At 69.8% G+C, this 57,241-nt stretch carries 51 protein-coding genes, 2 tRNA genes and 2 pseudogenes (1 of these 55 only partly in view); 39 read left to right on the top strand and 16 right to left on the bottom strand.

Annotated elements, in window-relative coordinates; translation table 11 throughout:
• The 3 genes in view from MUG78_RS12475 to MUG78_RS12465 are tightly spaced (each overlapping or abutting the next) and all read left to right on the top strand, a layout consistent with a single transcriptional unit that may run on beyond the window.
• Window positions 1-231: the 3' end of a molybdopterin molybdotransferase MoeA gene (locus MUG78_RS12475; protein WP_246995237.1), read on the top strand. It extends 945 nt beyond the left edge of the window; only the last 231 of its 1,176 coding nucleotides appear in the window; the start codon falls outside the window, past its left edge; it ends in the stop codon at window positions 229-231.
• Window positions 216-1,262, top strand: coding sequence for a bifunctional molybdenum cofactor biosynthesis protein MoaC/MoaB (gene moaCB / locus MUG78_RS12470; protein ID WP_308221359.1), 1,047 nt, complete (start codon window positions 216-218; stop codon window positions 1,260-1,262). The genes MUG78_RS12475 and moaCB overlap by 16 nt, the downstream gene beginning before the upstream one ends.
• Complete coding sequence (locus tag MUG78_RS12465; protein ID WP_246995235.1) at window positions 1,252-1,668, top strand: molybdenum cofactor biosynthesis protein MoaE; 417 nt, start codon at window positions 1,252-1,254, stop codon at window positions 1,666-1,668. The genes moaCB and MUG78_RS12465 overlap by 11 nt, the downstream gene beginning before the upstream one ends.
• A 16-nt stretch (window positions 1,669-1,684) precedes the next feature.
• Here the strand turns inward: MUG78_RS12465 and MUG78_RS12460 are convergent, their stop codons facing one another.
• On the bottom strand, window positions 1,685-2,602 hold the full coding sequence (locus MUG78_RS12460; RefSeq protein ID WP_246995233.1) for an SMP-30/gluconolactonase/LRE family protein: 918 nt from the start codon (window positions 2,600-2,602) through the stop codon (window positions 1,685-1,687).
• A gap of 142 nt (window positions 2,603-2,744) precedes the next feature.
• On the opposite strand from MUG78_RS12460, the gene MUG78_RS12455 reads away from it, so the two are divergent.
• From MUG78_RS12455 to MUG78_RS12420, 8 genes are all read left to right on the top strand, one after another.
• Window positions 2,745-3,296 (top strand): PadR family transcriptional regulator, encoded by a 552-nt coding sequence (locus tag MUG78_RS12455; protein WP_246995231.1) that lies wholly within the window; start codon window positions 2,745-2,747, stop codon window positions 3,294-3,296.
• Between the two features lie 77 nt (window positions 3,297-3,373).
• Window positions 3,374-5,437 carry an NADPH-dependent 2,4-dienoyl-CoA reductase gene (locus tag MUG78_RS12450; protein WP_246995229.1) on the top strand — a complete coding sequence of 688 codons (2,064 nt, stop codon included), beginning with the start codon at window positions 3,374-3,376 and terminating at the stop codon, window positions 5,435-5,437.
• A 119-nt stretch (window positions 5,438-5,556) separates the two neighbouring features.
• The gene (locus tag MUG78_RS12445; RefSeq protein WP_246995227.1) at window positions 5,557-6,243 is read left to right on the top strand and encodes a maleylpyruvate isomerase family mycothiol-dependent enzyme; all 687 of its coding nucleotides are present in this window, start codon (window positions 5,557-5,559) and stop codon (window positions 6,241-6,243) included.
• 10 nt (window positions 6,244-6,253) lie between these two features.
• Window positions 6,254-7,063 carry a mycolate reductase gene (cmrA, locus tag MUG78_RS12440; protein WP_246995225.1) on the top strand — a complete coding sequence of 270 codons (810 nt, stop codon included), beginning with the start codon at window positions 6,254-6,256 and terminating at the stop codon, window positions 7,061-7,063.
• Window positions 7,064-7,088: 25 nt separating this feature from the next.
• Window positions 7,089-7,685 (top strand): oligoribonuclease, encoded by a 597-nt coding sequence (gene orn, locus MUG78_RS12435; protein WP_246995224.1) that lies wholly within the window; start codon window positions 7,089-7,091, stop codon window positions 7,683-7,685.
• A 100-nt stretch (window positions 7,686-7,785) separates the two neighbouring features.
• Window positions 7,786-7,858, top strand: a tRNA-His gene (locus tag MUG78_RS12430).
• A gap of 72 nt (window positions 7,859-7,930) precedes the next feature.
• Window positions 7,931-8,899: a YihY/virulence factor BrkB family protein gene (locus MUG78_RS12425; RefSeq protein ID WP_246995222.1), complete on the top strand. Its 969-nt coding sequence runs from the start codon at window positions 7,931-7,933 to the stop codon at window positions 8,897-8,899.
• A gap of 92 nt (window positions 8,900-8,991) precedes the next feature.
• Window positions 8,992-10,086 carry a calcium:cation antiporter gene (locus MUG78_RS12420; RefSeq protein WP_246995220.1) on the top strand — a complete coding sequence of 365 codons (1,095 nt, stop codon included), beginning with the start codon at window positions 8,992-8,994 and terminating at the stop codon, window positions 10,084-10,086.
• 17 nt (window positions 10,087-10,103) lie between these two features.
• On the opposite strand, the gene MUG78_RS12415 is transcribed toward MUG78_RS12420, so the two are convergent.
• A complete protein-coding gene (locus MUG78_RS12415) occupies window positions 10,104-10,412 on the bottom strand; it encodes a 4a-hydroxytetrahydrobiopterin dehydratase (RefSeq protein ID WP_246995218.1) in 309 nt (102 codons plus the stop codon).
• Window positions 10,413-10,526: 114 nt separating this feature from the next.
• Between MUG78_RS12415 and MUG78_RS12410 the strand changes: the two genes are divergently transcribed.
• From MUG78_RS12410 to MUG78_RS12400, 3 genes are read left to right on the top strand one after another with little or no spacing between them, the layout of a single operon-like run.
• A complete protein-coding gene (locus MUG78_RS12410) occupies window positions 10,527-12,617 on the top strand; it encodes a sigma factor-like helix-turn-helix DNA-binding protein (RefSeq protein WP_246995216.1) in 2,091 nt (696 codons plus the stop codon).
• Window positions 12,618-12,663: 46 nt separating this feature from the next.
• Window positions 12,664-13,458, top strand: coding sequence for a DUF6319 family protein (locus MUG78_RS12405; protein WP_308221358.1), 795 nt, complete (start codon window positions 12,664-12,666; stop codon window positions 13,456-13,458).
• 8 nt (window positions 13,459-13,466) lie between these two features.
• On the top strand, window positions 13,467-14,573 hold the full coding sequence (locus MUG78_RS12400; RefSeq protein ID WP_308221357.1) for an NYN domain-containing protein: 1,107 nt from the start codon (window positions 13,467-13,469) through the stop codon (window positions 14,571-14,573).
• Here MUG78_RS12400 and MUG78_RS12395 read toward each other — a convergent pair.
• The gene (locus MUG78_RS12395) at window positions 14,519-15,025 is read right to left on the bottom strand and encodes a GNAT family N-acetyltransferase (protein ID WP_246995214.1); all 507 of its coding nucleotides are present in this window, start codon (window positions 15,023-15,025) and stop codon (window positions 14,519-14,521) included. The two genes, MUG78_RS12400 and MUG78_RS12395, sit on opposite strands and share 55 nt — an antisense overlap.
• Before the next feature lie 98 nt (window positions 15,026-15,123).
• Between MUG78_RS12395 and MUG78_RS12390 the strand changes: the two genes are divergently transcribed.
• The 14 genes and pseudogenes from MUG78_RS12390 (at window position 15,124) to nuoN (ending at window position 30,936) form a co-directional block, all read left to right on the top strand.
• Window positions 15,124-15,540: a DNA-binding transcriptional response regulator gene (locus MUG78_RS12390; protein WP_246995212.1), complete on the top strand. Its 417-nt coding sequence runs from the start codon at window positions 15,124-15,126 to the stop codon at window positions 15,538-15,540.
• A gap of 118 nt (window positions 15,541-15,658) precedes the next feature.
• Complete coding sequence (locus tag MUG78_RS12385) at window positions 15,659-16,021, top strand: NADH-quinone oxidoreductase subunit A (protein ID WP_246995210.1); 363 nt, start codon at window positions 15,659-15,661, stop codon at window positions 16,019-16,021.
• Window positions 16,022-16,040: 19 nt separating this feature from the next.
• Window positions 16,041-16,595: a NuoB/complex I 20 kDa subunit family protein gene (locus MUG78_RS12380; RefSeq protein WP_246995208.1), complete on the top strand. Its 555-nt coding sequence runs from the start codon at window positions 16,041-16,043 to the stop codon at window positions 16,593-16,595.
• On the top strand, window positions 16,592-17,233 hold the full coding sequence (locus MUG78_RS12375; RefSeq protein ID WP_246995206.1) for an NADH-quinone oxidoreductase subunit C: 642 nt from the start codon (window positions 16,592-16,594) through the stop codon (window positions 17,231-17,233). Before MUG78_RS12380 ends, MUG78_RS12375 begins: the two co-directional genes overlap by 4 nt.
• On the top strand, window positions 17,230-18,525 hold the full coding sequence (nuoD, locus tag MUG78_RS12370) for an NADH dehydrogenase (quinone) subunit D (protein ID WP_246995204.1): 1,296 nt from the start codon (window positions 17,230-17,232) through the stop codon (window positions 18,523-18,525). Before MUG78_RS12375 ends, nuoD begins: the two co-directional genes overlap by 4 nt.
• Window positions 18,522-20,527 (top strand): annotated as a pseudogene (nuoF, locus tag MUG78_RS12360) (NADH-quinone oxidoreductase subunit NuoF). Before nuoD ends, nuoF begins: the two are co-directional and overlap by 4 nt.
• A complete protein-coding gene (locus MUG78_RS12355) occupies window positions 20,524-22,902 on the top strand; it encodes an NADH-quinone oxidoreductase subunit G (protein ID WP_246995198.1) in 2,379 nt (792 codons plus the stop codon). The pseudogene nuoF and the gene MUG78_RS12355 overlap by 4 nt, the downstream one beginning before the upstream one ends.
• Complete coding sequence (nuoH, locus tag MUG78_RS12350; RefSeq protein ID WP_246995196.1) at window positions 22,899-24,179, top strand: NADH-quinone oxidoreductase subunit NuoH; 1,281 nt, start codon at window positions 22,899-22,901, stop codon at window positions 24,177-24,179. Before MUG78_RS12355 ends, nuoH begins: the two co-directional genes overlap by 4 nt.
• Complete coding sequence (gene nuoI / locus MUG78_RS12345) at window positions 24,172-24,699, top strand: NADH-quinone oxidoreductase subunit NuoI (RefSeq protein ID WP_246995194.1); 528 nt, start codon at window positions 24,172-24,174, stop codon at window positions 24,697-24,699. The genes nuoH and nuoI overlap by 8 nt, the downstream gene beginning before the upstream one ends.
• Window positions 24,696-25,502 (top strand): NADH-quinone oxidoreductase subunit J, encoded by an 807-nt coding sequence (locus tag MUG78_RS12340; RefSeq protein WP_246995192.1) that lies wholly within the window; start codon window positions 24,696-24,698, stop codon window positions 25,500-25,502. The genes nuoI and MUG78_RS12340 overlap by 4 nt, the downstream gene beginning before the upstream one ends.
• Window positions 25,499-25,798: an NADH-quinone oxidoreductase subunit NuoK gene (gene nuoK / locus MUG78_RS12335; protein ID WP_246995190.1), complete on the top strand. Its 300-nt coding sequence runs from the start codon at window positions 25,499-25,501 to the stop codon at window positions 25,796-25,798. Before MUG78_RS12340 ends, nuoK begins: the two co-directional genes overlap by 4 nt.
• Before the next feature lie 4 nt (window positions 25,799-25,802).
• Window positions 25,803-27,713, top strand: coding sequence for an NADH-quinone oxidoreductase subunit L (gene nuoL, locus MUG78_RS12330; RefSeq protein ID WP_246995188.1), 1,911 nt, complete (start codon window positions 25,803-25,805; stop codon window positions 27,711-27,713).
• Between the two features lie 2 nt (window positions 27,714-27,715).
• Entirely contained in the window at window positions 27,716-29,248 is a 1,533-nt protein-coding gene (locus MUG78_RS12325; protein ID WP_246997011.1) for an NADH-quinone oxidoreductase subunit M, read from the top strand.
• Window positions 29,245-30,936 (top strand): NADH-quinone oxidoreductase subunit NuoN, encoded by a 1,692-nt coding sequence (nuoN, locus tag MUG78_RS12320; RefSeq protein ID WP_246995186.1) that lies wholly within the window; start codon window positions 29,245-29,247, stop codon window positions 30,934-30,936. The genes MUG78_RS12325 and nuoN overlap by 4 nt, the downstream gene beginning before the upstream one ends.
• A 177-nt stretch (window positions 30,937-31,113) precedes the next feature.
• On the opposite strand, the gene MUG78_RS12315 is transcribed toward nuoN, so the two are convergent.
• A complete protein-coding gene (locus MUG78_RS12315; RefSeq protein WP_246995184.1) occupies window positions 31,114-32,493 on the bottom strand; it encodes an HNH endonuclease signature motif containing protein in 1,380 nt (459 codons plus the stop codon).
• 344 nt (window positions 32,494-32,837) lie between these two features.
• Here MUG78_RS12315 and MUG78_RS12310 point away from each other — a divergent pair, with 344 nt between their 5' ends.
• Complete coding sequence (locus tag MUG78_RS12310) at window positions 32,838-33,293, top strand: GNAT family N-acetyltransferase (protein WP_246995183.1); 456 nt, start codon at window positions 32,838-32,840, stop codon at window positions 33,291-33,293.
• A gap of 125 nt (window positions 33,294-33,418) precedes the next feature.
• Here the strand turns inward: MUG78_RS12310 and MUG78_RS12305 are convergent, their stop codons facing one another.
• Window positions 33,419-34,186 carry a crotonase/enoyl-CoA hydratase family protein gene (locus tag MUG78_RS12305; RefSeq protein WP_246995181.1) on the bottom strand — a complete coding sequence of 256 codons (768 nt, stop codon included), beginning with the start codon at window positions 34,184-34,186 and terminating at the stop codon, window positions 33,419-33,421.
• Window positions 34,183-35,727: an AMP-binding protein gene (locus MUG78_RS12300; RefSeq protein WP_246995178.1), complete on the bottom strand. Its 1,545-nt coding sequence runs from the start codon at window positions 35,725-35,727 to the stop codon at window positions 34,183-34,185. Before MUG78_RS12300 ends, MUG78_RS12305 begins: the two co-directional genes overlap by 4 nt.
• A 56-nt stretch (window positions 35,728-35,783) precedes the next feature.
• Between MUG78_RS12300 and MUG78_RS12295 the strand changes: the two genes are divergently transcribed.
• Entirely contained in the window at window positions 35,784-36,359 is a 576-nt protein-coding gene (locus MUG78_RS12295) for a TetR/AcrR family transcriptional regulator (RefSeq protein ID WP_246995176.1), read from the top strand.
• Between the two features lie 18 nt (window positions 36,360-36,377).
• Here the strand turns inward: MUG78_RS12295 and MUG78_RS12290 are convergent, their stop codons facing one another.
• Window positions 36,378-37,130 (bottom strand): LLM class flavin-dependent oxidoreductase, encoded by a 753-nt coding sequence (locus MUG78_RS12290; protein ID WP_308221356.1) that lies wholly within the window; start codon window positions 37,128-37,130, stop codon window positions 36,378-36,380.
• Between the two features lie 68 nt (window positions 37,131-37,198).
• On the opposite strand from MUG78_RS12290, the gene MUG78_RS12285 reads away from it, so the two are divergent.
• The 6 genes from MUG78_RS12285 to MUG78_RS12260 all read left to right on the top strand — a co-directional run bounded on the left by MUG78_RS12285 (window position 37,199) and on the right by MUG78_RS12260 (window position 42,438).
• Window positions 37,199-37,717 carry a hypothetical protein gene (locus tag MUG78_RS12285; RefSeq protein WP_246995175.1) on the top strand — a complete coding sequence of 173 codons (519 nt, stop codon included), beginning with the start codon at window positions 37,199-37,201 and terminating at the stop codon, window positions 37,715-37,717.
• Complete coding sequence (locus tag MUG78_RS12280; RefSeq protein ID WP_246995173.1) at window positions 37,714-38,304, top strand: hypothetical protein; 591 nt, start codon at window positions 37,714-37,716, stop codon at window positions 38,302-38,304. The genes MUG78_RS12285 and MUG78_RS12280 overlap by 4 nt, the downstream gene beginning before the upstream one ends.
• Window positions 38,301-39,587, top strand: a complete 1,287-nt coding sequence (locus tag MUG78_RS12275) for a relaxase/mobilization nuclease domain-containing protein (RefSeq protein WP_246995171.1) — start codon at window positions 38,301-38,303, stop codon at window positions 39,585-39,587. The genes MUG78_RS12280 and MUG78_RS12275 overlap by 4 nt, the downstream gene beginning before the upstream one ends.
• A 37-nt stretch (window positions 39,588-39,624) precedes the next feature.
• Entirely contained in the window at window positions 39,625-40,080 is a 456-nt protein-coding gene (locus MUG78_RS12270; protein ID WP_017195603.1) for a hypothetical protein, read from the top strand.
• Window positions 40,081-40,168: 88 nt separating this feature from the next.
• A complete protein-coding gene (gene cmtR / locus MUG78_RS12265) occupies window positions 40,169-40,537 on the top strand; it encodes a Cd(II)/Pb(II)-sensing metalloregulatory transcriptional regulator CmtR (RefSeq protein ID WP_003780589.1) in 369 nt (122 codons plus the stop codon).
• On the top strand, window positions 40,534-42,438 hold the full coding sequence (locus MUG78_RS12260; RefSeq protein ID WP_003780583.1) for a heavy metal translocating P-type ATPase: 1,905 nt from the start codon (window positions 40,534-40,536) through the stop codon (window positions 42,436-42,438). The genes cmtR and MUG78_RS12260 overlap by 4 nt, the downstream gene beginning before the upstream one ends.
• A gap of 36 nt (window positions 42,439-42,474) precedes the next feature.
• Here MUG78_RS12260 and MUG78_RS12255 read toward each other — a convergent pair.
• The 3 genes and pseudogenes from MUG78_RS12255 to MUG78_RS12245 all read right to left on the bottom strand — a co-directional run.
• A pseudogene (locus MUG78_RS12255) lies at window positions 42,475-42,723 on the bottom strand (LLM class flavin-dependent oxidoreductase); the annotation flags it as partial.
• Between the two features lie 40 nt (window positions 42,724-42,763).
• Entirely contained in the window at window positions 42,764-43,525 is a 762-nt protein-coding gene (locus tag MUG78_RS12250) for an amidohydrolase family protein (protein WP_246995169.1), read from the bottom strand.
• 8 nt (window positions 43,526-43,533) lie between these two features.
• A complete protein-coding gene (locus MUG78_RS12245; RefSeq protein WP_246995167.1) occupies window positions 43,534-44,034 on the bottom strand; it encodes a nuclear transport factor 2 family protein in 501 nt (166 codons plus the stop codon).
• Window positions 44,035-44,129: 95 nt separating this feature from the next.
• Between MUG78_RS12245 and MUG78_RS12240 the strand changes: the two genes are divergently transcribed.
• Genes MUG78_RS12240 through MUG78_RS12230 form a run of 3 tightly spaced genes read left to right on the top strand, consistent with a single transcriptional unit; the run spans window position 44,130 to window position 48,825 of the window.
• The gene (locus MUG78_RS12240; RefSeq protein ID WP_246995165.1) at window positions 44,130-46,016 is read left to right on the top strand and encodes an amidohydrolase family protein; all 1,887 of its coding nucleotides are present in this window, start codon (window positions 44,130-44,132) and stop codon (window positions 46,014-46,016) included.
• Window positions 46,013-47,344 carry an MFS transporter gene (locus tag MUG78_RS12235; RefSeq protein ID WP_246995163.1) on the top strand — a complete coding sequence of 444 codons (1,332 nt, stop codon included), beginning with the start codon at window positions 46,013-46,015 and terminating at the stop codon, window positions 47,342-47,344. The genes MUG78_RS12240 and MUG78_RS12235 overlap by 4 nt, the downstream gene beginning before the upstream one ends.
• Window positions 47,341-48,825 (top strand): pyridoxal phosphate-dependent decarboxylase family protein, encoded by a 1,485-nt coding sequence (locus tag MUG78_RS12230; RefSeq protein WP_246995161.1) that lies wholly within the window; start codon window positions 47,341-47,343, stop codon window positions 48,823-48,825. Before MUG78_RS12235 ends, MUG78_RS12230 begins: the two co-directional genes overlap by 4 nt.
• A 33-nt stretch (window positions 48,826-48,858) precedes the next feature.
• Here the strand turns inward: MUG78_RS12230 and MUG78_RS12225 are convergent, their stop codons facing one another.
• From MUG78_RS12225 to MUG78_RS12200, 6 genes are all read right to left on the bottom strand, one after another.
• Complete coding sequence (locus MUG78_RS12225; RefSeq protein WP_246995159.1) at window positions 48,859-50,337, bottom strand: wax ester/triacylglycerol synthase domain-containing protein; 1,479 nt, start codon at window positions 50,335-50,337, stop codon at window positions 48,859-48,861.
• On the bottom strand, window positions 50,327-51,835 hold the full coding sequence (locus MUG78_RS12220) for an HAD-IB family hydrolase (protein ID WP_246995157.1): 1,509 nt from the start codon (window positions 51,833-51,835) through the stop codon (window positions 50,327-50,329). Before MUG78_RS12220 ends, MUG78_RS12225 begins: the two co-directional genes overlap by 11 nt.
• On the bottom strand, window positions 51,832-54,081 hold the full coding sequence (locus MUG78_RS12215) for a glycerol-3-phosphate 1-O-acyltransferase (protein ID WP_246997009.1): 2,250 nt from the start codon (window positions 54,079-54,081) through the stop codon (window positions 51,832-51,834). Before MUG78_RS12215 ends, MUG78_RS12220 begins: the two co-directional genes overlap by 4 nt.
• An 88-nt stretch (window positions 54,082-54,169) precedes the next feature.
• Window positions 54,170-55,309 (bottom strand): acyl-CoA dehydrogenase family protein, encoded by a 1,140-nt coding sequence (locus MUG78_RS12210; protein ID WP_246995155.1) that lies wholly within the window; start codon window positions 55,307-55,309, stop codon window positions 54,170-54,172.
• A gap of 169 nt (window positions 55,310-55,478) precedes the next feature.
• The gene (locus tag MUG78_RS12205; RefSeq protein WP_372493211.1) at window positions 55,479-56,702 is read right to left on the bottom strand and encodes a L,D-transpeptidase; all 1,224 of its coding nucleotides are present in this window, start codon (window positions 56,700-56,702) and stop codon (window positions 55,479-55,481) included.
• A gap of 371 nt (window positions 56,703-57,073) precedes the next feature.
• Window positions 57,074-57,146 (bottom strand) — tRNA-Lys (locus MUG78_RS12200).
• Window positions 57,147-57,241 lie beyond the last annotated feature (95 nt).

Genomic DNA, 57,241 nt, shown 5'->3' with positions numbered 1-57,241 from the left:
CCCCCGGTCGAGCCGAGCACCGCGCCTCTGGCACGCAAGGTGGCCTCGGCGCCGGGCAAGACCCAGTTCCTGCGGGGCGTGCGCAACCCCGACGGCACCGTCTCCCCCGTCGGCGGACCGGGCAGTCATCTGGCGGTCACCGCGGCCGCCGCGGACCTGCTCATCGAGATCGAGACCGACGCGACCGAACTGGCCGCAGGCACGGAGGTGACTACGTGGCCGCTGACCTGACCGCACCCGACGCGACACCTGAACCGCCCCATCCGGGCGGCCTGACGCACCTGCGCGCCGACGGCACGGCCGCGATGGTCGACGTCTCGGACAAGGCCGTCACCAAGCGCACCGCCCTGGCGCGCGGCACCTTCGCCACCACCGCGCTGGTGATCGATGCGATCCGCGGCGGCGGCGTGGCCAAGGGCGACGTCCTGGCCACCGCCCGCATCGCGGGCATTCAGGGCGCCAAGCGCACCTCGGACCTCATTCCGCTGTGCCATCCGCTGCCGCTGTCCAAGGTGGCCGTCGACTTCGCGCTGGAAGGCGACCACATCGTCATCAGCGCCACCGCCACCACCACCGGCAAGACGGGCGTCGAGATGGAGGCGCTGACCGCGGTCGCCGTCGCCGGCCTCACCCTGCACGACATGGTCAAAGCCCTCGACCCGGCAGCCACGCTCACCGACGTCGCCCTCGTGGAGAAGACCGGTGGACGGCACGGACGCTGGACCCGTGCCACCCACTCCGCACAGGCCACGCCCCCGCCGCCGCCGGGCCGCGTCGCACTGCACCCCACCGACCGCGCCGTCGTCATCGTCGCCTCCACCGGCGTCGCCGCCGGCGAACGCACCGATCGGACCGGCGGGCGGATCGCGGAATGGCTCATCGAGCAGGGCTTCACCCCCGATCCGGTGGTCGTGGTGGCCGACGTCGACTTCGCCGGCGCGCTGCGCAGCGTGCTCACCACCGCCCCGGCCGTCGTGATCACCACCGGCGGCACCGGCCCGACGGCCGACGACCTGGTGCCCGAGGGCACCGCGGCGACGCTGACCACCGAACTGCCCGGCATCGCCGAGGCGATCCGCGACAGGGGCCGGGCGGCCACGCCGTTGGCCGCGCTCAGTCGTGGGCGCGCAGGGCTGGCGGGCGGCACCTTCGTGGTGAACCTGCCCGGCTCACCGGGCGGCGTGGCTGACGGCCTGGAGGTGCTCACACCGCTCCTGCACCACCTGGTGGACCTGGCGAAAGGCGCAGGACATGGCGACTGAATCCGACATCGTCGAGCATCCGCTCGATCCGCGCGTCTGCGAGAACCGCGTACGGACCGACGCCGACGGCGCCCTGGTGACCTTCACCGGCGTCGTCCGCGATCACCACGGCGGCCGGGCCGTGCGCGCGCTGCGATATGAGGCCCACCCGCGGGCGGACCGGTTCCTGCAGGAACTCCTCGCACGCCACCGCACCGATGACGTCCGGATCGCCGCCCAGCACCGCATCGGCGACCTCGCGATCGGCGACCTCGCCGTGGTGGTGGCCGTGGCCGCCCCGCATCGCGGCGCCGCCTTCGCGGTCTGCTCGCGGGTGATCGACGAGATCAAGACCCAGGTCCCGATCTGGAAGTTCGAGAGCTACGTCGACGGCGACACCGCCTGGGTCGACGCCTGCCGCCCCTGATCGCCGACCGACCGGCTCAGTTGAGCGCGTAGACGCCGATCGCGTTGTCGACGATGGTGCCGAAGTACAGCACGCCGTCGCGCTCGGCGACGCTGGTCACGAAGGTGTAGTCGACGTCGGCCGGCTTCACGTCGTGCACCACGGTGCCGTCGAAGTCGAAGGCGATCACCCACACCACGTCCTCGGGCGAGGGGCCGAGCCCCTCGGGTACCCGCGCCAGCACCCGTCGTGCCCGCGGCGGGAGGCGGAAGATCTTCTCCAGCAAGGGATTTCGCGGCGACGCCAGGGCACACCAGACCAGCCCGTCGGAGCCGATCGACAGGTTGTCCGGGTAGCCGGGCAGATCGTCGAGCAGGACGTCCACCTCACCGGCCTGCTCGCCGGTCAGGTGATAGCGGGTGATCCGCGAGGCCCCCGTCTCGGCGACCAGCAGGTACGACTCGTCCGGCGCCAGGACCACGCCGTTGGCGAACTGGAGGTCGTCGAGCAGCACCACCACCTCGCCATCCGGGGTGCGTCGGATCAACCGGCCGCTGCCGCTGTGCTCGATGATGTCGCTGCGCCACTGATCGATCCGGAAGCGCTGCGACGACGCGGTGAAGTAGGCGGTGCCGTCAGCCGCGGAGACCACGTTGCTGGCGAAGTGCAGCGGCCGATCGTCGACGGTGTCGACCAGCACCGAGGGCCGACCGCGGCCGCCCTCCAGATGCATGAGCCCGAAGTCGTGATCGCAGAGCAGGAGCGAACCGTCGGGCAGTACTTCCAGACCGAGGAGGTGCCCGGCGGTGTCGGCGAGCACCTCGACCGCGCCGGTCGCGGGAGTCACGGCGACGAGCCGACCGTCGTCCAGGCCGGCTGCCACGCGTCCGTCCGGCAGACAGACCACGTCCTCGGGGCCGTTTCCGGGGAGGGCGATGCGGCGAAAAGAAGTCACGGTGTCAGTCATATCAGGATCGGCCTGCGCTCGCTCGGGCCGTTGGTCCTGTTCGGTCGACGATACGAACCCTGGTGCCTATTCACCTTGATTCATAGTGTCACTGTTGCATAGTGCGTAGGTGCAGGCGTAGATTTCAGGCATGGCACTTGAACACGCCATCCTGGTGTCGTTGGCCGAGCGCCCCGGGACGGGATACGAGATCGGACAGCAGTTCCAGCGTTCGATCGGTTACTTCTGGTCGGCCACCCACCAGCAGATCTACCGGACCCTCAAGAAGCTCGACGCCGACGGCCTGGTGACCTTCGAATCGGTGGTGCAGGACGGCCGCCCGGACAAGAAGGTCTACACGCTGTCCGACGCTGGACGGGCCCTGCTGACGTCGTGGGTCGAGAGCCCCACCGCGTTGGTCCCGCTCCGCAGCGACCTCGGAGTGAAGCTCCGGGCCGCCGAATTCGGCGACCTCGCCCGCATCCTCGGCGAACTCAAGGCGCACCGGGACGAGGCGGACGCCCAGCTCCAGCTGTACCGCGGCTTCGAACGGGACTACTACCCGGACCCGGATGCCCTGACCGGCCGCAAACTGCACCAGTACCTGGTGCTGCGCGGCGGAGTCCGCGCCTCGCAAGCCACCGTCGACTGGTGCGACGAGACCATCGCCGGTCTGCAACGCGAACTCGACAACGAGCACTGACCCGCGCCCCGCGCACCCCGACCCCAGCCCAGCGAGCGCCTCGCCCGAGGTGTCCGCCCCGATCAAGAAAGGTCGCCATGTCAGCCCCGACCAGCGCCCCTAACGCCCACTACCCCAAGCTCTTCGAGCCGCTGCAGATCGGCGGTATGACCCTGCCGAACCGCGTCGTCATGGGTTCGATGCACACCGGCCTGGAAGACCGCATCTGGGACACCCCGAAGCTCGCGGCCTACTACGCCGAACGCGCCCGCGGCGGCGTGGGCCTGATCATCACCGGCGGCTTCTCCCCGACGCGCACCGGCCTGCTGCTGCCGTTCGCCGGCAAGATGACCAACCACGCCGACGTGCTGCGCCACCGCGAGTTCACCAAGGCCGTGCACGCCGAGGGGGGCAAGATCGCCCTGCAGATCATCCACGCGGGCCGCTACGGCTACACCCCGATCAAGGTGGCGGCCGGCAGCGAGCCGTCGCCGATCCACCCGTTCAAGCACATGAAGATGACCGATCAGATGATCAAGCACGTCATCCGCACCTTCGGCGAGGCCGCCAAGCTGGCCCGCCGCGCCGGCTACGACGCCGTCGAGCTGATGGGCGGCGAGGGCTATCTGATCAACCAGTTCCTGTGCCCGCGCACCAACGACCGCACCGACCGCTGGGGCGGCTCCACCGAGAACCGCCAGCGCTTCCTGATCGAGATCGTCAAGGAGGTGCGCAAGCAGACCCCGCGCGATTTCCCGGTGATCCTGCGCCAGTCGGTGGCCGACTTCGTCACCGGCGGCCAGACGTTCGACGAGATCGCCCTGCTCGCCCAGCGGGTCGAGGAACTCGGCGTCGACGCCATCAACACCGACATCGGCTGGCACGAGGCGCAGGTCCCGACCATCGTCACCTCGGTGCCGCGCGGCGCCTTCGTGAAGTTCACCGAGCGGCTGCGCGACGTCGTCGATATCCCGCTGATCGCCTCGAACCGGATCAACACCCCCGAGTTCGCGGAGGAGATCCTGGAGAACGGCAAGGTCGACGCCGTGTCGATGGCCCGCCCGCTGCTGGCCGACCCGGACTTCGTCAACAAGGCCGAACAGGGCCGCGCGGACGAGATCAACACCTGCATCGGCTGCAACCAGGCCTGCCTGGACCACGCGTTCGTGGGCAAGAAGGTCTCCTGCCTACTGAACCCGCGCGCCGGCCGCGAGACGGTGCTGACGCTGGGCCAGACGCGCCACGCCAAGCGCGTCGCCGTGATCGGCGCCGGACCGGCCGGGCTGTCGGCCGCGGTCTCGGCCGCCCAGCGCGGACATCGCGTGGACCTGTACGAGGCCGGCGACGCGATCGGCGGCCAGTTCTCCATCGCCGCACGCATCCCCGGCAAGGAGGAGTTCAACGAGACCATCCGGTACTACAACCGGCAGCTCGAGATCAATCAGGTGACCGTGCACCTGGGCACCCGCGTCACCGCCGACGAGATCATCGCGGGCGGCTTCGACCAGGTGATCATCGCGACCGGTGTGACCCCGCGTGTGCCGGACATCGACGGTATCGATCATCCGATGGTGATGTCGTACGCCGACGCCGTGCTCGGTCGCCGCGAGGTGGGTAAGCGCGTCGCCGTCATGGGTGCCGGCGGCATCGGCTTCGACGTCACCGAGTTCCTCACCGTCGACGACTCCCCCACCCTGAACCTGAAGGAATGGGAGCAGGAGTGGGGCGTCACCGACGACCTCGACACCCCCGGCTTCGTCACCAAGCCGCGTCCGCTGCCTGCCGTTCGTCAGGTCTACATGGTCCAGCGCAAGCCCGGCGGTCAGGGCAAGACGCTCGGCAAGACCTCCGGCTGGGTGCACCGCGCCACCGTGAAGATGAAGGGCGTCGAGCAGATCTCGGGCGCCGTCTACGACAAGATCGACGACGCCGGCCTGCACCTGACCCTGCACGACAAGGAGGGCAACGAGACCGGCAAGCGGATCCTCGAGGTGGACAACGTGGTGGTCTGCGCCGGACAGGAGTCGGTGCGCGACCTCGTCGATCCGCTGACCCTCGCGGGCGTCACCACCCACGTGATCGGCGGCGCCGACCTGGCCTCCGAGCTCGACGCCAAGCGGGCCATCCGTCAGGGCACCGAAGTGGCCGCCGGACTCCCCTGATCCGACCCGCTCCCGGCGCGCCCGCTTGACCGACCCGAACGGATCGGTCAGCGGGCGCCGCGGCATGCACCCACGGCGGTAGAATTCAGTCAGGAGCACCGACCGGATTCGAGGTCGTCATGAATACTGACACCGCCTTCACCGCCGATCAGATCTGGTGGCACATCGACGCCGAACGCGCGATGTTGGCCGACTTCCTCGCCGACCTCGACGACGACTCCTGGAACACCGACTCGCTGTGCGCCGGATGGCGGGTGCGCGACGTCGCCGCCCACCTCACGATGGCGCATGCACGCCTGCGCGACCTCATGCCGTGGCTACTGAAGACCCGCTTCTCGTTCAACGCGTCGATCCGCGAGTCGGCGATCGCGCTGCCCGCCGATCACACCGAGATCGTCGCCCGCTTGCGCGGCATGGTCGGCAGTCGGCGGACCGCGCCGTTCGTGTCGATCCGGGAGCCGCTGATCGACGTCCTCGTCCACACCCAGGACATCTGCCTACCCCTCGGGCGCGAACTCCCGGAACCGACGCCGACGGCGACCTCCGGCTCCCGCGCAAGAGCCGCCGCGGCGGCGGCCAACCGGGTGCTGGCACTCAACCAGCGGCCGGTGGTGCGGCTGCGTCCACCGCCGCGCGGCGTGCACCTGGTCGCCGTCGACACCGAATGGTCGTGGGGCGCGGGCGAACTCGTCACCGGAAGGATGACGCACCTGCTGCTGGCGCTCGCCGGCCGACCGGCCGCCGCCGACCTGCTCTCCGGGCCGGTGGAACTGCTCGATCGTCGAGGAACGCCGACCAGCCATTAGGATCTGGCGCATGGCTCTTCCCGCACCGACCCCCTCCGCTCGCGCCGTCGTCACCGGCGCCTCCTCCGGCATCGGCATGGCATTGGCCTGCGTGCTCGCCGACCGCGGACACTCGCTGATCCTGGTCGCCCGCCGCGGCGAGATCCTCGACGAGCTGGCCGGCGAACTGCGTCGGCGCTGCGGGGTCGAGGTGGAGGTGCGCGCCACCGACCTGTCCGACGCCGCCGCGACCGCAGCCCTGTGCGAGGACCTGAAGACGCGCGAAGTCTCCGTCCTGTGCAACAACGCCGGCATCGCCACCTTCGGCGCCCTCGTCGACCTGGACCCGGACTACGAGCAGGCACAGGTGCTGCTCAACGTCAACGCCGTGCACGACCTCACGCTCGCCGTACTGCCGCAGATGGTGGCGCGCGGCGCGGGCGGCATCCTGATGGTCGGCTCCGCGGCCGGCAACATGCCGATCCCGAACAACGCCACCTACGCCGCCACCAAGGCGTTCGTGAACACCTTCAGCGAGTCGCTGCGCGGCGAGCTCGCCGGCACCGGCGTGCACGTGACGTTGCTGGCGCCCGGCCCGGTGCGCACCCAGACGCCGAGCGCGGACGAGGAATCCATCGTCGACAAGATGGTCCCCGACTTCCTGTGGCACTCCTCCCAGCGCGTCGCCGAGATGAGCCTGGATGCGTTGGCGCGCAACAAGATGCGCGTCGTCCCCGGCGCACTGTCGAAGGCCATGTCGGTGGCCGGCGGCTACAGCCCGCGCGCCATCGTCGCGCCCATCGTCGGCACCTTCTACGCGAAGCTGGGCGACGCCGAGTAGTCGCCGAGGGATACAGTCGAGAACCGTGGAAGACAAACTGGTCTGGATCGACTGCGAGATGACCGGGCTGGACACCGGCACCGACAAACTCATCGAAATCGCCGCCCTGGTGACCGACAGCGACTTGAACATCCTCGGCGACGGCGTCGACGTGGTGATCCACGCAGGCGACGCCGCCCTTGCGGCCATGCCGCCGGTGGTGGTCAAGATGCACGCCGCGTCCGGTCTCACCGAGGAAGTGCGTCGTTCGACGGTCACCGTGGCCGAAGCCGAACAGATGGTGCTGGCATACCTGCGGGAACACGTCCCCGGCGGCGGGGTGCCGCTGGCCGGCAACTCGATCGCCACCGACCGCGCCTTCCTGGCCCGCGACATGCCGGAACTGAACAACTTCCTGCACTACCGGATGATCGACGTCAGCTCCATCAAGGAGCTGTGCCGGCGGTGGTTCCCGGCGATCTACTTCGGCCAGCCGGAGAAGGGGCTGGCGCATCGCGCCCTCGCCGACATCCGTGAGTCGATCCGCGAGCTCCGCTACTACCGGAAAGTGGCCTTCGTGCCGGAGCCCGGACCGGACGCCGACGCACTGACCGCCGCCGTCGCAGACCTCGGACCTGCGTAAACAACACCGAGGTAAGTCAATTGGAGTTCACCGGAGTTTGCGGCTAGAGTAAGGCCCTGGATCGGCAAGCAACGCGCAAGCGAAGCCGAAGATCCCGATGGTGAGTGTAGTTCAGTTGGTAGAGCACCAGGTTGTGATCCTGGCTGTCGCGGGTTCGAGTCCCGTCACTCACCCCGAAATGAGGCCCTGAGCCTGCCGTCCGGCAGCTCGGGGCCTCACTCGCATCGGTGTGCCGAGGAGGTCTGTTGTCCGTCGTCGAACGTCTGGACCGCTTTCACCGGCGCTACCCCAAGACCGGGTTCCCGCTCGCGGTCGCCTACAAGTTCTTCGACGATCAGGGCGGCTACCTCGCAGCATTGATCACCTACTACGGCTTCGTGTCGTTGTTTCCGCTGCTGCTGCTGTTCACCACGATTCTGGGCTTCCTCCTGGAGAACAATCCCGGCCTGCGCGACCAGATCGTGAGCTCGACGATGAGCGAGATCCCGGTGATCGGCGGGCAGCTGAACGACCCGGCGGCCCTCAGCGGCGGCACCACCGCGGTCCTCATCGGCCTGATCGGCGCGCTCTACGGTGGCCTCGGCGTCGCCGTCGCTTCGCAGAACGCGATGAACGCCGTCTGGGACGTCCCGCGCAACAGCCGACCCAACCCGATCAAGGTCCGCCTGCGGGGACTGGTCCTGCTGTTCACCGTGGGGCTGTCGATGGTCGCCCTCGTCGCGATCAGCATCGTGGCCGCGTCGTTCGACGTGACCGGCCTCGGCGACCTGTTCACCCGCGTCGGCACGTTCACGCTGGCCCTCGTAGTCTTCGTCTTCGCCTTCATCTTCGGCACGGCGCGCAAGGTCGGCGTGCTCGACGTGCTGCCCGGCGCCGTGATCGCCGCCGCAGGCTGGCAGCTGCTCGAGCACTTCGGCGGCTACTACATCGAGCACGTGATCGCCCGCACCGAGAAGATCAACGGCGTCTTCGCGATGGTCCTCGGGCTCATCGCCTTCATCTATCTGGCCGCCGCGCTGGTGGTGATCTGCCTGGAGGTCAACGCCGTCCGCGTGGACAAGCTGTACCCGCGCGCCCTGCTCACGCCGTTCACCGACAACGTCGACCTGACCGAGGGCGACGAGAAGGCCTACCGGCAACTCGCACAGGCCCAGCGGCAGAAGGGCTTCGAGACCATCGAGGTCACGTTCGATAATCCGCGCTCCAAGCCCTAAGCTGGCGGGGCGTTCGCAGCGCGCACGCCGACCGGGACGACCCGGCCGCCTCCTTCCTCGCGGGGACGACCCCGCCCGGAGTGGACCCACTCGTGAAAGACCTCGCACGCATCGTGCTCGGCTGGGGCGCCTTCGTCGCGCTCGCGCTCTCCGGCGATCTCCTCGCCACGCCGACGCCCGCACCGATCCTGATCACCGCCCTGATCGCCATCGTCGCCGTCATCGTGGTCGCCGCCTTCGGCGTGGTGACCCAGGCCGAGGCGCTCGCCCACCGGCTCGGCGATCCCTACGGCACGCTGATCCTCACCCTGTCCATCGTGCTGATCGAGGTGGTACTGATCTCGGCGATCCTCCTGGGGCCGGGCGAGCATCCCACGATCGCCCGGGACTCGGTGATGGCCGTGTCGATGATCATCCTGAACCTCGTCGTCGGCGCCGCGCTGGTGGTCGGCGGCGTCCGACAGCACGGCCGCCTCACCGCGAATCGGCGCGGCATCGGCGTCTACCTCGGCCTGCTGGTGGCGCTCACCGCGGTGGCCTTCGCGCTACCGAAGGCGATCGGCGACGACGGCGCCTACTCGACGTCGCAGGCGATTGTGGTCGCGGTCGGCACCCTCGGGCTGTATGCCTTCTTCCTGTACCGCCAGACCGGACCGGACGCCGACGCCTTCCGTGAACCGGCGGCCGCGGCGGCGCCCACGCATCCGCCGATCAGCGACGTGTGGGCCGCGAATCGCCGCGAGATCCTCACCCGGATCACCGTCCTGGTGGTCACCGCGATCCCCATCGTGCTGCTGTCCCACGACATGGCGAGCCTGCTCGACGACGGCCTCGGCCGGCTCGGCGCGCCCGCCCCGCTGGCCGGCCTGCTGATCGCGGCCATCGTCTTCCTGCCGGAGTCGTTGACCGCGATCCGCGCAGGTGCGGCCGGCGAGATGCAGCGGGTGAGCAATCTGTGCCACGGCGCACTGGTCTCCACCGTCGGCCTCACCATTCCGGCGGTGCTGGTGATCGGCCTCGTCACCGGGCAGACGGTGGTACTCGCCGAGTCGACGGCGAACCTGATCGTGCTCGGCGTGTCGCTGGCGCTGTCGGTCGTGACCTTCACCGCCCGCCGCCTCACCGCCTGGCACGGCGCGGCGCACCTGCTGGTGTTCGCCGCCTACGGGGCCGTGCTGCTGGGCTGAACGGACAGCTGGACGTCCTACTCGGCGGACAGATCCTGGACGCTCGCGAGGTCGGCGATCTGGCGGGCCAGGCGCACATCGGCCTCGGTGAGACCGCCGACGTCGTGCGTGGTCAGCGACAGACCGACGGTGCCGTACCGGAAGTCCAGGTCCGGGTGATGGTTGAGGGCCTCGGCGGCCGCCACGATGTCGGCGACGAAGGCCAGCCCCCGCACCATCGACCCGGTGCGATAGTCGGCGCGCAGGTGGGCGTCCTCGACGCGCCACCCCGGCGGGAGCTGCTCGGCGGCCTCGGCTTCGGACAATGGACGCGGATCGGTGCTCATCCTCCCCACCATAACCACCTCGCCGCGTCGCCGCGGCTGTACCGACGGCGGTCGGCGCGCCTGAACATCCCCCGGTCCGCCCGGCAGCGCCCGCGGTGGGTAAGACTGGAGGCCATGAGTCCGGATTCACCCGAACCCGCCGACGACACCGCCCTCTCGTGGCTCGACGCAGCGCCGTGGCTCGATGAGTTGCGCAGCGATCCGGAGTTCTTCTGGCTCGACGACCATCCGGCCGACACCGATCCGGAGGTGGCCCGCGCGCACTGCGACCTGATCGCGGTCCTCGTGGTGGAGACGCAGGCCTCCACCCCGATCGGCGAGCTGCTGCCGCTGCTGCCCGGCGGCGTCGATCTCATCCCGGATCCGAACCTGCCCACCCGCACCGCGAACTGGCTGCTGGCCTCCTCCACGTTCACCACCGACCGCATCCGCGACGTGACGACCTCGGCGATTCTCGCCAGCCGTGGCATGGGCATGGGGTCGGTGCTGCCGCTGCTGAGCCGCCTGGTGAAGCTGTCCACGCACGCCGATCGGGTGGGCGGCGACCATTCCGATGCCCGCCGCCGGGCCGTCGACGACGTGGTGCGCGATCTGGAGATCATCGCCCGCTGGCGGTACGCGACCGGGGACGAGACCACGCCGCTGCTCGACCCCCTGCCGGACGCCGCGCCGTCGGTGGCCCATGACGCGCACCGTCGACTTCACGCGCTCACCGCGGCCGGTCCGCTGGTCGCCGCGGCGGCCGCCGCGAACGTCGCCGACCAGCTCAGCGAACGACTGGCCGCGCTCGCCGACCGTGACCGCGAGGTCTTCGTCGAACGTCGGCTCACCGACGATCGGACGCCGCTCGAGGCGATCGGCGAACGCTTCGGCGTCTCCCGCGAACGCGTACGACAGTACGAGGCCCGCGGCCTCGACGACCTGTACGCCTGGCTGGAGGGCAGCTCCGACGCACAGTTCCTCATCGAGTCGGCGGTGGCGATCACCGACACGGTCCGGCCGCTCGACGACCTGCTCGCCGCGCTGCCCGCGATCGGCGAGGAGGTGGCCGCGGTGGGGCGACCGCTGTGGCGGGTCCTGGTCGGTATCGGAGCTCCGTTCGAGGTCGACGGTGTCTGGGCGGCCTCCCCCACGCTGGCCGCCGCCCGCGAACAGACCACCGCGCTGCTCGACGGCCACGCCGACGAGTACGGCGTGGTGGATCCGGCGGTGTTCGCCGACCTGACCCGCGCCGCCCTGCCCGACGAGACCCCGCACTGGCGGACCGACTGGGCGGCCGAGGTCGGTGCGGTGGTCTACCGCGACCGGATCCTGACCCGCACCGGCACCATCGAGGACTACGCCGCGGCCCTGCTGTCGATTCACGGCGAGCCGATGACCCCCGAGGAGTTGGTGGCGGCGTTCCACGTGCAGCGCTCGGCCCGGTCGATGGTCAACCAGATGACCGGGGACGAGCGCTTCATCCGGGTCAGCCGCAGCCAGTGGGGCCTGCGCGCGTGGGGCGGTCGGGAATACGCCACCATCCGAGCGGCCATCGGCGACCTGCTCGACGACCTCGGCGGCAGCGCACCGCTGGAGGAGCTCGTCGACCAGCTCGCTCCGCGCTTCGACGTGAAGCCGGCGAGCGTCGTGGCCTATGCCGCGGCCCCGCCGTATCGCACCGACGACGGCGTCGTGACCCGCGCCGACGACGCTCCGCAGCCGCGGAAGTCCCCCGCCCAGACGCGCCACCTCTACCGCGTCGGGCGGGCGTGGAAGCTGCGGGTCGCCGTCAACGCCGAGCACCTGCGCGGCAGCGGATCCCCCCTGCCGATCGCCCTGACCACCGCATTGGCGTTGGAGCACGGACAGACGCGCCAGCTGTCCTCGGCGCGCGGGGACCAGCCGGTGTCGTGGACCTCGCTGCAGCCCAATCTCGGCAGCATCCGCCGGTTCTTCGCCGACGCGGGCGACGATCCGCCCGGCGAGGCCTTCTTCGTCTTCACCGACGACGGCGCGTTCGACGTCGAACCCGTGGTGCTCGACGGGGAAGACCCGACCGACCGACTGCTCGCCGCCGTGGGCGCGGCGGACGCCGATCCCGCGACGGCCTCGACGATTCTGGCCGTCGCCGTCGGGCTGCCCGAGGACGCGTCGACCGACGAACTGCGGGCGGCGCTGCTCGCCCGCGGCGAATCCGATCTCGCCGCGCTGCTGGCCCCCTGACGTCGTCGCCGTGTGCAACAGTTGAGACAGTCCCCGGTTCCCACCAGTGGTGCCGTCCCGAGAAGAGAGGCCGCCTCATGCCGCCCCGCCGCCGATCTGCGAACACCGGATCGCTGACCACCGAAGACCTCGCGGTCCTCGCTGCCGCCGTCGCCGAAGGACGGCGTGCCACGGTGTACCTGGTGGAGGGCACCCCGAGTCTCGGGTTGGAACCGGGCAGTTCCGCGCGGGTGATCTCCGTGGACGGTCAGACCGTGGTGGTCCGCCCCGCGGCGTCGACGACGAACTGCCCTTCGAGGCCGACGAACTCCGGCGCAGCAAGAATCCGCCGCCCGCCCCCGCCCCGAAGAAGACGGCGCCCGCGAAGAAGGCCCCGCGAAGAAGGCGCTTCAGCAGACTGCGACCACGACGACGGGCGCCCCCGCCATCTCCTGCGTCGCCGTCCGCAGCGCCGACGCCCGCACCCGCACCGGTACGGCCCGCCCCGACGCAGAGTGCCCCGACCAAGAGTGCCCCGGCCAAGCGCGCATCGGCCAAGTCGGGCGCACCCACGTCGGTGACCGTGACGCTGCACGGCGCTCCGGACAACACCTGGTCGGTGGCCGTCGCGCGCGGCGCCCGCAAGCCCCAGCGCGCCCGGCCGGTGTCCCCGGATGCGGTGGAGGCGGCGGTCGCCGGCCTCGGCGATCCATCGTCGCTCGAGGCCGTCACCACGCTGTTGCACGCGGCCCGGGAGGAGGCGCGGCAGCGGGTGGACGCCCTCAGTCGTGAGCTCGAGGAGGCCCGGCAGGCGCTGGCGGCGCTCACCGAATCCGGTCCGCGTCGGACCCCGCTGACATAGTGGGCGGCATGCGATCGACCTGCTCCGTGTACATCGACACCGGCTACCTCCTGGCCTCGGCCGCCACCCGGGTCACCGGTACGTCGCTGCGCAGCGGCATCCACGTGGAGTACCGCCGGCTCATCGATTCCCTGGTGGCGTTGGCGCAGGACCACTCGGGCCTGCCGCTGCTCCGCGTGCACTGGTACGACTCGGCGCACAACGGGGTGCCGGACGCGCAGCAGCAGCGCATCGGCGAACTCGCGAAGGTGAAGCTGCGGCTCGGACGCTTCGGTTACGAGGGCGTCCAGAAGGGCGTCGATCTGCGGATCGGCCTGGACCTGGTGACGCACGCGCGCAACAAGACCTCCGATGTGTTCTTCCTGGTCAGCGGCGACGACGATCTGACCGAAGCCGTCGAGGAGGCGCAGGCGCACGGCGTGCAGGTGGTCCTGTTCGCCGTACCGGTGAACGGCACTCGACCGCACGGCGTGAACCGCCATCTGATTCGCGCGGTCGACGATCTGCACGTGATCGACGGCGCGATCATCGACGACGCCGCCCTCAAGGTGGAACTCGAGGCCGCCCCGGTGGTGACCGCCGAACCCGCGCCGGCGGCGGAGGCCACACCGGCACCCAAGCCCGGTCCGTCACCGCGCGACCTGGCGACCTCCCGCCCCATTCCGGCACCGGCCAAGGCGCCCGCACCGATCCTGGCGTACACCTCCGCGACCGGCACCACCAGTTACGTGGCCGCCGAATACGACGCGACGCCGTGCGACGAGGCCGCCGAAGCCCTCACCGCGGAGCTGGTGGATCAGATCGCCGATCGGGTGCTCACGTCGTTCCTGACCAGTTCCGACGAGAAGGCCAAGGCGGCGCTGGCGCTGTCCCGCCGTCGATCCCGCGGGACATCGACCGCGCCCTGCTGCTCGACGCCTGCGAGGCGGTCGACGTCTACGACCTCCCCGAGCAGGCGCGCTATCGCCTCCGGACCCGGTTCTGGGATCGGTACGACGCGAACGCGGCCGCGGTGGGCTGAATCAGACGCGTCACGGGGGCGGTCGGACGCGTCACCGACTCAGTCGGCGAGGAAGTCCCGCTGGAAGATCGCCATCCGCGTGACGTCCTGGTAGGCGCCGTCGGCGAAGTACTCCTCGCGGAGCACGCCCTCGCTGACGAAGCCGACCTTCTCGTAGACGTGGATCGCCGCCGCATTGGCGTTGTCCACCAGCAGGTAGACCTTGTGCATATTCAGGATCGCGAACGCGTAGTGCAGCACCGACCGGGTGGCGGCGCCGGCGTAGCCGTTGCCCTGGCTGTCCGGGGCCACGATGATCTGGAACTCGCAATTGCGGTGGCGCACATCGATGTTCACCAGTTCGACGATCCCGCAGCGGCGGCCGCCGTCGTCGATCACGAAGCGCCGTTCGGTCTCGTCGTGCAGACGCTGGTTGTACCGGTCCTCCATCGCCGCCAGCGAATAGGTCGGTTCGACGAACCAGTAGCGCATCACCTCCGGGTCGTTGAACAGCCCGTGAACGAAGGGCAGATCCGCTCGCTCCAGCGTGCGCAGCGCAGCCGTCATCGGCCGTCTCCTCTTCTGTCGGGGGCCGATACCGGACCGACCCGTTGATTCCAGCCTAAGCCCCCGCCCGCGGACATCGCCGCAGTAGGGTCGGCCACATGACACGGCCTACCGGCGACGGGGTGGTCCTCCGCGTCCTGATCTACTCCGACGACCACCGCACCCGCGCGCAGGTGCGCGGCGCGCTGGGCCCGCGGGTGGATCCGGACCTGCCGGAGCTGGAGTTCCTGGAGGTGGCCACCGCCCCCATCGTGCTCGCCGAGCTCGACACCGGCACGGTGGATCTGGTGATCCTCGACGGCGAGGCCGCGCCGTTCGGCGGACTCGGCCTGGCCAAGCAGCTGCGCGACGAGTACGAGCCGTGCCCGCCGCTGCTCGTGTTGATCGCCCGCACGGCCGACCGTTGGCTCGCCGACTGGTCCCGCGCCGACGCGAGCGCGACGCTTCCGGTGGATCCGATCGCGCTCTCGCGCGAGGTCACCGCGCTGCTGCGTCGCGGCACCGCCCGCGGGTGAGCGTTTCCTCCCCCCGAACCGCCCGACCGTGACTAGTGTGTGTGACAAGTCACAGGCGTGGTCCTGATCACACCGATTCGGTGAAATCGGTTGCGGCACAAGGAGGGTTGATCCAGCGATGAATGTGTACGCACCGATCCTGATGCTCGGCGGCGTCGCTCTCGCCTTCGCCCTGGTCTCGGTGGTTCTCGCCGCGATCGTCGGCCCGCGCCGCCACAACCGCGCCAAGCTGGAAGCCTACGAATGCGGCATCGAACCGCTGCCGCCGACGGCCGGGATGGTCCAGCGATTTCCGGTGAAGTACTACCTCACCGCCATGCTGTTCATCATCTTCGACATCGAGATCGTCTTCCTCTATCCGTGGGCGGTGGCCGCCGACAGTCTCGGCTGGTTCGGCCTTCTCGCCGTCGGCCTGTTCCTGGTCAACGTCTCCGTCGCCTACGCCTACGAATGGCGGCGCGGCGGACTGCGGTGGGATTGAGCGGAGAGGGACCGAACCGATGGGAATCGAAGAACAACTGCCCGGCGGCTTCCTGCTGACCACTGTCGAGAAGCTCGCCGGCTACATGCGCAAGGGCTCGCTGTGGCCGGCCACCTTCGGACTGGCCTGCTGCGCGATCGAGATGATGGCCACCACGTCCGGCAAGTACGACCTGGCGCGCTTCGGCATGGAGGCCTTTCGCGCCTCCCCGCGCCAAGCCGATCTGATGATCGTCGCCGGCCGGGTGAGCCAGAAGATGGCGCCGGTGCTCCGGCAGATCTACGACCAGATGGCCGAGCCGAAGTGGGTCCTCGCGATGGGCGTGTGCGCCTCCTCCGGCGGCATGTTCAACAACTACGCGATCGTGCAGGGCGTGGACCACGTGGTGCCCGTCGACATCTACCTGCCGGGCTGCCCGCCGCGGCCGGAGATGCTGCTGAACGCCATCCTCGCCCTGCATGAGCAGATCGCCGCCGAACCGCTCGGCGTGCACCGCGAGCAGGCCGCCCGGGCCGCCGAACGCGCCGCGCTGTCCGCCCCGACCACGCTGGAGTTGAAGGGGCTGCTCCGGTGAGCGGGCTGTTCGGGCCGCCCGGCACCGGCGACACCTCGGGCTTCGGCGGACTGCGCACCACGGTCGCGCTGCCGCGCACGGCGGAGCGCCCGTACGGCGGCTGGTTCGACGAGGTGGTCGACGAGCTGATCACCGGACTCCGCGCCCGCGACGTGGACGCGGAGACCGCGCTGGAACAGGTGGTGATCGACCGGGACGAGCTGACGCTGGTGGTGGCCCGCCGCCACCTGCCCGCCGTGGCCGCGACGCTGCGGGACGAACCGCTGCTGCGTTTCGAACTGTGCCTCGGCGTGAACGGCGTGCACTATCCGGAGCGGCCGCACCGCGAACTGGCCGCGGTGTATCCGCTGCGGTCGATCACGCACAACCGGCTGCTGCGGGTGGAGACGTCGGCGCCGGACGCCGACCCGCGCGTTCCGAGTCTGGTGGCCGTCTACCCCACCAACGACTGGCACGAGCGCGAGACCTACGACTTCTTCGGCATCGTCTTCGTCGGCCATCCGTCGCTCACGCGGATCGAGATGCCCGACGACTGGGAAGGGCATCCGCAGCGCAAGGACTACCCGCTCGGCGGCATCCCGGTGGAGTACAAGGGCGCCACCGTGCCGCCGCCGGACCAGCGGAGGTCGTACCGGTGACCCCGCAGAACTACACCGTCAGCGGCCGAGACTGGACGGACCTGGTCGACGCCCTCGCCGACCGCGAGGTGGCCGACGAACGCATCGTGGTCAACATGGGCCCGCAGCACCCGTCCACGCACGGCGTGCTGCGGCTGATCCTGGAGATCGAGGGCGAGACGGTCACCGAGGCGCGGTGCGGCATCGGTTATCTGCACACCGGCATCGAGAAGAACCTGGAGTACCGGAACTGGACCCAGGGCGTCACCTTCGTGACGCGCATGGACTATCTCGCACCGTTCTTCAGCGAGACCGCCTACTGCCTGGGCGTGGAGAAGCTGCTGGGCATCACCGACCACATCCCGCCCCGCGCCACCGCCGTCCGGGTCCTGCTGATGGAGCTCAACCGGATCAGCTCGCACCTGGTCGCCCTGGCCACCGGCGGCATGGAGCTGGGCGCGGTGACCCCGATGTTCCTCGGCTTCGGCGCCCGCGAAACCATCCTCGACCTGTTCGAGGAGATCACCGGCCTCCGCATGAATCACGCCTTCATCCGCCCCGGCGGTCTGGCCGCGGATCTGCCCGACGGCGCGACCGAGTCCATCGGCGCGGTGCTCGACGCGCTACCCGCCCAGATCGCCGAGGTGGAAGCGCTCCTCACCCACAATCCGATCTGGAAGGCGCGCACCCGCGGCGTCGGCTACCTCGACCTGACCGGCGCGATGGCGCTCGGCATCACCGGGCCGGTGCTGCGGTCGACCGGGCTGCCGCACGATCTGCGCAAGGCCGCCCCCTACTGCGGCTACGAGAACTACGCGTTCGACGTCGTCACCGACACGGCGTGCGACTCCTACGGCCGCTACCTGATCCGCGTGCAGGAGATGTACGAGTCGATCACGATCGCGCGGCAGGCGCTGGCCGCGCTCGAGCCCGGTCCGGTGATGGTGGACGACGGCAAGCTGGCCTGGCCGGCCGACCTGACCGTCGGACCCGACGGCCTGGGCAATTCGCCGGAACACATCGCCGAGATCATGGGTGGCTCGATGGAGTCGCTCATCCACCATTTCAAACTGGTCACCGAGGGCATCCGCGTCCCGGCCGGGCAGTGCTTCGTGGCGCTGGAGGCGCCGCGCGGCGAACTCGGCGTGCACGTGGTCTCCGACGGCGGCACCCGGCCCTACCGCGTGCACTTCCGCGATCCGTCGTTCACCAACCTGCAGGCGGTGGCCGCGATGTGCGAGGGCGGTCTGGTGGCCGACGTGATCACCGCCGTCGCCAGTATCGATCCGGTGATGGGAGGCGTCGACCGATGAGCGACCCGATTCGCCTGTCCCGGATCCCCCTGACGGTGACCCCGACGTTCTCCACCGCGCCCGCGGAGCCGCCCATCGCGTTCGGCGGGCCGGAGCGGTACGACGACGACGTGACCGCCGCCCTGTCCGCCGAGGCCGGTCCGATCGTCGCCCGCTATCCGCAGTCCCGGTCGGCGCTGCTGCCGCTGCTGCACCTGGTGCAGAGCCACGACGGCTACGTGACCCGCGCCGGGATCGACTTCTGTGCTCGCACACTGGAATTGACCCACGCGCAGGTGGCCGGTGTCGCCACCTTCTACACGATGTATCGGCGCGAGGAGACCGGCACGCACCTCGTCGGGGTCTGCACCACCACCCTGTGCGCGGTGCTCGGCGGCGACGCGATCCTGGCGGAGCTGACCGACCGCCTGGGCATCGCCGTCGGCGAGACCACCGACGACGGGGCGGTGACCCTGGAGCGCGTGGAGTGCAACGCGGCCTGCGACTTCGCGCCGGTGGTGATGGTCAACTGGGAGTTCTTCGACAATCAGACGCCCGAGTCCGCGCAGCAGCTGGTCCAGGACCTGCGGGACGGGAACCCGGTGGCGCCCAGCCGCGGGGCGCCGTCGCTGTGCACGTTCCGCCAGGCCGCGCGTCTGCTGGCCGGGGTGCCGGAACAGGAGCAGCGATGATCACCGTCGACCTGCCGTCGAGCGTCCCCGAACCCGCCGAGCCGCCCGTGCTCAGCCGGCACTGGGACGACGAGCAGTCCTGGACGCTGCCGAACTACGTGCGCCGCAACGGCTATCAGGGCCTCAAGGCGGCGCTGCGGATGCGTCCGGACGAGGTGATCGAACTGGTGAAGACCTCCGGGTTGCGCGGCCGCGGCGGCGCCGGTTTCCCGGTCGGCACCAAATGGTCGTTCATTCCGCAGGACACCCCGGCCCCGCACTACCTGGTGGTCAACGCCGACGAGTCCGAGCCGGGCACCTGCAAGGACATGCCGCTGATGCTGGCGTCCCCGCACATGCTGATCGAGGGCATCGCGATCGCCGCGTACGCCATCCGCGCCCGGCACGCCTTCGTCTACGTCCGCGGCGAGGTGGCGTCGGTGGTGCGGCGGCTGCGCGCCGCGGTGGCCGAGGCCTACGACGCCGGGCTGCTGGGCCGCCAGGTGCTGGGCTCGGGCCTGGATCTGGAGCTGGTGATCCACGCCGGCGCGGGCGCCTACATCTGCGGCGAGGAGACCGCACTGCTCGACTCGCTGGAGGGCCGGCGCGGGCAGCCGCGGCTGCGGCCGCCGTTTCCGGCGACCGCCGGTCTGTACGCGAGCCCCACCGTGGTCAACAACGTCGAATCCATCGCGAGCGTCCCGGCGATCCTGCGCAACGGCACCGACTGGTTCCGCTCGATGGGTACCGAGCGCTCCCCCGGCTTCACCCTGTATTCGCTGTCCGGGCACGTGGCGCGCCCCGGGCAGTACGAGGCCCCGCTCGGCGTGACGCTGCGCGAGCTCCTCGAGCGCGCGGGCGGCGTCCGCGCCGGGCACACCCTCAAGTTCTGGACGCCGGGCGGATCGTCGACCCCCATGTTCACCGCCGAACACCTGGACGTGCCCCTCGACTACGAGGGTGTCGGCGAGGCCGGTTCCATGCTCGGCACCAAGGCGCTGCAGATCTTCGACGAGACCGTCTGCGTGGTGCGGGCGGTGACGCGGTGGACCGAGTTCTACGCGCACGAGTCGTGCGGCAAGTGCACGCCCTGCCGCGAGGGCACCTATTGGCTGGTGCAGATGATGCGCCGCCTGGAGTCGGGCGAGGCCGGCGAAGCGGATCTGACGACGTTGGTCGACATCACCGAATCCATCGTCGGCAAAGCCTTCTGCGCGCTCGGCGACGCGGCCGGCGCGCCGATCATGAGCTCGCTCGAGTACTTCCGCGACGAGTACCTCGCCCACTTCCCCGGCGGCTGCCCGTTCGATCCGGCCCGCGCCACCGCCTTCGCCGACGGCGGCGCGCGGTGACCGGCCCGGACCTGGTCACCCTGACCATCGACGACGTGGAGGTCACCGTGCCCGCGGGCACCCTGGTGATCCGCGCCGCGGAGCTGGCCGGCATCGAGATCCCGCGCTTCTGCGACCACCCGCTGATGGCGCCGGTCGGCGCGTGCCGCCAGTGCCTGGTGGAGATCAGCGGGCAGCGCAAGCCGATGGCCTCCTGCACCATCCCGGTGGCGCAGGACATGGTGGTGCGCACCCAGCACACCTCCGCCGAGGCGGAACGCGCGCAGAGCGGCGTGATGGAACTGCTCCTGATCAACCATCCGCTGGACTGCCCCACCTGCGACAAGGGCGGCGAATGCCCGCTGCAGAATCAGGCCGTGTCGGCCGGGCGACCGCAGTCCCGATTCACCGGCACCAAGCGGATCTACACCAAGCCGGTCCCGCTGTCGTCGGCGATCCTGCTCGACCGGGAACGCTGCGTGCTCTGCGCGCGCTGCACCCGCTTCGCCGACGAGATCGCCGGCGACCCGCTGATCGAGCTCGCCGACCGCAGCGCGCTGGAACAGGTCAGCGCCTACGCCGACGAGCCCTTCGACTCGTACTTCTCCGGCAACACCGTGCAGATCTGCCCGGTCGGGGCGCTCACCGGCACCGCGTACCGATTCCGGGCCCGGCCCTTCGACCTGGTCTCCACCCCGAGCGTGTGCGAGCACTGCGCCGCCGGCTGCGCGCAGCGCACCGATCATCGCCGCGGCACCGTCCTGCGCAGGCAGGCCGGCGACGACCCCGAGGTCAACGAGGAGTGGAACTGCGACAAGGGACGCTGGGCGTTCACCTACACCGACGCACCCGACCGGCTGCGAGTGCCGCTGGTGCGAGGCGAGGACGGCGCGCTGGCGCCCGCATCCTGGTCGCACGCGCTGGCCACGGCGGCCCGCGGACTGACCGGTGGCGGCGCGCGGGCCGCGGCGCTGGTGGGCGGTCGGGCCACCGTCGAGGACGCCTACGCCTACGGCAAGTTCGCCCGCACGGTGCTGCACACCAACGACGTCGACGTCCGGATCCGCAGCCACAGCGCGGAGGAGACCGATTTCCTCGCGGCGCACGTCGCGGGCACCGGCATCGGCGTCACCTACGCGCAGCTCCAGGCCGCGCCGGTGGTGGTCCTGGCCGGGCTGGAACCGGAGGAGGAATGCCCGATCCTGTATCTGCGCCTCCGAAAGTCGGTGCGCCGCAACGGGATGGCGGTGATCGCGCTGGCACCGTGGCGGACGCCCGGTGCGGACAAGACCGCAGCCACGGTGCTGCCGTGCCTGCCGGGCGAGGAGACGGCACTGCTGGCCTCGGAGCACGTGCGCGCACAGCTCGCCGTTCCGGGCGCGGTGCTGCTGGTCGGCGAACGACTCGCCGATGCGCCCGGCGCGCTGACCGCCGCGATCGACGCGGCGGCCGCGACCGGCGCGGGCTTCGCCTGGGTGCCGCGGCGCGCCGGTGAGCGGGGCGCGCTGGACGTCGGCGTCGCACCGAATCTGTTGCCCGCCGGACGGCCGGTGGTCTCCGAGCGGGCCCGCCGCGACCTGGCCGCCGTCTGGGGCGTCGTGCCACCGGCCGAGCCCGGCCGGGACACCGCGCAGATTCTGGACGCCCTGGCCGTCGGCGAGCTGACCGCGGTGGTCACCGGCGCCGTGGATCTGGACGATTTGCCCGATCCGAAAGCGGGTCGTCGTGCACTGCGCGACGCCTTCGTCGTGTCGCTGGAGCAGCGGCCGTCGTCGGTCACCGAGTTCGCCGACGTGGTGTTCCCGGTGGCCGTCGTCGCCGAGAAGGCGGGCACCTTCGTCGACTGGGAAGGCCGCCCGCGGGGCTTCGAGGCGGCGCTGTCGGCCGCGGCCGACGGTCGCGCGACACTCTCCGATCATCGGGTGCTGCACGCGCTAGCCGCCGCGGTCGACGTGGACCTGCATTGCGACAGCGCGGCGGACATCCACCGCGAGTTCGCGGCCATCGGGCCGTGGGAGGGCGAGCGGGTGGTCCCGGCGCCGGTGGCCGCGGCAGAATCGTCCGATACCGCCCCGCGCCGCACCGGCACCTTCGTGCTGGCCACGTGGCGGATGCTGCTCGGCGCGGGGCGGCTGCAGGAGAACGAACCGCACCTGGCCGGGACGGCGCGGCGTCCCGTCGTGCGTCTGTCCCCCGCCGCCGCGGCCGCCCTCGAGCTGCGCGACGGCGACGCCGTGACCTGCTCCACCGACCGCGGCGAGGTGACCCTGCCGTTGGCGATCACCGACATGCCCGACCGCGCGGTGTGGCTGCCGATGAACGCCCCCGGTGCCACCGTGCCCACCCGACTCGGCGGTCGCGCCGGGATCGACGTACAGGTGCGGGCGGCGCGATGACCTACGCCGCCGAGTTCCCCGACCTGGCCGACTTCGGCCGCGATCCCTGGTGGCTGATGGCGGCCAAGGCGATCGGTATCTTCGCCTTCCTGGTGCTCACCGTGCTGATCGCGATCCTCGCCGAACGCAAGATCATGGCGCGCATGCAGAAACGCCTCGGCCCGAACCGGGTCGGCTGGCACGGGATCCTGCAGAGCCTGGCCGACGGCGTGAAGCTGGCCCTCAAGGAGGGCATGACGCCGTTCGGCGTGGACAAGGTGCTGTATCTGCTGGCCCCGGTCATCGCGGTGGTGCCCGCGTTCATGGCGTTCGCGGTGATCCCGATGGGGCCGTCGGTGTCGGTCTTCGGCCACCACACGCCGCTGCAGTTGACCGATCTGCCGGTCGCCGTGCTGTACGTCCTGGCCATCACGTCCATCGGGGTGTACGGCATCGTGCTGGCCGGCTGGTCGTCGGGCTCCACCTATCCGCTGCTCGGCGGGCTACGGTCCACCGCCCAGGTGATCTCCTACGAGATCGCGATGGGGTTGAGCTTCGCCGCGGTCTTCCTGCTCTCGGCCACCATGTCGACGTCGGGCATCGTCGCCGGGCAGGCCGGTCGCTGGTACGTGCTGGTGCTGTTGCCGTCGTTCGTGATCTACGCGATCTCGATGGTCGGCGAGACCAACCGCGCGCCCTTCGACCTGCCCGAAGCCGAGGGCGAGCTGGTCGGCGGCTTCCACACCGAGTACTCGTCGCTCAAATTCGCCATGTTCATGCTCGCCGAGTACATCAACATGGCGACGGTGTCGGCGCTGGCCACCACCCTGTTCCTGGGCGGCTGGCAGATCCCGTGGCCGCTGAGCCTGATCGGCGGCCTCAACTCCGGGTGGTGGCCGCTGCTGTGGTTCGTCATCAAGATGTGGGCCTTCCTGTTCGTCTTCATCTGGCTGCGCACCACGCTGCCGCGGCTGCGCTACGACCAGTTCATGAAGCTGGGCTGGAAGGTGCTGATCCCGTTCGCCCTCGGGTGGGTGATGGTGGTCGCGGTGATCGCCGAGGCCACCCGCGGCATGGCCGCGTGGACGTCTGGGCTGATCTTCGGCGGGGTCGGCCTGGTGGTGACCGCACTGATGGTGGTGGCCATCGGCCGCGTCGTCGGCGCCACATCGTCGACGGTCCCCGGTCCGGTGCCGCCCGACCCGACCGCCCCGTTCGATCCGTTCGCCGGCGGCTTCCCGGTGCCGCCGCTCCCCGGACAGGTCCTGCCGCCAGCGAAGGAGGCCACCGATGTCTGACTCGCCGAAGAGCTCACGACTGCCCAAGAGTGTCGCCGGTTTCGGTCTCACCTTCGGTTCCATGTTCCACGAGCCGATCACCGAGGAGTACCCGGAGCAGAAGACGCCGACCGCGGCCCGCTATCACGGCCGCCACCAACTCAATCGGTACGACGACGGCCTGGAGAAGTGCATCGGCTGCGAACTGTGCGCGTGGGCGTGCCCCGCCGACGCGATCCTCGTCGAGGGCGCGGAGAACACCGAGGCCGAGCGCTATTCGCCGGGCGAACGGTACGGCCGCGTCTACCAGATCAACTACCTGCGGTGCATCGGCTGCGGGCTGTGCGTGGAGGCGTGCCCCACCCGCGCGCTGACGATGACCGACGACTACGAGATGACCGGCCCCAGCCGGGCCGGAATGATCTACGAGAAGGACCAGCTCCTCGCGCCGCTCTCCGACGGCATGGACGCGCCGCCGCATCCGATGGCGCCGGGCACCCGGCCGGAGAACTACTATCGCGGCGAAGTGGGGCCGCAATGACGTCGGCACTGCTCGCGGCCGCCGAGCTCACGCGCACCGGCACCGGCGAGGCGGTCACCTTCTGGGTGTTGGCGGTGATCGTGGTGATCGGCGCACTCGGCGTGGTGCTCAGCCCCCGCGCCGTCTACTCGGCGGTCTTCCTCGCGATGACGATGATCATTCTCGCGGTGTTCTACGTGCTGCAGGGCGCACTGTTCCTCGGGGTGGTGCAGGTGGTGGTCTACACCGGCGCGGTGATGATGCTGTTCCTGTTCGTCCTCATGCTGATCGGCGTGGACTCGTCGGAGTCGCTCACCGAGACCATCCGGGGGCAGCGCTGGCTGGGCGCCGGACTGGGCGTCGGTTTCGCGATCCTGCTGGTCGCGGCCATCGGCACCGCCACCCTGGCGCCGTTCCGCGGCGCCCCCGACTTCAGCGGCGGCACCGAGCCGGGCGGCGGCAACGCGAACATCCGGGCGCTGGCCGAGCTGATCTTCGTCGACTATCTGTGGGCGTTCGAGCTCACCGGTGCGCTGCTGATCACCGCCACGCTCGGCGCGATGGTGCTGGCGCACCGGCAGCAACTCGGCCCGCGCCGCGGGCAGCGTGAACTGTCGATCGCGCGGGTGCGGGCCGGTCGCCAGGTGACCCCGCTGCCGCCGCCCGGCGTCTTCGCCCGGCACAACGCGGTGGACGTCCCGGCGCGCGAGCCGGACGGCCGCCCGTCGCGGGCGTCGGTGAACGCGATGCTCACCCCGCGATCGCTGCCGCATCTGCTCGACGAGTCGCCGCGGCTGACGCCGGGATCGGAGGAGGACGCGTGAACCCGGCCAACTACCTGTACCTGGCGGCGATCCTGTTCGCGATCGGCGCGTCCGGGGTGCTGCTGCGCCGCAACGCGCTGGTGGTGTTCATGTGCGTGGAGCTGATGCTCAACGCGGCGAACCTGGCGTTCGTCACCTTCGCGCGCATGCATTCGAGTCTGGACGGGCAGGTCATCGCGTTCTTCACGATGGTGGTGGCCGCCGCCGAAGTGGTGGTGGGCCTGGCGATCATCATGATGATCTTCCGGACCCGTCGTTCCGCGTCCGTCGACGACGCCGATCTGTTGAGGCGGTGAGCAGGTGACGAGCGGATTCTGGGCCGCGCTGCTGTGGTGGATTCCCGGCCTGCCCGCGGTCGGCGCGGCCGTGCTGCTGCTCGGCGGTCGACGCACCGACACGTGGGGCCACCTGCTGGCGACCGCCCTCTCGGGGATGGCCGCGATCGCCGGGATCGCGTCCGTCGCGGCGATGATCACCCGCGACCAGGCCACGCGCACCGTGGTCTCCACCGGCTGGCAGGTGATCGACTCCGGCGGTTTCCAGGTCGACGCGGCGCTGCGACTGGACCAGCTGTCGGTGTGCTTCGTCCTGCTGATCACGGTGGTCGGCACGCTGATCCACGTCTATTCGATCGGGTACATGGCCGACGACCCGAACCGTCGTCGCTTCTTCGCCTACCTCAACCTGTTCCTCGCCGCGATGCTCGTGCTGGTGTTGGCCGACGGCTACCTGGGCATCTACCTGGGCTGGGAGGGCGTCGGTCTGGCGTCGTACCTGCTGATCGGCTTCTGGCAGCACAAGCCGACCGCGGCGACCGCCGCCAAGAAGGCGTTCGTGGTGAACCGCGTCGGCGACATCGGCTTCGTCATCGCGCTGATGATCATGTTCGCGACCTTCGGTTCGGTCGGCTTCGGCGACGTACTGGGCGGCGTCGACGCCACGAGCGAGTCGACGCTCACCTGGATCGGCCTGTGCCTGCTGCTGGCGGCGTGCGCCAAGTCGGCGCAGGTACCGCTGCAGTCGTGGCTGCTGGACGCGATGGAGGGCCCCACCCCGGTGTCGGCGCTGATTCACGCGGCCACCATGGTCACCGCGGGCGTCTACCTGATCACCCGATCGGGGCCGCTGTTCGAGGCGGCGCCGGGCGCCCAGACCGCGGTGCTCGTCGTCGGGGCGGTGACCCTGCTGTTCGGCGCGATCATCGGCTGCGCCAAGGACGACATCAAGAAGGCGCTCGCGGCGTCGACCATGAGTCAGATCGGCTACATGGTGCTGGCCGCCGGACTGGGACCGGCCGGCTACGCGCTGGCCATCGCGCACCTGATCGGGCACGGCTTCTTCAAGGCCGGCCTGTTCCTGGGCGCCGGTTCGGTGATGCACGCGATGAACGAGCAGACCGACATGCGCCGCTACGGCGGGCTGGCGCGCCTCATGCCGATCACCTTCGTCACCTTCGGGTTCGGCTATCTCGCACTGATCGGCATTCCGCCGTTCTCCGGCTTCTTCACCAAGGACGGCATCATCGAGACCGCGCTGGCCGCGGGCGGGATCCGTGGCCCGCTGCTGTTCACCGTGGCCGTGCTCGGCGCCGGACTGACCGCGTACTACATGACCCGGGTGATGGCGATGACCTTCTTCGGCGAGCGACGGTGGGCCGACGCCCCCGACGCCCCGACCCCGCACGAGTCGCCCGCGGTGATGACCGCGCCGATGGTGGTGCTGGCGATCGGTTCGCTGCTCGCGGGCGGACTGCTGGTGATCGGCGGCACCCTCGCCGACTGGCTGGCGCCGGTGGTCGGGACACCCGAGCACCACGAGTCGCCGTTGTCGGCGGTGGCGGTGACCGTCATCGTGCTGGTGGTGGTCGGCGCCGGCATCGCGCTGGCCTGGCGGCAGTACGGCATGCGGCCGGTGCCGACCGTCGCGCCGCAGGACGTCGGCGTGCTCACCGCCGCCGCGCGGCGCGACCTGTACGGCGACGCCGTGAACGAGGCGGTCTTCGAGGGCTCCGGTCGGGCGCTCACCGCGACGGCGGTGCTGGTGGAGGACGAGGTGCTGGCGCGAATTCCGGACGGGGTGGGTGCGGGCGTGACCGGGCTGTCCCGGCTCAGCCGCGGGCTGCAGACCGGTTTCGTGCGGTCGTATGCGGCGTCGATCCTGGTCGGCACGGCCGTGATCGGTGTCGTGACCTGGGTGGTGAGCGCGCTGTGACGATGCCCTGGCTCACCGTGCTCTGGCTGCTTCCGGCCGTCGCCTCCGTCGTCGTGCTGTTCCTGCCGTCCGCGCGTGCCACCGCGGCCAAGCAGGTCGGGATCGGCGCGGCACTGATCACCGCCGGGTGGGCGATCGGTCTGGCCGTCGCCTTCGACGCCGGCGGCGATCGCTTCCAACTGACCGAGGACGTCAGCTGGATCCCGGCGATCGGTGCGCGCTACTCGCTGGCCCTGGACGGCATCGGGTTGGCGCTGGTGCTGTTGACCGCGTGCCTGGCTCCCCTGCTGCTGCTGGCCGGCTGGCACGACGGCGGGCGGTCCGCGCGCAGCGTGCACGCCTACGTCGCGCTGCTGTTGGCCGTCGAGTCGATGGTGCTGATGAGCTTCGTCGCCGTCGATCTGCTGCTGTTCTACCTCGTCTTCGAGGCCATGCTCATCCCGATGTACTTCCTCATCGGCAGCTACGGCGCCGACCGTCCCCACCGCGGGCACGACGGGCCGTCGGACACCTTCGGGTCCCGCGCCGCGGTGCGGTTCCTGCTGTACAACCTGCTCGGCGGCCTGATCATGCTGGCCGCCCTAATCGGCCTCTACGTGGTGACCACCCGCAGCGGCGACGGGACGTTCTCGTTCACGGCCCTCAGCGAGCTGGCGGCCGGCGAGGGGTTGGATGCCTCGTCGACGACGTTGAACTGGCTGTTCCTGGGTTTCCTGTTCGCCTTCGCGGTCAAGGCACCGCTGTGGCCGCTGCACGGCTGGCTGCCCGACGCCGCCGTGTCGGCCACCCCGGCGAGCGCGGTGATGATGATGGCGGTGATGGACAAGGTCGGCACCTTCGCCATGCTGCGCTTCTGCCTCGGCCTGTTCCCCGAGTCGGCGGAGACCTTCGCGCCGCTGGTGTCGGTGCTCGCGGTGATCTCGATCCTCTACGGCGCGGTGCTGGCGATCGGCCAGACCGACCTCATGCGGTTGATCGCCTACACGTCGATCTCCCACTTCGGGTTCATCGTGCTGGGGATCTTCGCGCTGACCGCGCAGGGCCAGAGCGGGTCGACGCTGTACATGGTGAACCACGGCATCTCCACGGCCGCGCTGTTCCTGGTGGCCGGGTTCCTGGTGACCCAGCGCGGCAGTCGGCTCATCGCCGACTACGGCGGTGTGGCGAAGGTGGCGCCGGTGCTGGCCGGCACCTTCCTGGTGGCCGGGCTGGCGACGCTGTCGTTGCCGGGGCTCGCGCCGTTCGTCAGTGAGTTCCTGGTCCTGATCGGCACCTACCTGCGTTATCCGGCGGCGGCGATCCTCGCGGCGCTCGCCCTGGTGCTGTCGGCGCTGTACATCCTGTGGACGTACCAGCGGATGTTCGGCGGCGCGGTGCGGCAGCCGGGTCCGCTGCGCGACCTGACGCTGCGGCAGAAGTCGGTTCTCGCCCCGCTGGTGGCGGCGCTGCTGGTGCTCGGCTTCTTCCCCGGCCTGGTGCTCGACTTCGTCGATCCGGCCGTCGAGGCCACCGTCAGCACGGAGGTCACGCGATGAGCTCTTTCGCACGGAACACCGTCACCCTCGCCGTCGACGCGCCCAGCATCGACTACTTCCGCCTCTCCCCGATGCTGATCGTGTTCGGTGTCGCGGTGCTCGGGGTCCTCGTCGAAGCACTGCTGCCCGACGTCGCCGCGCGTTACCGCACGCAACTGGGCCTCGGCCTGGGCGGGCTGCTCGCCGCGTTCGGCATGACCGTGGCGGTGGCCGTCGTCGACGGGTCGCAGCCGCACGTGACGATGGCCGGGGCGGTGATCATCGACGGCCCCGCTCTCTTCCTGCAGGGGGTGATCCTGCTGGTCGCGGCCGCGTCGGTGGCGTTCATGGGCGAACGTCGTCTGGACCGGGTCTGGGCGTCGGCGCAGGTGCAGTCGGCCGCGGGCGCGCGCATCGCTGTGGGCGGCGGGCCCGGCGCGGAAGTCGGTTCCGGCGCCGACGACACCGACGACCGGGAGCTGCCGGCCGATGCGTTCACCCCGGCCGGCTCCACCGTGCCCGGCTCGGTCGACGAACTGCGGGCCGGACGGGCCCGCTGGTACACCACCGAGGTGTACCCGCTCGCGCTGTTCGCCGTCGGCGGCATGATGCTGTTCGGCGCGAGCGGCGACCTGCTGACCATGTTCATCGCCCTCGAGGTGCTGTCGCTGCCGTTGTATCTGCTGTGCGCGTTGGCGCGGCGTCGTCGACTGCTGTCGCAGGAGGCGTCGCTCAAGTACTTCCTGCTGGGCGCGTTCGCGTCGGCGATCTTCCTGTTCGGCACCGCCTTCGCCTACGGGGCGACCGGCTCGCTGTCGCTGCACCGGATCGGGCGGGCCGTCGCCGACGGCACCGCCGACCACACCCTCGCGTTGATCGCGGTGGTGATGGTGACAGTGGGGCTGCTGTTCAAGGTCGGCGCCGTGCCGTTCGGGTCGTGGGTGCCCGACGTCTATCAGGGCGCCCCGACCCCGGTGACCGCGCTGATGGCGTCGGCCACCAAGGTCGCCGCCTTCGGCGCGCTGCTGCGCGTGCTGCACGTGGCCTTCCCCGGCCTGCAGGACGACTGGCGGCCGGCGCTGTGGACCATCGCCATCGCCACCATGGTGCTCGCGACGATCATGGCGGTGACGCAGCAGGACATCAAGCGCATGCTGGCCTATTCGTCGGTCAGTCACGTCGGCTTCGCGCTGGTCGGCGTCATCACCCTCACCGAGGACGGCGTGAGCAGCACCCTCTTCTATCTGACCGCGTACGCCTTCGCCGCGTTCGCCGCCTTCGCGTTGCTGGCGGTGGTGCGCGACGAGGCTGGGCGCGAAGAAGCCGCGCTCGACGCGTGGGCCGGGTTGGGTCGACGACGGCCCCTGGTGGGCGTGCTGATGTCTCTGCTGTTGCTGTCGTTCGCGGGCATTCCGCTCACCAGCGGCTTCCTCGGCAAGTTCGTCGTCTTCGCCGCCGCCGGCGCCACCGGCGCATGGGCGCTGGTGATCGTGGGCGTGCTGTGCAGCGCGATCGCCGCCTACTTCTACGTGCAGGTGATCGTGTCCATGTTCTTCCGCCCGGCACGCGACGACGCGCCGCTGGTGGTGACGCCGAGCCCACTGACTTCGGTGCCGATCGCCATCGGCGTCGCGGTGACCATGGTGCTCGGCGTCTTCCCCCAGCCGCTCCTCGACCTGGCTGCCTCGGCGTCGTCGTTCCTGACCTGACGACGCCGGGGCAACCCACTCTCTATGGAATTCTCAAACAACACATCGCACCGGGACCCGCTCCCGACACTGCATTCTGGAATGTTCTAGATCTCGCTCGAGGCGAGAGTCGTTGGTGGACAGCGTTCGTGTGGCTGTTGGGACTTCAGTTCAGGAAACAGGCGGCGCAGCGCGGGCTCAGGCCGCGCCGGGCAATAACGTCAGCGTGCGCCGGGCGTTGGATGGGATCGGTTCCCGGAAGCGCTTCGGATGCTCCGGATCGGCCGGCGGCACGAACCACGGGTGCCGGTCGTGCCCGATGAACACCTCCCACCCGCTCTGATGGATCAGCATGTGGTGGCGACGGCAGAGCAGGACGCCGTTATCCAGGCAGGTCTGCCCGCCGTGCTCCCAATGCTCGACGTGGTGGCCGTCGCACCACGACGGCGGCAACCCGCAACCAGGGAACGCGCACTCGCGATCACGGAGCACCAGCGCTTTGCGGATGGCCGGCGTGAACAGTCGCTTCTCACGGCCCACGTTCAGGGGCGCACCGTTGTCATCGAGCAGCGCGATCGCCACCGACGCCTCGCACATGATCAGTTCCGCGGTGCGCGCGGAGATCGGCCCACCGAACCCGAGCCACGGCACCGAGGTGTCGGAATCCGCGAACGGGATCGAGATCGTCTGTCCGGCAACCGAATCGAGCACTTGACCGTTCATCACCACCGCCGCCGGCACCGACAGGGTCACGTGCGGCAGCACTCCCCCGCTCTCCGGGCGTTCGGAGTGCGCGAGATAGGTGCGGACCACCTGGGTCATCGCGTCGGCTCGGCGCCGCTTGGCGGACCGCTTGTCATTCGAGCCGTCCGGCTCGGGAACAGGCCGCGTCAACGGATCCAGCGCCGCGAACAACTCCTCGGCCGCCACGGTGTCCAGATCGATGGTCACGGCCACGCGTCCATCGTCGGTCCGATCCATGGTCATCTCGTTGAGATCGTCGCGCTCAGCGAGCGGCACCTGACCTTCACCGAGCTCGACCGGCGCGAGCTTGATCGCCCACGCGCGCGCCTTCTCCTTCACCCGCGCCGGGGTGGTCTGCACCATCAGCGAGTGCACCACCCGCGCACGATCCTCCTCGGAGAGATCCACGACGCGACCTTCCACGTGACCCACACCGGTCACGACGGCATCGCCCTTCTCCGCCGACACCGCACCGTCGCGGATCCCACGGGTCACCGCGCGTAGGCCCTCATCAGCGATCGCCCATGCGATGCGGGCCGCCCGGTACGCAACCGCTGGTGCCGCACCGAGCTCGGTCACGATCGACGCGGCGGACCGTACGTGCTTGCGGGCGGGCAGGCCACTCCGCTCGATCGCCGCGCACACCGCAGCCAGCGAGTAATCGACCACGTTGCGCAGCCGCAACACGGCTGCGGCCACCGCGAGGAGTTCCCGGTCGTCGTCCACCGCGCGAACCCGCGCCAAGAAGCGTGCGAGATTGTCGACGGTGTCGTCGTTGTCGGTGACGTCGTCGACCATGAAGTCGGCGAGTTCGGTCAAGCCTGCTGCGTCCACCTGGGACACCTCCGGGTCGGAGAGTAGTTACAGCGATGAACCGGTCGAGCTGCGGTGACGGTCGGTCAGAGCAGCCACTCGATTCGGCAGACAGGCAGAGGTATCCGCATCGTCTAACTCCAAGTTACGCCTCATATTCGATTAGCACAACCGTTCGTCGAAACTTTTTTCGAATAGTTTTCCAAAGCCCACTACCAGCGCTTTTGCCCTACGAGCGCCGCGTCCAGTCGGTCACAGAGTGTAGGGTTGTGGGGCTCTGACAACCACAACACGACATTCTGCTGACCGGTCATGAGCTGCCGACCAGTCTCGCGCTGTCGACTCGGACGACAAGGAAGCCTTCCATGCCGAACCCGCACGACACCGAGATTCGCGCTTCCCGAGGCACCGAGGAGTACCCGGCCCTCGTCGACATCTGGCGCAGTGCGGTGCGTGCGACGCACGACTTCCTCGCCGAGTCCGACTTCGCACGCATCGAGGGCAGTCTCGCCGCGCTGTACTTCCCCGCCGTGACCCTGCTCGTGGCCGAACGGCGCGGCACGCCCGTCGGCTTCGCCGGAGTGGCCGACGGCAATCTCGAAATGCTCTTCGTGACCGACGACGCCCGCGGCACCGGCGTCGGTACCGCGCTGCTGCGCGCGACGATCGCCGACCTCGGCGTCCGCGCCGTCGACGTGAACGAACAGAACCCCGGCGCGCTCGGCTTCTATCTCCACCACGGCTTCACCCAGGTCGGGCGCGACGACCTCGACGGCGACGGCCGCCCCTACCCGATCCTCCACCTGCAGCTGCAGCCCTAGTGCCACCGCGACGCAAAGGCGTCACCCGGACACGAAGGCGGCACCCGACCCCCCAGGCGGCTCCCCCGGCTGCCGCCTGTGGGGTGGGGAGCCGCCCGTGTGCGGCACTGCCGCGAACGGCGCGGTCAGATATCGGTGAAGTCGCCGCCGCGGCCCTTGCCCGACGCGAAGCGACCGGCACCGGTGAGCCCGTCGGCAGTCAGCGACGCGACGCCCTGGTGGTACTCGCGCTCGAGGGCGGCCGGCTCGTCGAGCGACCACTGCTCCCGCGCCGACCGACGATCCCCACGCATGCAGGTCTGCGGCATCCGGGCGATCTCGTGGGCCAGGGCCACTGCGGCCTCCCGCGCCGTACCGGCCGGAACCACGCGATTGACCAGGCCGAACGACAGCGCCTCGGCGGCGTCCACCGGGCGGCCCGTGAGGATCAGGTCCATCGCGCGGCTGTGCCCGATCAGGCGCGGCAGGCGGATGGTGCCGCCGTCGATCAGCGGCACGCCCCAGCGACGACAGAACACGCCGAGCGTCACGTCGTCGTCGGCCACGCGCAGATCGCACCAGATCGCCAGTTCCAGACCGCCGGCCACCGCGTTGCCGTGGATCGCCGCGATCACCGGCTTGTCCAGGTCCAGCCGGGTGGGGCCCATCGGGCCGTCGCCGTCGACGGCCACCACGTTGCTGCGTTCGGTGCCCACCCCCTTGAGGTCGGCGCCCGCGCAGAACGACGGGCCGTCGCCGGCCAGCACCGCGACCTTCGCGTCGGAGTCGTCGAACTCGCGGAAGGCCGCAGCCAGTTCGGCGGCCATCGGACCGTCGACGGCGTTGTGCCGTTCCGGCCGCGCCATGATCACCAGGAATACGTCGCCGTCGCGTTCGATCCGCACGTCGTTCATCGGGCGTCCTCCCACAGCGGCTCGCGCAGCGCGCGGCGCAGAATCTTGCCCACCGCCGACTTCGGGATCGCGTCGACGAAGTGCACGCTCTTGGGCGCCTTGTGCGCGGCGATCTGGTCGCGGACGTGCGCGATCAGCTCGGCCTCGGTGACTTCGGCGCCGGGGTTGACGGCGACGAACGCGGTCACGGCCTCCACCCAGGTGGCGTCCGGGGCGCCGACGACGGCACATTCGGCGACGGCCGGATGGCTGGCGAGGGCGTCCTCCACCTCGCGCGGATACACGTTGTAACCACCGGTGATGATCATGTCGCTGGTGCGGTCGACCAACACCAGGTAGCCGCGCTCGTTGAAGCGGGCGAGGTCACGGGTCTTGATCCAGCCGTCCGCCGTGAAGGTGGCCGCGTTGAGCTCATCGGCGTCGTAGTAGCCGGCCATCTGGAACGGTGCCCGCAGCGTGATCTCGCCGATCTCGCCGGGCGCCACCTCGTTGCCGTCTTCGTCGAGGAGCTTCAGTTCCAGGTCGGCGGACGGAATGCCGCAGGCGCCCCACAGCGAGCGATCCGCGTGATCTTCTTCGCTCAGCGCGGCGATCACCAGCGGCGCTTCGGTCTGGCCGTAGTACTGCGCCAGGATCGGGCCGAACGCGGCGATCGACCGCTCCAGCACCGGTGCGGGCATCGGACTCGCACCGTAGATCACCTTGCGCAGCGAACTCAGATCGGCGTCGTCGAGCACGCCGGTACTCAGGAGCATCGCGAACATGGTGGGCACCAGGTTCAGCTCGGTGACGCGATACCGGCCGACGGCCGCGGCGAACGCGGCCGGATCGAAGGCCGGGAGGATGGCCGAGGCACCGCCGCGAATCCAGTACGGGAGCACGAAGGTGCCGCTGGCGTGGATCAATGAGGCCGCGTGCAGCATCACCGAGTCGTGCTTGGGATCGAGCAGGTTGGCCAGAATGTTGGCACCGACCGCACCGTAGGACGCCTGGGTGTGGATCACGGCCTTGAGCTTGCCGGTGGTCCCGGAGGTGTAGAGCATGAGCGTCGGATCCTCGGGAACCAACTCGACGTCCGGTTCGCCCACCGGTTCCGACGTCGGCGCGAGCAGATCCACCCCGGAAGCCGGCGCAACGACACCGAGCCCGAGCACCGTCAGCTCCGGGAACCGCTCGCGCAGTTCCTCGGCCCGGTCGATCAGCGAGGCATCGGCGACGACGACGGTCGCACGCGAGCCTTCCAGCATCGCGGCGTGCTCGTCGAGCGACAGCCGCGCGTTCAGCGGGACGCGGACCACACCGGTCTTGATGGCCGCGAAGTCCATCGGAATCGAGTCCAGACCGTTGTTCACCAGCAGCGCGACGTGCGCGCCCTTCGCGACACCGGCCGCCAGCAGGTGATGGGCGATCAGGTTGGCGCGGTCGTTGACCTCGCGGAAGGTCAATGCGTCGTCGCCGAAGTACACCGCGGTGCGGTCGGCGTGCGCCGCCGCTCCCCTGCGGATATGGGTCACTGCCATCGCCATTGCGTCAGTCCTCATCTCTCCGGATTCAAAACAGATCATTTGGTCTGTTTTGCTTGTGACATGATTCTGCCGTGACCACCCCACCCCGTCAAGAGCGAGCGCTGCGCACCCGCGAAGCGATCGTGCTCGGCGCCGTCAACGTGCTGGTGGACCACGGTTACGCGGGGATGACGATGCAGCGGGTGCAGACCGCGGCCGGCGTCACCCGGGGCGCGCTGACCCACCACTTCGGTTCCATGTCGGCGATCGCGGTGGCGGCCGTCGACCATCTGGCCGACACGCAGGCCGCCGAAGTCCGCGCCGCGCTGACCCCCGGCCAGTCCCTCGACAGCGCCGTCGAGGTGATCCACCAGATCACCCGCCGACCGACGTTCATCGCCGGCCTGCAACTGTGGACCGCCGCGCGCACTCAGCCCGAACTGCGCGACGCCCTGCGACCCGGCGCCCATCGACTCCTCGAGCAGATCCGCGAGATCCTCGGCCCACTGACCAGCGACCTGTCCGACGACAACCGCGACGTCTTCGTCGACGGTCTGCTGAGTCTGCTCCGCGGCCTCGCCATCGGCGCAGTCCTGCGCGACCGCCCGGAACGCGAGAAGGCGGTGATCCACGCGTGGATCACCGCCTTTCTCGCCGACCGCGGCTGATCGGCCGAGTCCCGCGTACTAGCGCCAGCCGAGGGCGGGCGCGACGTGGGTCAGGATCGACTCGATCACGTGGGCGTTGTACTCCACGCCCAACTGGTTCGGAACGGTCAGCAGCAGCGTGTCGGCCGCGGCGATCGCCTCGTCCTCCCGCAACTGCTCGATCAGCACGTCCGGCTCGGCCGCGTACGACTTGCCGAAGCGCGCGACGTCGCCCTCGATGTACCCGATCTGGTCCTGATCGTCGCCGCGAGGACCGAAGTAGGCGCGGTCCCGGTCGTCGACGAGCGCGAAGATGCTGCGGCTCACCGAGACTCGCGGCTCGAAACCGTGATCCTGCTGCGCCCACTCATCGCGGAAGACTTGGATCTGCTCGGCCTGCAGCTGATGGAACGGCACGCCGGTGTCCTCGGTGAGCAGCGTCGACGACATCATGTTCATGCCCTGCTCCGCGGTCCACTTGGCCGTGGCGCGCGAGGCCGAACCCCACCAGATCCGCTCCCGCAGTCCGTGCGAGTACGGCTCCACGCGCAGCAGACCGGGCGGGTTGGGGAACATCGGCCGAGGACTCGGCTGGGCGAACTTGCGCCCCGACACCACGTCGAGGAACACGGACGTGTGCTGGCGCGCGAGATCGGCGTCGGTCTCCCCCTCGCCGGGTACGTAGCCGAAGTACTTGTAACCCTCCACCACCTGCTCGGGCGATCCCCGCGAGATGCCCAGCTGCAGCCGGCCGCCGGCGGATTCTCGTAGCGCATGTAGCGGTTGCAACACCCGGCGAGCGGTGGCAGGTCTACCGGGCCGCGACGGGGAACCCGCTTGATGACTGGCGAGGCGAGGAGGTGCTGCTGCTGCTGGACGATCTGCGGGCCTCGGCGATGGATGCGAACGACTGGCTGCTGCTGCTTGATCCGTACAACGCCTCGCCTGCGAAGGCTCGGTACAAGAACAAGGGCGAGGTGGCCCCGCGCCTTATCGTCATCACGGCGACGATCGAGCCTGTCGAGTTCTTCTACTACGCCCGCCAGAAGGGCAACGTGGACGAGGCGTTGGACCAGTTCTTCCGCCGCTTGGCCTCGGTCGTGAAGGTCTATCGTGCCGACGACATCAATCGTTACCTCGTGCAGCACATTGGGAAGATCGAGCCCTACGAGTGGCACCAGTGCAGCATCCCGACCGCCGCACACACGCCCGGCATGTACGGCAACGCGTATCACCAGAACGTCGGGTCGCGGGAACTGACCTACGGTCCGGAGACCTCGGCGGAACATGACGCTGAGGGCGCGGTTGCTGAGCTGCTGGGCGGGCTCGCGGTGCGGAGCCCTGACGTGCCGCAGGCGCTGATCGGAGGTGCCGCATGAGCACCGAACGCGATGCGCTCTTCCAGGGGGTCGAGGGGGCCGGAGGCCCCTCGCAAGCAGCCGGGGAGGACATGAGCGCCAGCGAAATGTCCGACACGGCTACTGCTTGCCACTCTGGCGTACAGGTGGAGCAGCAGACCGACTCCCAGGTGAACAGCGGTCGGGCTGATGCGGAGGCTGTGCGTCAGAGTCACGGCGGCGCGAAGCGTCGTCGTGGGGGCCGCGCGAAGCTCGATACCGACTTCGGAGAGGAGACGCTCGCGGCGCTTCGCACTCGTGCGAAGCGGCTCGGGCTGGCTCCGAGCACGTGGGTGCGGACCGTCGTCCGGGATGCCCTCCACGCCTCTCGGAGCGAGGAGTTGGACGCCGCCGTGGCCGCGCACCTGCTCGGGGTCGAGGCGCGGGTGCAGGCGTCGGCGGATGCTCGCGAGCTGGCCGCGCAGATTCGCCCGCTGGCGATCAACGTCAACGACCTCGACCGCCGGGCGCGGGCTGGTGAGTCAGTGGCGCTGTCGGCGGAGGTGCCCGAGCTGATCGAGTTGCTGCGCGAGGTCCGCGCCCTGCTCGGGGATCGGGCGGCCTCATGAGCACCACGCACTACAGCCCGAGCGCCAGCGCCGCCGACACGGAGCGCGATATCCGTGGCAAGGAGGACGAGCGGGGCATCGCGATCACGTGCGATGTGCCGGGAGGCCCCGGCGCGTTCTCGGCGCGCGCTCGGTCGCTCACGCAGAACACGACGCGCGAGGTCGAGGCGGTGCATTACCGCCAGTCGTTCAGCGACGAGGAGTTCGACCCGAAGAGTCCGGAGGACGTGCAGCGGGTGAACGATCTCGGTTATCAGCTCGCGAAGAAGATGCACCCGGATTCCGACTGCCTCGTAGTCAGTCATGTGGATGGGCGGGGCAAGAAGCCGCACAACCACATCTTGGTCATCAACCACAACAACCGGACGGGGAAGGCGCTCTCGGACTATCGCACGTTCCACGACCGCAAGGCCGGGAATCAGCGGGGCGTCCAGTCGGCGAACGACCAGCTGATGCGAGAACACGGGCTCTCGGTCGTGAAGCGGCTGGAGCACGCACCGAAGGACTGGGAGCTGCGCCGCGAGGACTTCGCCGAGGGATCGCTCGACCGCGAGATGGGCGACCGGATGAGCGCGGCGCTGGCCGATCCCCGGGCGGTGGACAAGGCCGGTCTGGTCTCGGTGATCGAGGAGCAGAACCAGCGGCTCGGCGATGACGGGGAGCGGGTGCCGCGGATGCGGTTGCACAGCCCCGTCAGCAAGAAGGGCAAGCGCGCCGGGCAAGAGACCTGGACGCTCTACATCGAGGATCGCCGCGGCGAGTCCGGCCGCGCCGAGCGCCGCAAGCGCGCGAGCGCCCTCTCGGCGGACTTCACCCCGGAGGGCGCGCAGGCGTTCTTCGACTACCACCAGCAGCAGAAGGAGAAGGAACATGAGCGCAGCGCTCGACAGGCTGAAGCAGCAGAACGAGCCCGAGCAGTCGCAGCAGCAGCTCGGCAGTCCGGAGACGATGGAGCTGTTGACCTCGATCCTCGCCGCCGTCGAGGCGCAGAACACGAGGATCGCCACGCTGACCGAACAGCAGAAGAAGCTCGCGGGGTTCGTGAAGGTCATGGACGAGGAGACGACGAGGCGGCTGGAGCGGATCACGGCCCCGGCGTCGACCTCCTCGCCCTCCAGCGACGTGTCCGCGAGGATCGCGAGTATCGAGAGCAGGCAGAACGAGATCGCGAGCACGCTCGGCGAGTTCGCGCAGAGTCTCAACGGCGAGAGCTTGAACGCCGCGTCGCGGAGCTTGGTCGCGGAGGCGCAGAAGAATCGCGCGGCTACGGCCTCGGCGATTGAGGGTCTGAAGGCGCAGGTCACAGCGAACCAGAAGCTCGTGAGCCAGGTCGGCGGCGCGGTCCAGCGGATCGAGAAGCGCACCGAGGAACGGGTCGAGAAGGCTGTCGAGCAGGTCGCCGGGGAGGCTTCGGCCACGATGACCGCGAGCCTCGACGCCTCGAACGCGCGGGCGGAGCGGATCATCGCCGCGACGGCGAAGCTGGAGGCGCGACAGCTCTGGTCCGCCGCCGCCGCGATGTGCCTCGTTCTACTGCCGGTGGCCGTGGTCGTCGCCGGTCTCTGGATGGGCATCGCCGGGCTCATCACGGGTGTTCAGTGGGCGCTGGACGTGGACGGGAGCGTATGGCTCGGCATCGGCCGGTGGCTCGTGGTCGGCGCTGGCCTCGCCGGGGCCGGCTACGGGCTCTTCGCGTCCGTCCGCTGGGTTGCGGGTCTCGTGGAGACCTGGAAGGGCCGCGGGATGCCGAAGTGGCCCCGCTGGCGCAAGAGGTGATCACGCCTCACGAGGGCAAGCGCGCGCAGCGCGTGCGGCAGCCGCGACAACTGAACGTTAGGTCAGCGGCTGCTGTATAGTTCAGTGCATGCTGACCATTGCTTCGCGTCTTGACGTCATGAACCGGCTCGGCCGGGCCATGGCCGACCCGACGCGCTCCCGCATCCTGATGTCCCTGCTCGACAGCCCGAGCCACCCCGCGGTGCTCTCGCGCGAGCTGGGGCTGACCCGCTCGAACGTGTCCAACCACCTGACCTGCCTGCGCGACTGCGGGATCGTGGTCGCCGAGCCCGAGGGCCGCCAGACTCGCTACGAGATCGCCGACCCGCACCTGGCCGCGGCGCTGACGGCACTGGTCGATGTGACCCTCGCCGTGGACGAGAGCGCGCCGTGCATCGACCCGGCCTGCTCGGTGCCGGGCTGCTGCGCCGCGAGCAGTTCGGGGGACGCCTCGTGAGCGCCGCCTGCGGCTGCGACGAGCCGACGACCAGCCCCGCGGACGAGGCAGAGGAGGCAGAGCGCCCGTGGTGGCGTGATCCCGGCCTGGTCGTGCCGATCCTCTCCGGCGTCGCGTTCGGCACCGGCCTGGCGCTGGAGTGGTCGGGGCTGCACATCGCGGCGCTGGTCGCGTTCTGGGCGGGCCTGCTGCTGGGCGCGTATACGTTCGTGCCCGGTGCGATCCGGAATCTCGTTGTGAAGCGCAAGCTCGGGATCGCGCTGCTGATGACGATCAGCGCCGTGGGCGCGGTGATCCTCGGCTACGTCGAGGAGGCGGCCGCGCTGGCGTTCCTCTACTCGATCGCCGAGGCCCTGGAGGACAAGGCGATGGACCGCGCCCGCGGCGGGCTGCGCGCGCTGCTGAAGCTCGTGCCGGAGACCGCGACCGTGCTGCGCGACGGGACCTCCGCCTCGGTCCCGGCCAGGGAGATCGCCGTCGGCGACGTGCTGCTGGTCCGCCCTGGCGAGCGGGTCGCGACCGATGGGCTGGTCCGCTCGGGCCGGTCGAGCCTGGACACTTCGGCGATCACCGGTGAATCGATCCCGGTCGAGGTCGCGCCCGGAGAAGCGGTGTCGGCGGGCGCGATCAACAGCGCCGGCGTGCTGGAGGTCGAGGCGACCGCCGCGGGCACCGACAACTCGCTGACCACGATCGTGGAGCTGGTAGAGCAGGCCCAGGCCGAGAAGGGCGACCGAGCCCGGATCGCTGACCGGATCGCCCGCCCGCTGGTGCCCGGCGTGATGGTCCTCGCCGTCCTCGTCGGCGTGCTCGGGTCCCTGCTCGGCGACCCGGAGACCTGGATCACCCGCGCCCTGGTCGTCCTCGTCGCGGCCAGCCCCTGCGCGCTGGCGATCGCGGTGCCCGTCACCGTGGTCTCCGCGATCGGCGCGGCGACCAAGTTCGGCGTCGTCATCAAGAGCGGGGCCGCCTTCGAGCGCCTCGGCGGCATCCGGCACCTGGCCGTGGACAAGACCGGCACTCTGACCCGCAACCGGCCCGAGGTAACCGCCATCGTCGCCGCCCATGGGTTCGACGATGCGCAGGTGCTTGCTTGGGCTGCCGCCGTGGAGCAGCACTCGACGCACCCACTCGCCGCCGCCATCGCCGCCGCGGGCCGGGGAACCCCCGCCGCGCAGGACGTGGCCGAGGAGGCCGGGCACGGCATCGGTGGCCTGGTCGACGGCCGCAGGGTGGCGGTGGGCAGTCCGCGCTGGATCGACGCCGGTCCGCTCAAGGCCCGGGTCGAGGACCTGGAGGCCGAGGGGCAGACCTGCGTGCTCGTCACCGTCGACGGCTTCCTGGCCGGGGCGATCGGCGTCCGCGACGAGCTGCGCCCCGAGGTCCCCGAGGTCGTGCGGACCCTGCGCGACCAGGGCGTCGAGGTGAGCATGCTCACCGGCGACAACTCCCGCACCGCTGCTGCGCTGGCGAAGCTGGCCGGGATCGGCGACGTGCACGCCGAGCTGCGTCCCGAGGACAAGGCTCGCATCGTCGCCGGGTTCTCGGAGACGTCGCCGACCGCGATGATCGGCGACGGCATCAACGACGCGCCCGCCCTGGCCGGGGCGACCGTGGGCATCGCGATGGGCGCGACCGGCTCCGACGCCGCGATCGAGTCCGCCGACGTCGCCTTCACCGGCCACGACCTCGGCCTCATCCCGCAGGCTCTGCGCCACGCCCGCCGCGGCGGCAGGATCATCAACCAGAACATCGTGCTGTCCTTGGCGATCATCACTGTGCTGCTGCCGCTGGCGATCACCGGCGTGCTCGGCCTGGCAGCGGTCGTCCTCGTGCACGAGGTCGCCGAAGTCGTCGTCATCGCCAACGGACTGCGGGCTGCGCGTGCCCGCAAGCAATAGGTGTTCCGTCCAACGCCATAACTCAGACATGCGCTAACGCATGTCGATCACGCCGGTGCCGATCTCGATGTTCGACGTCTTGGCGCCGATCGCCGACAGCAGCGGGAACGGCGAACCGAGCTGCTGCGCGAAGTGGTGCACGCGGAAGTAGGCGCCGTCGGCGCCCAACTCCTCGGCGGCGACCGCCAAGTCGATGGACTGCAGCAGCGTATCGGAGGCGGAACGGGTCTGCAACCCCGGCGAGTCGGGCCAGTGACCGAAGGACAGAAAGCCAATCTTCTTCATATTCGAACTAACCGAACCGCGGTCCGGTTCATTCCCTCGCCTATTCACCCAGGTAGAAGGCCGCAGCGTTGTTCCAGAAGACGTCGTCGAGGTGCCCGGACCCGACCGCCTGCGCGATGCGGTCGAAGTCGTCGTCGCGGAACGGGCGACGGGCCCGTGTGGACGGCAGATCGGTGCCGACCATGAGCGCGGTGGGGTCGACGGCCAGGATCGCCGCGATCGCCGCCGCCGGGTCGAGCTCGATCTGGCCGAACCCGGTGGCCTTCACCTTGACCCCACGCTCCACCAGCCGCAGCAGCCGCGGCAGGCCCTCGGCGCGCATGCCGAGGTGGTCGATGCTCGCCGCGGGCAGGCCCGCGATGCGCTCGGCCAGGTCGTCGTCGACGGTGGCGGCGTCGATGTAGAACTCGGCGTGCCAGCCGGCGAGGGCATGGACCCGGCGGGCGAGCAGTTCCAGATCGTCGAGATCGGCCGAGCCGCCGCGCGCGACGTTGAACCGCACCGCGCGGAACCCGGCGTCGTGCAGAGCCCGGATCCGCGCATCGTCGGTGTCGACGGGAATCTGCGTGACGCCCACGTAACTCGGGCCGAGCTCGTCCAGCGCGTCGATGAGGTAGCCCTGGTCGAAGGCCTGAAACGACCCGGAGACCACCGCTCCGCCGGTCACGCCCAGTCCGTCGATGCGCGCGCGGTAGTCCGCGACGGTGAACTCGTCGGGCAGATAGCCGTTGTTCTCCACCAGCGGGTGCGCCGCGTCGATGATGTGCATGTGCGCATCGAAGGTCTTCGGCGCGACGCTCATGGGTACGCCTAGTTCACCGAAACCTGGCCTTGCATGACCTTCTCATCCTCGCCGAGCGCGCGGACGTGCCACCACTGTTCGGTGAAGCGGCAGACCGACATCAGCCAGCGACCGTCCACGCGCACGTACTCGTCGACGTACTCGCCGACGGCCAACGTCTCGGTGCGGTTCATCACGTTGATCTGGCGGAACTGCAGCGACCACCGGCCGCGCGCGGTGCCGTCCCCGGTGATCTCGATGTCGGGGTGCGTGCCGTGGTGCATGTCGAGCACCACGTACTGCTCGTCGACCTCCGCGCAGGCGAACCGCCGAAAGACGTCCACCATCGGCGCCGCATCGGTAAAGGAACCCATCCGGCCGTAGTCGATCACCGCGTCTTCTGACACGAAGCAGGCGGAGAATCCGGCGGGATCCTTACCGTCACACGCTCGCCAATACCGGTACTTCAGGGCCTTGATCTGTTCTATCGCCTCGAGATTCGCCACTCGTTCGGCCAGGGAATCGGTCACTACCGCACGCTATCTCCCCGCGCGGGGAAACCGCGGACATTCCGACGAACGGACCCTCCCATCTGACTAGAACGCGTTCTAGTAGGTTCTTGCATATGAATGAATCTCGGGGAGTGGCGCGACACCTTCGTATCCTCTTGGTAAGCGTCATCACGGTGCTGGTCGCCGCGTCCGTGCCGGGCGCTCTCACCGGCCCGGCCCAGGCCGAGCCCACCGGGTCACCCGCCTACTCGCTGGCCGGCAAGTGCTACCAGCTGACCGGCCCCAAGGTGCCCGCGGGCAAGTACTACGCCAAGGCCGCGGACCTGGGCCAATTCCTCTTCTACGACACCGCCGGACGCGTGCTGACCGCCGCGGGCAAGACCGTCGCCGCGCAGCACCAGCTGTCCAACGACGCGATCTGGTCGGTGCGCGCAACCGGCGACGGCTACCGGATGACGTCGACGACGCAGCGGTCCACCGCCCGCACCGTCGCGCTGACCCCCGCGCAGGGCTGCCGCACCTTCCCCGAGGCGCAGCTGAACGTCGACGGCGGCCCGACGCCCGGCGTGAACGCACAGGGCGAGCTGACCGGCTTCGTCGACGGCCACGCCCACCTGATGGCCGAGCAGTTCCTCGGCGGCGGCATCCACTGCGGCAAGCCGTACAGCCCGCTGGGCATCACGGTGGCACTGAAGGACTGCGCCGACCACGGCACCGACGGCATGCCCGCCCTGCTCGAGCACGTCCTGTCCACGCCGGGCCCGCACAGCAGCGACGGCTGGCCGACCTTCGAGGGCTGGCCCAAGTGGTACTCGCTGACCCACGAGCAGACCTACTACCGGTGGGTCGAGCGCGCGTGGCGCGGCGGCGTGCGGCTGATCAACAACTACTACGTCCAGAACCGGGTGCTCTGCGAGCTGTACCCGCTCGGCGACGAGACGTGCGATGAGATGGAGTCGGTGCGCGTGCAGCACCGTCGCCTCAACAAGCTCATCGACTACATCGACGCCCAGGCCGGCGGACCCGGCAAGGGCTTCATGCGGATCGTGCGCAGCGCCGCCGAGGCGCGCGCGGTGATCGCCTCCGGCAAGCTCGCCGTGTCGCTGGGCATCGAGATCTCCGAGCCCTTCGGCTGCCGCATCATCAACAACGTCCCACAGTGCGACAAGGGTGACATCGACCGCGGCATGGACGAGCTCAAGGCGATGGGCGTGCGGCAGATGATCCTCACCCACAAGTTCGACAACGCGCTCGGCGGTTCCCGCATCGACAGCGATCTCACCGGCGCCGCCGTGGGCATCGGCCAGGTGCTGGCCACCGCCGTCCCGTGGCAGACCGAACCCTGCCGCACCCCGCTGCGCGACAACCAGGCGCCGCTCGACGGCCCCGATCGCTGCAACGCGATGGGCCTGACCGCTCTCGGCGCGTACGCCGTGGAAGGCGCCATCAAGCGGAACATGATGATCGACGTCGACCACCTGTCGGTGAAGTCGCTCAACCGGGTCCTGCAGATCGCCGAGGCCCACAAGTACCCGGGCGTCACGAGCACCCACTCGTGGACCGACAAGTCGGTGTACAACCGGATCCTCGCACTCGGCGGCACCGTCGGACTGTACGGCGGCGCACCCGAGGATTTCGTGCAGGACTGGCGGACCCTCCGCAGCCACCTGAAGTCGGGCGCCGCGCCCCTCGGACTGTCGTTCGGCGCCGACACCAACGGCCTGGGCACCCAGGGCTCCCCGCGCGAGAACGCCGCGGCCGACCCGGTCCGCTACCCGTACCGCTCGGAGAACGGCACGCTGATGTACCGGCAGGTCTCCGGCACCAAGTCGTTCGACGTCAACGTCGACGGCAACGCCCACTACGGGCTGATCCCCGACTGGATCCAGAGCATGCGTCTGGAAGCCGGCGCGCAGGGTGACACACTGGTGGCCGACATGTACCGGGCCGCGAACAGCAAGGTGGATCAGTGGGCGACCGTGGAGTCCTATCAGCGATGACCGCTCCGACGCTCTCGCGCGGCACGTCCCTCGGGTACGCCGCCGGGAGCGTCGGCACCGGCACCTTCGGCGTCCTGCCGGGTCTGGTGCTGGCGTACTACCTGACCGACACTCTCGGCGTGGGCCCGTTACTCGCGTCGTTCGTGGTGGTCTTCCCCAAGATCATCGACGTGATGATCAACCCGATGGTCGGCGCCCGCAGCGACCGTGACTTCGGCACCACCGGCCGCCGCACCCGCCTGATGTGGTGGGGCGCGATCACCATCGTCCCGCTGTTCATCGCCACCTTCGCCACCCCCACCAGCCTGTCGTCCGGCGGCGCGGCACTGTGGGTGCTGATCTTCTTCTCCCTGACCGCGGTGGCCTACGCGCTGTTCCAGGTCCCCTACATCGCGCTTCCGGCCGACCTGACCACGGACTATCACGGACGCACCAAGCTGATCTCCGACCGCATCGTGGTCCTCGCGCTCACCATTCTGGTGGTCGGTGCCGGCGCACCCGCCATCCGCAACGCGTTCGACGGCGGCTTCCGCGGCTACCTCGCCATGGCGGTGGCCACCACCGCGCTGATGGCGCTCGGCATGGCGGCCGCGACGCACTGGGCCGGCCGCGCCGGCGCCACCGCGGTGGACCCGACGATCCCCCTCGCCACCTCGCGCACCCGGGACGGTTTCGAGGCGCTCAAGCACAACCACCACTACCGAATCCTGTTGCTGGTCTACGTGATGCAGGCGTTGGCGACCGCCGTGATGCTGGCCGGCGCGCAGTACGTCGCGACGTACATCCTCGAGGACAAGGACGCACTGACACCGCTGTTCATCGCGCTGGTGGCCCCCGCGATCCTGATCATGCCGCTGTGGGTGCGGATCGGCGGCCGCTTCGGCAAGCAGCGCGCACTGGCTGCCGCGTCGGTCCTGTTCATGCTCGCCGCCGCCTCACTCGGCGCGGCCATCGTGACGCCCGGTGTCTGGATCTACGCCTCGGTCGCGGTGGCCGGCATCGGTTACGCGGGCATGCAGACCTTCCCGCTGGCCATGCTGCCGGACGTGATCGACGAGCAGTCCGCCGCTGTGGGCCGCGATCAGGGCGGCGCCCTCTCCGGGCTGTGGACCGCGTCGGAGACGATGGGGCTGGCGATCGGACCCGGCCTGTACCTGCTGGTCCTAGCGGCCGCCGGCTTCCGCTCCTCCACCGGCGACGAAGTGGTGGTCCAGACCGACGGTGCTCTCACCGGCATCACCGTCGGGTTCGCCCTCGTCCCCGCCGCCCTGATCGCGGTGAGCCTGGTGATCCTGTCCCGCTACCGCCGATCGGAGCAGCCCGCATGAGCACCCATTCCGAGCAGTACCATCGCACCCTCGCCGAGCTGGCTCGACGTCGCGCCACCGACGCACCGACCCACGGCGGCCGCGTCCTGTCGTACGTGTACGACTCCGGGCTGGCCGAACTCGACGATCTCGCCGGCGCCGCCGCGAAACTGGTGCAGCCGGTCAACGGCCTCGACCCCACCGTCTTCGGGTCGGTGGCCACCATGGAACGCGACCTGATCGCGTTCGCGCGCACCGCCTTTCACGGTCCCGATGCCGTCGGCTCGGTGACCTCCGGCGGCACCGAGAGCTGCGTGCTGGCCGTGAAGGCGGCCCGCGACCACGCCGGCCCGACCCCCGGCACCGGATCCATCGTGCTCCCCGCGACCGCGCATGCCGCCTTCGACAAGGCGGCCCGCCTCCTCGGCGTCCGCGCCGTGCGAGTCCCCGTCGACCCGGCCACCACGCGCGTGCGCCCCGCCGATCTGGCTGCGGCGATCGACGACGACACCTTCCTGCTGATCGCGTCGGCCCCCAACTACCCGACCGGCGCCCTGGATCCGATCGCCGAGATCGCCGACCTGGCCCGGGCCCGCGACCTGCCGCTGCACGTGGACGCCTGTCTGGGCGGCTTCGCTCTCGCCTGGTGGCCGGAGCCGTTGCCCGCCTGGGACTTCCGCGTTCCGGGGGTCACCAGTATCTCGGCCGACTTCCACAAGTACGGCTACGCCCCCAAGGGTGCGTCGGTGATCCTGCACACCGACCGCGACCGGCACCGCGCCGGCTTCTTCGCCACCACCGAGTGGCCGGGCTATCCGATCGTGAATCCGACGCTGCTCGGATCGCGGTCGGCGGCCGGACTCGCGTCCGCATGGGCCATCACCGACTACCTCGGCCCCGACGGTTTCGCCGCACTGGTCGCGCCCATCGCTCGGGCCACCGCTTCCCTGCGCGCCGCCGTCGATGCCATCGACGGTCTCGTGGTGGTCGGAGCTCCGGACGGACCGGTCTTCGCGGTGGTGGCCGATCCGACGTCGGCCGCACCGATCGACCCGCACCGCTGGTCGGCCGCGGTGGCCGACCACGGTTTCACCCTGCAGGAACAGCCGAGCTACACCCAGAACGACGGCACCGTACTGCCGGCCAGCACGCACCTGACGGTGACCCCGGTGACCGCGGCAGTGCTCGACGACTTGATCGCCGCCCTGACCGACGGCGCCGCGCAGGCCCGCGGTCAGGACCGCGCCGCCGCTCCCGAAGCGCTCGCCGGGCTGGCGCAGGCCTTCGACGCCGGCGCCCTCACCGTCGACGATGCACTCGCCCTCGACTCGGCGTCCACCGAAGCTGCGCTGGTGGCGGCCGGTATCGATCCGCACACCGATCCCGCCGTCGCGGGCGACGCGCTCGACCTGCCGGCGATCATCGCGGCCATCGAACTGCTGCCGCGCCCGGTCACCGCGAAGATGCTGACCGAGTTCCTCGCGTCGTACGCCAACCCCTGAGCCGCGTCGTCGTACCGGCGCGTACGAGCGGGCTCAGCCGAACCGGGTCATCCGCGGCAGCGGCTCGACGTCCGGATCGTCCGGGTCGACGGCCAGGTCGATCACCTCGTTGAAGCCCTCCACCAGGCACTGCGCGAACAGATCGAGATCGACGATCGCCGCCGCGTCCGAGTTCAGCCCGAGGCAGGCGACGCCGTTGTGGGTGATCATGGTGGCCATCACCGCGCAGCCCGGCAGCGGACCGAAGGGGAACATCCGCTCCACGCGCGCCCCGGCCACGAACGTCTCCCACGGAATGCCCGGCACGTTGCTCGCCTGCAGATCGTTCTGCGCCGTGGTGCCGCTGAACTGGGCCAGCACCGGCCCGGGCAGCCACGCCAGCAGCGGTCCAGCGGTGTTGAAGATGTCCACCGCGGGCTCGTTGCGGGCGGCCCGCACCTGCTCGCGAATGGTCAGCACCCGCTCGAACGGATCGTCGATGCCGACCGGGCCGGCCAGGCGACCCACCGCGATGCGGTTGCCGCCGGCCGGGTCGTCGGGCTGCCGCACCGAGATCGGGATCGCCATCGGAATGGCCTCCACCATGGTGCCCATCTGCTCGTGGTAGCGGCGGAAGCCGCCGATCAGACCGGCCAGGTAGACGTCGTTGATAGAGGCGCGGGTGGCATCAGCCGCGGCTTTGAGCGCGGTGAACGGCACCTCGAAGGCGCTGAAGCGGCGCGCCACCCCGCGCTCGGCGAGCAGCGGCGATCCGGGCGGGCTGATCATCCCGGCCACCCGCGGCACCGAGCGCCCGTACCGCAGCACCCTGCTGAGCGCGCGACGCGGCGAGGTGAGGGCCAGCGCCCCGTCGACCGCCATCTCGGCCAGCCGCGGCACACGTCGCGCCTCCTCGCCGAGCTGACGCCGCAGCACCTCCAGCGCGGTCGGTTCGACGATCGGCGGGGCCGGCGGCTGCGGCTTGCCCGGGATGGGATCGCGACTGGTCGAATGCAGCTGCGCCAGCGCCAGGATCGCACCCAAGCCGTCGGTGAGCGCGTGGTGCGCCTTCAGGAAGTAGGCGGCCTGACCGCCGGGCAGGCCCTCGATCAGGTAGCCCTCCCACGGCGGACGGGCCGGATCCAGCGGCGTCATGCCGAGTTGCTCGCAGGTGCTCAGCAGTTCCCGCATGCTGTTGTCCCCGCCCAGCCGGAGCCGTCGGACGTGATAATGCAGGTCGAAGTCGGGGTCGACGGCCCAGCTCGGGGTACCGGTGCGCAGCGGCGACTCGATCACCCGCTCGCGGAAGCGCGGGGCCATGCGGCTGCCCCACTCGTGCGCGGCGACCAGCCGGTCCCAGCCCGGTGCGGTGTCGTAGATCTCGAGCATGCAGATGGTCGAACGCAGGCGACGATCGGCGTCACCGCGCCACATCACCGTGTCGACCGGGCTCATCTCAGTCGCTTCGCCCCATGCGATCGGCTTGTCCACCGTGTCGTCGGTGTGGGCCACGGCCGTCTCCTCACTGGTCATCGGAATTGTCCCGCCACTCGAAGATCCCCATCGTTCTGGTCATCCGCCCGTCGTCGAAGGCCGTGACCGGCCAGTCGGTGAGCGTGGAGATGAACTGCTGGCGCACTTCCTCGGCGTGCTCGTCGACCGTCTCCGGGCGCCAAACCGAGGTGTCGATCGGCGGCAGCACCTGCACCTCGACGGTGCCCGGTTTGATCAATTGCGAACCGCGCCACATGATCTCGCCCGCGTTGCGGAGCACCACCGGCACCACCGGGACGCCGGCCTGCATGGCGATGTGGAAGGGCCCCTTCTTGAACGGGCCGATCCGCGGCGTGGCCGAGCGGGTGCCTTCCGGGGCGACGACCAGCGAGAACTTCTCGTCCTGAATCTTGCGGACCACCGGCTCCAGCTGTTCGATCGCCTTACCCGCGTCGCCGCGGTCGATGAAGACCACGCCGCCGGCCGACAGGATGGAGCCGAACAGCGGCAGGTCGCGGATCTCCTTCTTCGCCACCCCCGTCGCCTGCCCGCGCACCAGGTGGATCAGCACCGGCAGATCGAGTTTGGACTGGTGATTGAAGACGAATACGCACGGTCGGTCCGAGGTCAGGTACTGCTCACCGTCGAGCACCGCGACGTCGACCCCGGCCAGCGCCAGCCCGGCGTCAAGGCCGCTCGCGACGGCACCCTGCATGGCCTCGGTACGGTCGCGGCCCAGCAGGCCGCTCGCGAACCCGACGGCCGCCGAACCCAGGAAGGTGCCGTAGAAGGCGCCGGTCCGCACCGCCATCGCTAGCGGATTGGCCGACGGATTGCGCAGGTCCAGGATCGGCCAGCCGCGCGCTTCCGCCACCCCGCGCAGCCCGCGCTGCGGCGAGACCGCGGCCGGGTGTCCCACCGCTTCGAGGTAGGGGACGTCCTCGTTGCCGTCGCTGTAGGCGAACGATGCGTCCAGGTCCAGGTCCCATTCGCGGGCCAGCCTGCGGACGGCGGCGGCCTTGCCCGGGCCCCACAGCGGTCGGCCCTTGATCTCACCGGTGACGATCCCGTCGACCACTTCCACGTCGGTGGCGAGGGCGCGGTCGGCGCCGATCTCCTTGGCGATCGGCTCGATCTGGAACCGGGTGGCCGACGAGGCGATGACGATCCGGTGCCCCCGCTCGCGGTGCGCGCGGATCACCTGCCACATCTGCGGCCGCAGCTTGGCCGCGGTCTCGGTCTTGAACAGCGTCTCCCCGAAGGCCAGCAGCTCGTCGTAGGTCTTGCCCGCGAAGGCCGGTCGGGTCGCGGCCAGCACCTCGGCGTAGTCCTGTTCGGACGTGCAGCCGCGCAGCGCGATGAGCAGGGCGTCGGTCACCTCTTCGGTGGTGAACTCCAGGCTGCGCAGGCGGGCCCGGAGGATGGCCGTCGCCGAGAAGCCCTCGATCAGCGTGCCGTCGTAGTCGAAGAACGCGCAGACCCGGTCGCCGGCGGGCGCATCCTTGATCTCCTGTAGACGGTCGGCGAGCGCGCTCATCGATCTTCCTCCTGTCCCGCCGCGGCGGCCTGTTCGGCCTCGATCGCAGCGATGCGCGCCAACCGGTCACGCAGTTCGTGTACTTCCGCGAGCCACTCGGCGCGGATGCGCTCCTGCTCGTCCTCGGCGCCGCCGATGGCGCCCATGTTCTCCGCCTGCCGGAACGCGGCGTCGTACAGTTCGCGCGAGACCGAATCCTTGCTCTGCACCACGCCCTGCAGCGACAGTTGCCGCCCCAGCCCGAGGCATTCCATCAAGAACTCGGCCTTGTCGATGGGTGCGTTGCCGCGGTCGGCCAGCAGCGTGGCCACCACCAGCTGGGCGTCGAAGAAGGTCTGCAGGGTCCGGCGCGCGAACAGTTTGCCCGCATTGGCCAGCAGCGACTGGTGCACCCACTGCTGCGTGGGAACCGTGGTCCGCCACCCCGGTGCGAGCAGGTCGAGTTCGGCGCCGAGGCGATGCAGGAACTCCTTCTTCGGCGGGAAGAAGAACTCGAACTTGAGGAGATCGCGGATACGCAACGCCTCGGCCTGCGAGACGGCCAGCATGTCGTCCGAGCTCGCGGGGCTCACCGTGCCGTCGGCGACGGCCAGCATGGCCACCTCCACGATCGCCCGGTCGACGAAGTGATGCAGCGCACCGTTGCGGTAGTACGCGGTGATCGCGTGGTTGTCGGGAGCGATGCCCCATACCTTCTCGGGACCGCCGTCGTAGGTGGAGAGCACGCCGGCCTCGGTCAGCTCGCCGAGCGTCACCAGCAGGCCCAGCCCACGACAGCGGGACGGATCCGGCCCGGGCAGGCCACGATCGGCGATGTAAGTCAGCAGCGGCGCCAGGATCACCTCGATCTCGGCCGCCGTATACGCGCGGTCGGCCGCTCCGAGCGCCGCGAAACCGGCCAGCGACGTCGACGAAATGGGCGTGGCGGTGTTGATCTCGTCCATCACCCGGAACGCCACCTTCTCCAGGCGCGCCCGCCCCTGGCCGGAAGCGGCCAGCTGCTCGCGCAGCGAGAACGGCTCGCCGAACCGGACCCGGGCCTCACCGCGGTGCACGCGTTGACCGCGCGCATAGCGCAGCAGCCACTTGAGGTCCTCGGGCCGCTTGGTGCCGCCCGCCGCCTCCTGCGCCATCGCGGTGATCTCGGGCAACTGGTCGTAGACGATGGAGGTGGGCACCACGGTCACGTCGGCGTCGTCGAGCGATTCGACGGCCTCGGCCACGTACGACAGCAGGCCCAGCATCGGGGGACGCAGCTTCCCGGTCCGACTGCGCCCGCCTTCGATGTACCACTCCAGGTTGAAGCGCTTCTCCACGATGAACGACAGGTACGACCGCATCGCCAGCTTGTAGACGGGATCGGAGCCGAACTGGCGGCGGATGAAGATGGTGCCCGCGCGCTGGGCGATGGGTCCCATCGGCCAGAACGCCAGGTTGTTGCCGCCGAGCACCAGGTTGGGCGGGAAGTCGTGCTGATCCAGAGCGCCGCTGAGCACCAGCGGGTCCACGTAGGAGCGGTGCGACGGCAGGAAGACGAGCGACGTGGACTTGTTCAGCGTGCGGAGGCGGCCCAGCGTGTCCAGGTCCACCGACACCGTCCAGGCCCGCTCGTAGAGGCCGCGGAAGGTGGAGTTGAAGACGTCGCGCATCAGGCGACTCTGGGTCGCGACGAAGGTGCTCATCTTGTCGGTCGCCTCACGGGCGACCGACGAGGCCGGTCGGCCCAACTCGGCGGCGAGCTCGGCGATGGACGCCTGGAACCGTGCGGACGAGGAGATCTGCTCGGCCACCAGCCGCGGCACCTTGTAGCGATCGCCGACCAGTGCCAACTCGGAACGCTCGGCCGAGAGCGCCGCCCGCATGCCGACGAAGGCCGCGAACGACTCCCCTTCAGCCTGCTGCCGCTGATAGGCCTCGTCGAGTTCGGCGATCGTGGCCGACGCGCCTTCGACGACGCGCACCCGGTCGGGGTGGCGCCGTCGAATGCTCGGCTGCCGCCAGGCCGGCGGCTTCCGCGGATTCGACAGCACCACCGCGTCGGCGAGAGACACGCGGCGTTCGCCGCGCCGGACCGGAGGCAGCCAGACCACGCGCACCGGGATCAGCTCGGTGGAGTCCGGTTGCGCAGCGAAGTCGATCTGCTCCAGCGTCGACACCCGCGCGTCCGGATGATTGATGGCCGCCCAATCGGCGATCACCGCCTGCTCAGCGTCCGTTCGCACGTCCGCCAACACGATCGCTTCCACCACGCGCACTCCCCTTCGAACGAGTCGTCGGCCGCGCCCCGCGGCTCGACGTGCCCATTCTTCCCCATTCCGGCGCGCCGGGATGGCACTACAGCGAGCGCGAGATGATCTCCTTCATGATCTCGTTGGTGCCGCCGTAGATCAGCTGCACGCGGTTGTCGGCCCACAGGCGGGCGATCGGGTACTCGTTCATGTAGCCGTAGCCGCCGAACAGCTGCAGGCAGGTGTCGGCGGCCGCCATCGCACGGTCGGTGGTCCACCACTTGGCCATGGCGACCGTCGGAATGTCCAGCTCGCCGCGCAGGTGCTTCTCCATGCAGTCGTCGAGGAAGACGCGAGCCACGTGCGCCTCGGTGGCGACCTCGGCCAGCTTGAACTTGGTGTTCTGGAAGGCGAAGACCGGTTTGCCGAAGGCGGTGCGGTCCTTGGTGTATTCGATGGTCTTGGCGAGTGCGACCTCCATGCCGGCCACCGCTGCGACGGCGATGATCAGGCGTTCCTGCGGCAGCTGGGTCATGAGCTGGATGAAGCCGAGGCCCTCCTGGTCGCCGAGCAGGTTCGACTGCGGCACCCGGACGCCGGTGTAGTTCAGCTCGGCGGTGTCCTGGCCCTTCATGCCGACCTTGTCGAGGATGCGGCCGCGGCTGAAGCCCTCCCGGTCGGTCTCCACCAGCACCAGCGAGATGCCCTTGGCACCCTCACCGGTGTCGGTCTTGACCACGGTGATCACCAGGTCGGCCTGGCCGCCGTTGGTGATGAAGGTCTTGTTGCCGTCGATCACGTAGTCATCGCCGTCCTTGACCGCCTTGGTCTTGACGTTCTGCAGGTCCGAGCCGGTGCCGGGCTCGGTCATCGCGATGGCGCCGACCACTTCGCCGGAGGCGAGCTTGGGCAGCCAGTGCTTCTTCTGCTCCTCGGAACCGTAGGCGAGGATGTAGTGCGCGATGATGCCGTTGTGCAGGCTCTGGCCCCACGACGAGTCGACGACCCGCGCCTGCTCCTCGATGAGCACCGCTTCGTGCGCGAAGGTGCCGCCACCGCCGCCGTACTCCTCCGGGATGGACATGCACAGCAGGCCGAGTTCACCGGCCTTGGTCCACAGGTCCCGATCGACGTGATGCTGCTCAAGGTACCGCTCGCTGTTCGGAGCGATCTCCTTCTCGCAGAACGCGCGCGCCATCTCGCGCAGCGCCGTCAGTTCCTCGGTCTCCCAGGAGGGCTTGCCCATGTCTTGCCTGCCTAACTAGAACTCGGTGAATGATGTCTCGGGTGAAACTCCTTCGGAATCCTAACCAACGACCGTTGTCAACGTTGCAGTCGGCCCACCCGACGAATTCGGCCGACCCTCCAGGCGGAGGATCGGCCGAAAAACGTAGAGCGGGTGGTTCCGCGCGAGGTCAGCTGTTGTCGGTCGCGTTGCCCTTGAGCCAGGTGGACCAGGGCACGTTCCAGTCGCCGAGGCCGTCGAAGCCGGACAGCGTCTCGCCGCCAGTGTAGCGGACCGTGACGGGGTCACCGCGCAGGGTGTTGCGGACGAGCCACTGCGCGTCCTCCGGGCTCAGATTCAGGCAACCGTGGCTGGTGTTCGTGTTGCCCTGTGCCCAGACCGACCACGGCGCACCGTGCAGGTAGATGCCGCTGTAGGACATCTGGACCGCCCAGTCGACCGGGGTGCGGTAGCCCTCCGCCGCCGACGTCGGAACGCCGTAGGTCGACGAGTCCATGATGATGTGGTCGACGCGATCGCCGATCATGTAAATGCCGTTGGGGGTGTCGTGCCCGGGCTTGCCGAACGACGTCGGCATGGTGCGGACGACCTTGCCGTCCTTCTTGATGACGACGGTCTTGGTCCGGTCGTCGGCGAACAGCTCCATGGCGCGCTTGACCGTGAAGTTCGACTTCACGTTCTCCTGGCCGAACATGCCGTCGCCGAGGTCGACGCCGTAGGTGTTCACCGCGATGTCGACCTTGGTGCCGGGCGCGAAGAAGTGCTCCGGACGCCAGCGGACCTCCCGGTCGCTGATCCAGTAGAAGGCGCCCTTGACCTCGGGAGTCGTGGTGACCTTGATGGCATCCTGCGCGGCCTTGCGGTCCGGGATCGCCTCGTCGAAGCGCACGCCGACGGTCTGCGCGATGCCGACGTCCTCACCCTTGCCCGGGAGGATGTACGCCTGGGTCAGGTTGTTCGGCGCCTGCGTGGTGAACGACTGGCTCGACGTGGTCTGCCCGCCGACGCCCACCGCGTCCGCGGTCACCGTGTACTCGCGGCCGTAGCCGAAGGGTTCGGTGCTGGTCCAGGTGGCGTTGTCGTCGCTGAAGCTGCCCTTGAGCGGCTTACCGTCGGCCTTGGGGATGGTGACGTTCGACAGCGCGCCCTCGGAGGCCTTGACCACGATCGGCTTGCCCGGCTGGACGCCGACGGCGTCCTTGTCGAGCGGCTTGCCCGCTTCATCAGTCACCGAGATGGCCGGCTTGACCATGTCGGTGAACTCACCCGAGGCGTGAACCACGTCGCTGTACTGGCTGCCGCACGCGGTGAGCACCACCGCGGCCGCCACGAGCGTGCTGACCGCCATCGCCCCTCTGCGGGCGCGGCGATGACGCAGACGACTGATCCCCATTTTGCTCCAACCTGAAATCGCCCCGGACGCAGCACGTCTAGGCCCCGACTAAACGGACCGGTCACCCGGATATTGCCATTGTAGGGAACCATCGACGCTGACGCATTCCCGCGCGCGGGCATCACACCCGCATCGCACGGCGCTCAGAGTACACTCTCCGCGCCCGCCCCGCCACGCGGAAGTCGGCCGAATCACACGCGGGTAATTCGCCGCCGCACCCCGTTTTCACACCCGCCCCACGCGCCCACGTCCCTGGCTGGCGTGTCGCGACCCGTCTGCCGCCGCGCGACCCGAGCCCCGACCGCGACCCGCGAACAGGGTCGCGACATGCGAAAATCCCCTCCCACCGACTGGTGGGAGGGGATTCACTGTGCGCCATCAGGGACTCGAACCCCGAACCCGCTGATTAAGAGTCAGCTGCTCTGCCAATTGAGCTAATGGCGCTTGGCCTTGCGAGAAGAAACATTAACAGCACATCTGCCGGAATATGAAATCGCCTGGTCAGAGACGGTTTCTCGCGCTGCGCTGCGGGGGCCTCT

Origin of the sequence: Gordonia alkaliphila (assembly GCF_023017165.1) — a bacterium.
Lineage (GTDB): Bacteria > Actinomycetota > Actinomycetes > Mycobacteriales > Mycobacteriaceae > Gordonia > Gordonia alkaliphila.
The sequence above is the reverse complement of the archived record's forward strand: the minus strand, read 5'-3'. Positions and strand labels throughout refer to the sequence as shown.

Excerpts from the sequence above, each read along its gene's own strand:
- nuoH (WP_246995196.1), top strand. The coding sequence starts at position 22,899 with ATGACCTACGCCGCCGAGTTCCCCGACCTGGCCGACTTCGGCCGCGAT.
- MUG78_RS12300 (WP_246995178.1), bottom strand. The coding sequence starts at position 35,727 with ATGAGGACTGACGCAATGGCGATGGCAGTGACCCATATCCGCAGGGGA.
- MUG78_RS12390 (WP_246995212.1), top strand. The coding sequence starts at position 15,124 with ATGACACGGCCTACCGGCGACGGGGTGGTCCTCCGCGTCCTGATCTAC.
- MUG78_RS12380 (WP_246995208.1), top strand. The coding sequence starts at position 16,041 with ATGGGAATCGAAGAACAACTGCCCGGCGGCTTCCTGCTGACCACTGTC.
- MUG78_RS12400 (WP_308221357.1), top strand. The coding sequence starts at position 13,467 with ATGCGATCGACCTGCTCCGTGTACATCGACACCGGCTACCTCCTGGCC.
- MUG78_RS12465 (WP_246995235.1), top strand. The coding sequence starts at position 1,252 with ATGGCGACTGAATCCGACATCGTCGAGCATCCGCTCGATCCGCGCGTC.
- MUG78_RS12445 (WP_246995227.1), top strand. The coding sequence starts at position 5,557 with ATGAATACTGACACCGCCTTCACCGCCGATCAGATCTGGTGGCACATC.
- cmtR (WP_003780589.1), top strand. The coding sequence starts at position 40,169 with ATGCTGACCATTGCTTCGCGTCTTGACGTCATGAACCGGCTCGGCCGG.
- MUG78_RS12450 (WP_246995229.1), top strand. The coding sequence starts at position 3,374 with ATGTCAGCCCCGACCAGCGCCCCTAACGCCCACTACCCCAAGCTCTTC.
- MUG78_RS12385 (WP_246995210.1), top strand. The coding sequence starts at position 15,659 with ATGAATGTGTACGCACCGATCCTGATGCTCGGCGGCGTCGCTCTCGCC.
- nuoN (WP_246995186.1), top strand. The coding sequence starts at position 29,245 with ATGAGCTCTTTCGCACGGAACACCGTCACCCTCGCCGTCGACGCGCCC.
- MUG78_RS12235 (WP_246995163.1), top strand. The coding sequence starts at position 46,013 with ATGACCGCTCCGACGCTCTCGCGCGGCACGTCCCTCGGGTACGCCGCC.
- MUG78_RS12240 (WP_246995165.1), top strand. The coding sequence starts at position 44,130 with ATGAATGAATCTCGGGGAGTGGCGCGACACCTTCGTATCCTCTTGGTA.
- MUG78_RS12225 (WP_246995159.1), bottom strand. The coding sequence starts at position 50,337 with ATGACCAGTGAGGAGACGGCCGTGGCCCACACCGACGACACGGTGGAC.
- MUG78_RS12395 (WP_246995214.1), bottom strand. The coding sequence starts at position 15,025 with ATGACGGCTGCGCTGCGCACGCTGGAGCGAGCGGATCTGCCCTTCGTT.
- MUG78_RS12415 (WP_246995218.1), bottom strand. The coding sequence starts at position 10,412 with ATGAGCACCGATCCGCGTCCATTGTCCGAAGCCGAGGCCGCCGAGCAG.
- MUG78_RS12230 (WP_246995161.1), top strand. The coding sequence starts at position 47,341 with ATGAGCACCCATTCCGAGCAGTACCATCGCACCCTCGCCGAGCTGGCT.
- MUG78_RS12280 (WP_246995173.1), top strand. The coding sequence starts at position 37,714 with ATGAGCACCGAACGCGATGCGCTCTTCCAGGGGGTCGAGGGGGCCGGA.
- MUG78_RS12455 (WP_246995231.1), top strand. The coding sequence starts at position 2,745 with ATGGCACTTGAACACGCCATCCTGGTGTCGTTGGCCGAGCGCCCCGGG.
- nuoI (WP_246995194.1), top strand. The coding sequence starts at position 24,172 with ATGTCTGACTCGCCGAAGAGCTCACGACTGCCCAAGAGTGTCGCCGGT.
- MUG78_RS12305 (WP_246995181.1), bottom strand. The coding sequence starts at position 34,186 with ATGAACGACGTGCGGATCGAACGCGACGGCGACGTATTCCTGGTGATC.
- MUG78_RS12275 (WP_246995171.1), top strand. The coding sequence starts at position 38,301 with ATGAGCACCACGCACTACAGCCCGAGCGCCAGCGCCGCCGACACGGAG.
- MUG78_RS12325 (WP_246997011.1), top strand. The coding sequence starts at position 27,716 with ATGCCCTGGCTCACCGTGCTCTGGCTGCTTCCGGCCGTCGCCTCCGTC.
- cmrA (WP_246995225.1), top strand. The coding sequence starts at position 6,254 with ATGGCTCTTCCCGCACCGACCCCCTCCGCTCGCGCCGTCGTCACCGGC.
- MUG78_RS12250 (WP_246995169.1), bottom strand. The coding sequence starts at position 43,525 with ATGAGCGTCGCGCCGAAGACCTTCGATGCGCACATGCACATCATCGAC.
- MUG78_RS12220 (WP_246995157.1), bottom strand. The coding sequence starts at position 51,835 with ATGAGCGCGCTCGCCGACCGTCTACAGGAGATCAAGGATGCGCCCGCC.
- MUG78_RS12340 (WP_246995192.1), top strand. The coding sequence starts at position 24,696 with ATGACGTCGGCACTGCTCGCGGCCGCCGAGCTCACGCGCACCGGCACC.
- MUG78_RS12410 (WP_246995216.1), top strand. The coding sequence starts at position 10,527 with ATGAGTCCGGATTCACCCGAACCCGCCGACGACACCGCCCTCTCGTGG.
- MUG78_RS12205 (WP_372493211.1), bottom strand. The coding sequence starts at position 56,702 with ATGGGGATCAGTCGTCTGCGTCATCGCCGCGCCCGCAGAGGGGCGATG.
- MUG78_RS12210 (WP_246995155.1), bottom strand. The coding sequence starts at position 55,309 with ATGGGCAAGCCCTCCTGGGAGACCGAGGAACTGACGGCGCTGCGCGAG.
- MUG78_RS12310 (WP_246995183.1), top strand. The coding sequence starts at position 32,838 with ATGCCGAACCCGCACGACACCGAGATTCGCGCTTCCCGAGGCACCGAG.